Source organism: Nocardioides alpinus, from assembly GCF_900112035.1.
Classification (GTDB): domain Bacteria; phylum Actinomycetota; class Actinomycetes; order Propionibacteriales; family Nocardioidaceae; genus Nocardioides; species Nocardioides alpinus.
On the sequence record NZ_FOKC01000018.1, the window covers coordinates 1 to 47,874 of the forward strand.

Consider the following 47,874-nt stretch of genomic DNA (forward strand, 5'->3'; position numbering starts at 1 on the left):
CGAGCGTGGAGTCACCGTCCAGCGGGTGTTGAGCGACAACGGCAGCTGCTACAAGTCGAACCTGTGGCGCGACACCTGCCACGACCTGGGCATCACGCCGAAGAAGACCCGGGCCTATCGGCCACAGACGAACGGCAAGATCGAGCGCTTCCATCGAACCCTCGTCGAGGGCTGGGCGTTCAAGAAGTTCTACAACTCCGAATCCGCAAGACTCGCCGCTCTGCCAGCATGGATCCACGAGTACAACCACCACCGGCCCCACTCAGCAATCGCTGGGCGCTCACCCATCACCAGGTTGGACAACCTGGCTGGGCATCACATCTAGGCGTGCCAGCGCTCCGCTTCTCGCATGGCGAACTCACGGAAGGTCACTGGCTCGTCGCCCGTGACGACCCGGACGTCGTCAGTCAGACCGCCGGCCCGACCCAGTCGAGCGATCGTGTAGATCGCGCTGGTGACCGCGACCATGCCCCACGGCATTCCCAGGACCATGCGCGCGTGTCGGGCGTAACGGACCAGCCCGGGCCGCGCGTAGCTGATGGGGCGGCCGAGGGCATCGGTCAGGACTTCCGCGACCTCGCTGTAGGTCAGGGCCTGGGGCCCGGTCGGGGTCCACGCAGTGTTGTGGTGCTGATCTGGGACGAGCAGCGCCGCGGCGGCGATCGCGGCTACGTCGTGGACGTCGACGAAGGCGGTGGCACCAGCACCGGCGGGCACCATGATGGTGTCACGGTCGCGCACGTCGGTGAGGTGGGTGGTCGTGAGGTTCTGCATGAAGAACGCGGCGCGCACGAAGGTCCATGACAGTCCGGACTCGTGCAACCAGGCCTCGAGCGCGTGGTGGGGCACGACCTTGTTGCGCTCGGCTCCCTGCAGCGAGAGCAGCACCACGTGCTCCACACCGGCCGCCTTCGCGGCCTCGAGCGACGGCAGCATCTGCGTCTTCGGTTTCCCCAGGTGAGGCGGTCGCATGAGGAACACCTGGCGCACGCCGGAGTAGGCCTGTTCCCAGGTTGCCTGGTCTGTGAAGTCCAGTGCCACGGCCTCGACCCGGTCACCGAACCGGGAACGGACTGCGTCCAGCCCCGAGGCCGCGGCGCGCACGGGGATTCCGGCGGCCAGCAGCAGCTCGACGGTCCGTGAACCAACGTTCCCGGTCGCGCCAGTGACCAGCACCGGTGGGGTGACTCCATGCGGGGTCATGCGGGCACCACAACCTCCTTGCGCCGGATCCCGAGGGTAGCCCGACGCGGTCGTCCCCTGCGCTGGGCAAGGCCGGACAACTCCAGCTCGGTCGCCCGCCCATCACGGTGTGTCCATCGGCACGCTGCTCGTACGCTGCCAATCGGCCCACGGAACCGGTCTCGTCCCGCGAGTGGCTTGTCCGACGATCTCCTGGGTCATCCAGGCACGTAGCTCCTGCACGTCAGGGGGTGAGGCGAGTGTGAGGAGGTGACCTTCCGCGCACAGTTGGTCGGCACGAGCAACTGCCTCATGCAGGTGCACGATCAGCTCGCTGAACTCCCGAGGCATGGCCATGTCCACGTCCATCACGTCCTTGCCCTCCTCGCGGGCACGCTCTGCGGCGCGGCGACCGGTCAGACGTGCATGCGTCGGCGAGACCAGGAGCCCACGTATCTCGTCCGCGAGTGCGAGTGACTGGTCACTGCCCTGGTCCACCGACAACAGCTGAAGCTCTCGTACCAGCTCGTCGAGGTGACGGTCTTGCTGCAGGCTGAGCTCGACGGGGCATTGCGCGAGGCGGACCAAGACCCATCCCGGGGGCAGCTCATCTACCGCCTCGGGGGCCCGGGAGGGGCGAAGGCGTTGGGGCTCCTCGAAGAGGTGCCCGGCGTCCTCTGGATCGACGAGCTCCGCCCACACCTGTTTGCCGCGAGCGGTCTCGTCCACGCCCCAACGCCCGGCCACCATTCCGACGATGGCAAGGCCGCGACCGGTCGCGTCCAGCTCACTCGACCCGGACCGATCCCCGGTGGCTGGGGTCCGCGCCTGCACCATGTCGGGGCCAAGCGGACCGTCGTCCTCCACGTAGACCCGCACGCCGGTCGTCCTGCGCTCGAGGGTCACGTACATGAAGTCGGCCCCCGCGTGTAGGGCCGCGTTGGTGGTGAGCTCGCTCGTCACGAGCTCCGCCGCGTCCGCGAAACGTGCTTGTCCCCACGCGCTGAGACCGTCGACGACGAAGCGGCGCGCACCGGAAACGCTGGCCGCGTCGGCGGCCAGGCGGATGTGCAGCTTTGCCGATGCACCGCCCATGGACAGGAAGGCTAGCCCCGAACATCGCGTCACCGATGACGTTGAGATGCCAGCCTGAGTTGCCAGCTGCCGTCTTGTGGCGAACCATGACCGATGGAATCATCACGCCACTATTGTTCTGTTGACGGTCATCCGCTGACGGCGCCGGCGACCGTTCTCGGCGTGGCGCCCCGGAGATCCGAGGACATGTGGTCGCATCGATCTCAGCACGGGGCGGGCCCGGGGGGTTGTCGTGGCTCGGGGGTGCGTTGCTGCTCGGCGTGATGGTGGCGGTCGACTTGGTGCTCGGGCGCCAGATCAACGGGGCGTACGCCGGTGCCGCGGTGCTCACCGCCATCAACGCCGACGTGCGCCGCACAGCGAGCGTCGCCGGGCTGGCGCTGCTGGCGTCGGTCGCTTCGGGCACGTGGAACGACAACCTCGGCGAACGGGACTGGGCCATCCGCTTCGCGACGTGCGTGCTGATCTGCGCATTGGCCCTGATCGCCGCAGACGCGAACCATCGCCGCAGCGAACGCCTCGCCCGGACGACGGCCTTGGCGCAACGCATGCTCGACGCGCTCGCCGTCGAGCTCACGGGTGCCCGCACCGTCAAGGAGGTGACCGACGGCTTCCTCGGTCATGCCATGGGCACCCTCGGTGCCACGTCGGCGATGGTGCTGTCGCTGGACGCAGACGGGGTCCTTCGGACCCTCAGCTGGCACGGACGGGCCGGTGACGGTGCGGACCACTACCAGGAGGTCCCCGTCTCCAGCGACCTGCCAGGCGCGGTCGCGACGCGGCAGCGCACAGACATGCACTTCCGGTCCTTGACGGAGATCGTGGCTGCCTTCCCCGACCTGGCCGGGTACTACCCCAGCGACCGCAGCCTGCATCTACTTCCGCTGCACCGCGAGGACACGACGTACGGGCTCCTGGCCATCACCTTCCCCCCGGACCTCTTCACCCCTCACGAGGACGGATTCCTCCACTCGCTCGCAGGGGCTCTGACCAGCGCGATGCGCCGAGCCGTCGAGCTCCAGGACCAAGATGGTGCCACGCAGCGCACCGTCCTCCTCGCCGAGGCATCGATGAGCCTGTCGCGCAGCCTGGACATGGACACCACCCTCGCGGAGGTCGGGCGGCTCCTCGTGCCCCGTTTCGCGGACTGGTGCTCCCTGCAGCTGCTCAACGACGGCCGGCTCGAGACGGTCGCACTTCAGCACCGCGATCCCGCGACCACCGAGTGGGCACGTTCGCTGATGGGCGCTTTCCCCACCCGCATGGACGCTCCCCACGGCGCCGCCAACGTCGTACGCAGTGGGCAGAGCGAGATCTACCCGTACATCCCCTCAGAGGTCATGGAGGCGACCGCCGCGAGCGCCGAGCACCTGGCCCTGGTCCGCCGGCTGGGCCTCACCAGCGCGCTCATCGTGCCGCTGACAGGCCGCGATGGGGGCGTCGTCGGGACGTTGACGCTGATCCACGCCGAGTCCGGCCGTCGATACAGCGACGAGGACGGCGCCTTCCTCGAGGCGGTGGCTGACCGGGTGGCGGTCGCCCTGGACACAGCCGTCACCTTCGAGCACCAGTCCGAGCGACTCGCGGGAGTCATCCTGGTGGCTGAGGCCGCCCAGCGCGCCATCCTCGCCCCGCCGCCCGCGAGGGTCGGCCCGGTCGCGTTGTCGGCGCGCTACCTGTCGGCTGCCAGGGAAGCCCAGATCGGTGGCGACCTCTACGAGGTCGTCCGCGGACCGTCGTCCGTACGGCTGCTGGTCGGCGACGTGCGAGGCAAGGGCCTCTCGGCGGTCCGCACCGCCACGGTGGTGCTCGGCGAGTTCAGGGCGGCGGCTGCCAACAACGGAGACGTCGCTCACGTGGCACGCGAGATCGACCGTCGCATCGTTCCCTACCTGCCCGACGCCGAGGACTTCGTGACAGCCATTCTCGTCGACATCGAGAGCGACGGCCGTTTCGACGTCGTATCCTGCGGACATCCCGCGCCGGTGCTTCTCTCCACCAGCGGCGACGTGGATCCGGTTGAGCTGGACCACTCCCCACCTCTCGGTCTCGGGGTCGATCCGGTGATCGGGCGGGGCAAACTGGCCGACGGTGACCGACTGCTTCTGTTCACCGATGGGTTGATCGAGGCTCGCACGCCCACAGGTGCGTTCGTCGACTCCGCCCTGTTCCTGCCCTCGGTCGGACAAGCTGAATTCCACACCGCGCTGGACGGACTGCTGGCCTCTCTCAAGCAGGCAGCCGGCCATGCCCTTGACGACGACCTCGCGCTGCTGCTCGCCTGCTACGACCCACACTGAGCAAACCCGCACCGTGTCGAGGGCCGCCACTCGCGACTTCGTCGCCCGAACAGCGTGCAGAGCCCACCTCTGAGCTCAGGTGCGTGAAACGCTGGGGGCCATCAGACTCGACCCGCAGCCACGGCACATGGATGCTCGTACATCGGGGCATTGACAGCTATGAGCAGCAGGCACCCGGACGAGCCCATGGAAGACGAGTTCGACACGCTCCCCATCTGGACGGCCGACGCCGTGGAGGAGCTCGGTCCCGAGTACGCCGTACCCGCGGGATGCCGCGGCAGTGGTACGCCCGAGGGTCTGCGATGGCTGAGCCGCTCCATGGGGCTCCTCGCTGGAACCCGCCTGTTGGACTCGGGGGCCGGCGAGGGCGGACCGGCCGAGCTGGCAGCTCGCGAGTTCGGCGTCTCACCGGTCCTCGTCGACCCGAAGCACGGCGCCTGCCGCGCCGCGCGACGGATGTTTCACCGCCCCACATTGGTCGCTGGAGGTGAGCGGCTCCCGTTTCCAGGGGGCGCGTTCGACGCCGCCTGGTCCCTCGGGGTGCTGTGCACGGTCTCGCAGAAGCACGCCGTCCTCACCGAGTTGCGACGGGTTGTACCCACTGGCGCCTCGGTCGGACTTCTGGTGTTCGTCCGAACGGTGGACACGCTGCCCGACCAACCCGAGGGTAACGACTTCCCGGACCGAGTTGAGCTAGGTCGGCTGCTGCGCGCGGCCCGTCTCCACCTCACGGTGGAAGCGACCTTGTCAGACTTCTCGGAGCCGCCCTCCGAATGGCACGAGAAGGTCGATGAGGTCGACGACCTGGTCCGGCAGCGGCACGCAGACGACGAGCGACTCATGACCGCCGACCACCAACAGCGCATCATGGGCCGCCTTCTTGACGACGGCGTCGTCGAGGGACGACTCCTCGTCACTCGCGCGTTCTGAGCGTCCCCAAGTCAGGTGACCCAGTTCGCGAGCACGCCGGGAACCCGGCTGTCTGAGCCGCACCGCCCGCCCGGGTGTGCCCCATCCCGCCTGACGGTGGTTGCCTCGGTGGTTCGACCACCACATCGAGGAGGATCGTCATGGGCCACACTGTGTGGAGCTACCGCGACAGCACGTGGAGCGAGGACCGTGACCTCGTCGGCTACGACGTCGAGGCTGAGGGCGGGACGATCGGCAAGATCGACGAAGCCACCGGCGAGGCGTCCAGCCAGTGGCTCGTGGTTGACACCGGCTTCTGGATCTTCGGCAAGAAGCGCGTGATCCCCGCCGGCGTCGTCGTCGGCATGGACCACGATGCGCGCACCGTCATCGTGAGCATGAGCAAGGACCGGGTGAAGGCGGCGCCCGACAACGACGAGTCCGAGTGGGTCCACGAGGACACCAAGGCAGCCCAGCGGGCGCGCCACGCCGATTACTACACGCCCTTCGCCGCCCAGGACAGGGACTGACGTGTCACCTGTCCGCATTCGTCCGCTCGGCGGTGGCGTCGGTTGCCTGATGATGATCGTGGTCTCGGTGGTCCTCTCGGTGCTGATCACCGTCGTGCTGAATCTCGGCCGTTGAGGCTTCCAGACACCGCGATGCCTCGAGGGCAGCTGCGTCCGATCTACGGAACTGGACCGAGAGATAGAATGACCCTATGGGCCGAGGCGACGGGTCTCCACGCATCGTTGTCGCTCCGGGGCAGACCGATCACCATCACGGGCGTGACCCCGACAAGGTCGATTGGTCGCTCTGCGGCGCGGTCCCGGTGACCGCTGAAACCCTCCGCGACGATCCATTCCTGGGGACCGGAGAGGACGACTGCCACACCTGCGCCGAGCGTCTCCGCGACCTGGAGCAGGGTCCCCTCGCGCAATAGCAAGCGGAATGGCAAGGGAGGCACCGTCACCAACGGGCGGCTGCTCACACAAGCGTCTCCCCCGCGCGCGGGGGTCGGGACAGTCGCAGCACCTTGCGCCAGGCGCTGGCGACCTGACGCGGGAGCGGATGGCTGTTGTACAGGAGCCCGTGCCGGTGGAAGAGCTCGCGGACCGGGCCGGCTATCTCCCCGTAGCGGTTGCTCGGCAGGTCGGGAAAGATGTGGTGCTCTATCTGGTGGGACAGGTTGCCGCATAGTATGTGCAGCAGTCGCGGCCCGGAGATGTTGGCCGACCCCAGCATCTGGCGCAGGTACCACTGGCCTCGCGACTCCGTCGCGTCGAGCTCGTCGACCTCGAACGTCTCCACGCCGTCGGGAAAGTGTCCACACATGATGACGCTGTGCGACCACACGTTGCGAACGAGATTGGCAGTGAGGTTGGCGGTCAGGGTGGTCCGGAGCGAGCCGGTCGGGAGCGAGACCAGCGGGTGCACCAGGTAGTCGCGCCGAGCGTGGCGCGCGACGCGTCCCAGCGTCGTGCGCATCTCCTTCTTCGTCCTGTCCGAGAAGCCGTTGCCCTCGCGCAGCTGGGCGCCGAGGTCGAGGTCGTACATGGCGATGCCGTACTCGAAGATGCAGGCGTTGACGAAGTTCAGCAGCGGCTGGATCCGGTGACGGGGAGCCCATTCCTGTGATGCGTCGACGCGCATGATGCCGTAGCCGAGGTCGTTGTCCATGCCGAGCACGTTGGTGTTGACGTGATGGCGGTCGTTGTGGGCGCGTTTCCACTGCTCGGGCGCGGAGGCGTGGTCCCACTCCCACGTCGAGGAGTGGATCTTGGGGTCGCGCATCCAGTCCCACTGACCGTGCAGGACGTTGTGCCCGATCTCCATGTTGTCGAGGATCTTGGCCAGCGTCAGGGCGGCCGTGCCGAGCCACCATGCGGGGCGATGACGGCTTCCCAGCAGCACCAGTCGGCCAGCGACCTCGAGACCCTGGCGGACCGCGATGAGACGACGGATGTACGCCGCATCGTCGGCGCCGCGGCTCTCCAGCACGTCTTCGCGCAGTGCGTCCAGGGTGCGTCCGATCAGTTCCACCTCGGCCTCGGTCAGGTCGGCGTACGAGCGGGGACCGAAGTTCCTCGGAGTGTGCTGCAGCAGAGAAGGCATGGCCCCAAGTGCCCCTCAAGGGCGTCGCGTATTCCCGACGGCCGCGTTCATCCATCGGGGTGGGGACTGCGATGCATCGCAGATGAGGGGGTACGGGAGCGTCATGACCGAATCACCGCAGACGTACGACCAGGACGCGGAACCGACACGAGGAGGACGCATGACGACATACGGCAACGAGCCCCTGACCAATGAGCCCCTGACCGGCACCGCGACCAGCGGCACCCAGACCAGCGGCACCCAGACCAGCGGCACGACTGACAAGGCCAAGGAGGCCGCCTCGACGGCCGCCGCACAGGGCCAGCACGTGGCAGGCACGGCGAAGGATGAGGCGCTCAACGTCGCAGGGACCGCCACCGAGCAGGCGCGCAACGTCTTGGGCGATGCCAAGCAGCACGTCAGCGCTCAGGTGAGTGATCAGGCTGTCACGCAGAGGGATCAGCTGTCGCAGACCTTGCGAACGTTCGGTGACGACCTCCAGCAGATGGTCGAGCAGGGTCCGGACGCCGGTCTGGCCAGCGACCTGACGCGAGAGGTGTCAGACCGGGTGCGTGCACTCGGCACCCATCTCCAGGATCGTGAGCCCGGCCAGCTGCTCGACGATGCGCGTGACTTCGCGCGGCGCCGCCCCGGCACGTTCCTGATCGGTGCACTCGCCGCCGGCGTCGTGGCGGGACGCCTGTTCCGTGCCACGGCCGACGGTGCCGCGGCAGCGGAGCTGGCCGACGCGCCCGCCTCGACCACGACGCGAACGACGCCGGTGCCCGCCACCGCGACCGATGCGATTCAGGGTGTCGGCACCCCGACCCCGGCCGGACCTCCGCAGGCTGACTTCGCGGCTGCTCCTCCGACTCTGGCCGACCCCGCCCCGCTCTCGGACCCGACCACGTCGGGCACCTCGAGCTTTGCTGGGCAGCCGACGCGGGACACGCCGTGACCGGCCCCGCAGGAGTCGACCCGGTCCTGGGCACGCAGCCGTCACAGCCGGGGCCGTTGACGAGCCCCGCCGGGTCGCACGTGACCGGCACTACCGGTGACAGCCGCAGCCTGGGCGAGATCGTGGGTGACCTCACCAACGACCTCACGACGCTGGTCAAGGCCGAGCTGGACCTGGCACGCACAGAGCTCAAGTCCGAGGCGGCCAAGGCCGGCAAGGGGGCCGGGATGCTCGGTGGCGCGGGCGTCTCCGGACTGCTCGCGCTGATCTTGGCGTCGTTCGCGCTCAGTTACCTGCTGGACAACTGGATGCCGGTCGAGCTGGCATTCCTGATCACCACCCTGCTCTGGGCCGTCGTGGCTGCCGTCCTGGCCGCCCGCGGTCGCTCGGAGCTGAAGAAGTCGAACCCGCAGCTGCCGAAGACGCAGCGCACACTCAAGGAGGACGCGGCATGGGTCAAAGCACAGAAGAACTGAACACCGAGATCGCTCAGACGCGGCAGTCGATGACCGCCAACGTGGACGCACTGCAGGACCGGGTGAGCCCCGCCGCGATCGTCGAGCGACGCAAGGAGGCCGCCCGAGGGCGCGTCCGCGGCGTGCGCGACAAGGTCATGGGCACGGTCCACGGGATCGGCTCGTCCGCTTCCGGCACTGGGAGCTCGTCCGTCGGATCCCCACTGGGCGCGGTGGACTCGGTCAAGGGCACGGCACAGGGTGCCGTCAGCGGCACGCAGGACCGGGTCGCAGGCACCCCGCTCGCCGCGGGACTCGTGGCGTTCGGCGCGGGCATGATCGTCTCGGCGCTCATCCCGGCCTCCGAGAAGGAAGCAGTGGCGGCCGGTCACGTCGTCGACGCCGCCAAGGAGCACGGCCAGCCGGTCGTGGACCAGGCCAGGTCGATGGCTCAGGACGTCGTCGAGAACGTCAAGGAGACTGCGACCGGAGCAGTCGCCGAGGTCAAGGACACGGCCGCGGACAGCGCCGCGAAGGTGAAGTCCGAGAGCCAGTCCGGGGTGGACGAGGTCCGCTCGCAGACCCAGTCCTGAGGGATCCGTCGTGCCGGTCCGTCCCTTCGTGGGCGGGCTGGCACTTCGGACGTTCCACCCCGTGAAGGGGCCGAACAGGTCAGCCGGGCAGCTCCCCGCCGCCGTCGATGTCCAGTGAACGTATCGACTGCTCACGGTCTGGGTACACGGCGGGTGGACCGCATGTGGGGTGCGGCCCGGCCCCGCCCGCCGCCCCCCGGAGGGCCGGGCGGGGTCACCTCGCCGTCTTCCGCGTTGGGCCGGGGGGGCTGGCAGCAGCCATCCGCATCAAACGGCGCACCCCTTCGACCTGCGCGGCGATTCGATGCGCCAGTGACGTACTGCTCGCCGGGCCGTCCTACCGCGTTCTACGGAACAGGTCGTTCGAAGATCGTCGGCGTGTGCAGGCTCCCGCATGCGCCGCAAGCGACGTAGGTCGTGTGAGCGTCTACCCTCACCGTCGCCCAACGGTGCCAAAGATGCCAACGGCATGCTCGCGGAGCGGTGACGCTGGGCGTTGAGGGCGGCTCGTCGACCACCTGGATGTCGAAGACCTCGAGTATTCCTGTGTGGGCTCGGTCGTCGTCCCGCTCGGGGTGGTGCCGTGACATCAACTACTCCGTCCTCGTTGCCAGGCTCGGCCTCGCGACGTACGGCCGGGTCTATGGAGTCGTACCCCTCTTGGCCTCGACTTACCATCCTCCGCAGCCAGGCCTGAGCAGCGGCGAGCTGCGCGACGGCGATCCCGCTGCTGCTGAGCGCGGGCTCACCCGAGGGCGCGGGCGGTGAGCGTGTCGCCGTAAGGGTGGAGGGAGTACCCCCCTATTGGGTAAAGAGCCGCTCGGATCGTAGATCCGCGGAGACATCGGTGCCTCATGGATAGCCAGACCGGGAGGGGTCGTCCGCGTTCGTCCTGCTCTCCGAAAGGCCATCGATATGACTCCAAATACGGAACCGCACCGGCGGTTCGCGCCGATCGCGGCGCTGGCTGCAACGTTGGCGTTGCTGTTCTCAACATTGGGCTTCATAGCTGGACCGGCACACGGTGCCGGCAACAGCGGCACCATCAAGATCCACGCCCAGGATTCGCCTCCGGGCACGGAGAGCAATGAGCCGCACGTCTGCGCCTTCAACATCGAGGCGTTCGGCTTCGATGAGGGGTTCGACGGCTACATCGAGTTCGACGTACAGGGCGGGGACGGGCCCACCGGGGTGGCCGCTGGCCCGTACGTGGTCGGCCCGGCCGATGCGGCAGGTTACTTCGCAACGGACTACTTCAACGTCGCAGGCGGGCAGATCATCCAGAACGGTCACTACAAGGTGACCCTCTTCGGCAAGTTCAACGACGGCCGGATCAACTACGACGACGTCAAGGCGAAGTCCAAGGTGTTCAAGGTCGACTGCCCGCCCCCGCCGCCGCCCACACCGGCCACCCCAGTAGGTGCCACGGCAGCGGACGTGTGCGAGCCCGCGACGGGTCCGACGAACGACCGCATCACGATCTCGGCTGACGCCAACTTCACCTACACGGTGGACGGCACAACTGTCGCGGCCGGTCCGTTCGCGGCCACCGGCACCACACACACGGTCAACGCCGTCGCCAAGGCCGGAGTGGTCGTCCAGCAGGGGGCCACGACGCAGTGGACCTTCACGTTCACCAAGCGTCTCTGTTCCGAGGTCCTGGGGGTCAGTGCGATTCGCGTCAAGGGGACGGTCACGAAGATCGACAAGTGCGGTCGTGCGGGTGATGCGTTCATGGCGAAGAGGGTCAAGGGCGTGACGTACCGGGTCAACGGCGACGCCATCCGTGCGGGTGTCTGGCTCAAGGCCAAGACGCGGACCGTCAAGGTACGGGCCGTGGCATCCGGCACGGGGCACGCGGTGGTCGGGCAGGACACGTGGACCTTGCGGTTCACGAACGAGCGCTGTGCCACCCCGCCGCAGGTGCTGCCCGACACGGGAGCATGACCCGACGGGCAGTCCTGGTCGCAGCGTCCGTCGTTCTTCTGGCCATCACCGGCCAGGGAGCGGCGGGCGCCGCCCCAGGGCGCTTGGACATCCCGAAGCTGGACGTACGAGCTCACGTCGTCGAGGTGGGGCTCACCACCAACGGGTCCTTACGTGTTGGGCACCGCCTCCAGGGGACGGTCTACACCTGGCGAGAAGGCGATCCGCCGTGCGACCGCACCGGGACGACCGTCTACGCGGGACACGCCTGGCGTGCTGGAAACGGCGTGGCAGATCGCTGGGGACACCTACGACGCGGAGATCGCATTCATGTCTCTGGTTGCGCCTTCAGAGTGACACGAAGGGAGTTCTGGTCGGCCGATCGGTCGATGCGGCACCTCTTCACGGTCGGTGGTCCGCCGCGGATCGTGCTCATCGGTTGCAAGGCTGGTGACTACGCCAAGCGGGTCATCATCTTCGCCAGGAAGACTCGATAGGACCACGATCAGCGGACACCTCGAGTGCCAGTCGGGCCGTAGGAGCTCATCGCGGTTCGGCCTATCCCACAACTGCAGACCCGGACTGAACCGGTGTCGCCCGGAAGGGTTCACGGTGAGCAAACGCGGGACAAGAAGTTCTGACTGGAAGAGTGAACAGCCCCTGACCTGCGTCTCCGCAGGTCAGGGGCTATTTCTCGGTCGGGCTGACAGGATTTGAACCTGCGACCCCCTGACCCCCAGTCAGGTGCGCTACCAAGCTGCGCTACAGCCCGAACGCTTCCGGCACGAGACCTGCGAAGCGAGCCGAACGTTACCGCAGCCTCGGGGAACACACGGAATCGGCCCGCCCATCTAGACCACGACCCGGCTCCGGAGCGCTGGTCGGACGGGACCCCCTAGTCCAAGTGGGCCATTTGGCCGCGAACCGCGGACGCACCGCAGGGGCCCGCACAAGATGAAGGCTCAACCTGTGGGGGTCAACCGTGTCATCTCTGCCGCGCCGCGCCGGCCTGGTGGTCGTCGGCATCGCCATCGGGCTCAGCCTCGCCGCGCCGCGCGCCGACGCTGCTGCGCCCGACATCATCGTGCAGCAGAGCAGCCACCAGGGCGCCTCGCTCGAGCTCGCCCAGCAGCTGCGCGAGCGCCAGCAGAGCCTGATGGCGCTCAACCAGCGCGCCGATGCTCGCGACCGGGCGCTGATCGGCCGCAAGGCCGTGCTGGCGACGTACGGCTGGACCGGCGATCCCGACGACGTGACCGCGGTGCTCCCGCTGGCGTCCTACCGCGTGTCGGCGGGGTTCGGCCTCACCGGGCCGCTCTGGGAGGCCGAGCACGGAGGCCAGGACTTCGGCGCATCCCTCGGCGACACCATCGTCGCGGTCGCGGCCGGCACGGTCACCGAGGTCGCCTACTCCGGCGCCTACGGCCTGCGCACCATCGTCACGCTCCCCGACGGCACCGAGGTCTGGTACTGCCACCAGGCCGATGTCTCGGTGTATGCCGGGCAGCTCGTCGACGTGGCCGCCCCGATCGGGACCGTGGGTTCGACCGGCAACTCCACCGGACCACACCTCCACCTCGAGGTGCGCCCCGCGGGCAGTCCCGTCGACCCGATGGACTGGCTGCGCGCGGCGGGCCTCACCCCCTGAGCCGGCCGGGCCGGCCGGGCGTCAGCGCTTGCGCTTCTCGCGCGGCTTCTGCTCGATCACGATCGGCGTGCCGGCGAAGCCGAACTCCTCGCGCAGCCGGCGCTCGATGAAGCGCTCGTAGGACGCGTCGAGCTTGCCGGTCGTGAACAGCACGAAGGTCGGCGGCGCGGTCGAGGGCTGCGTGGCGAAGAGGATCCGGGCCTGCTTGCCGCTGCGCACCGGGTGCGGGTGCTCGGCGACGAGGCGGCCGAGGAACGTGTTGAGCGCGCCGGTGCCGATCCGGGTCTCCCAGCCCTCGAGGGCCTTCTCGATCGCCGGGACGAGCCGGTCGACGTGCCAGCCGGTGCGGGCGGTGAAGTTGATCCGCGGCGCCCACTTGAGCTGTACGAGGTCACGCTCGATCTCGCGCTCGAGGTAGTAGCGGCGCTCCTCGTCGACCAGGTCCCACTTGTTGAAGGCGATGATCATGGCGCGTCCGGCGTCGCGGATGGTCTGGATGATCCGCATGTCCTGCTCGGAGACGGTCTCGCTGGCGTCGAGGACCAGCACGGCCACCTCGGCCCGGTCGATCGCGGTCGAGGTGCGCAGCGAGGCGTAGTACTCGTGGCCGGAGGCCTGGTTGACGCGCCTGCGGATGCCGGCGGTGTCGATGAAGCGCCAGGTCTTGTCGCCGAGGGTGATCAGCTCGTCGACCGGGTCGACCGTGGTGCCGGCGGCGTTGTCGACGACGACCCGGTCCTCCTGCGCGAGCATGTTGAGCAGCGAGGACTTGCCGACGTTGGGCTTGCCCACGATCGCGATGCGGCGCGGGCCGCCGACCTCCTCGAAGGACTGGGCAGGAGTCTCCGGGAGCGCCTCGAGGATCGCGTCGAGCATCTCGCCCGACCCGCGACCGTGGAGCGCCGAGACGCAGAACGGCTCCCCCAGCCCGAGGTTCCACAGGCCGTAGGCCTCGGCCTCGGTGCGCTGGTCGTCCACCTTGTTGGCAGCGAGCACCACCGGCTTGCCGGACGCCCGCAGGATCCGTACGACGGCCTCGTCGTTGTCGGTGATGCCGACGGTCGCGTCGACCACGAAGAGCACGGCGTCAGCCAGGGTCACCGCCACCTCGGCCTGGGCGCGGATGCTCTCGGCCATGCCGCGGGCGTCGGGGTCCCAGCCGCCGGTGTCGACGACGGTGAAGGCGCGCCCGTTCCAGTTGGCGTCGTAGTAGACGCGGTCCCGGGTCACCCCGGGACGGTCCTCCACGACGGCCTCACGGCGCCCGATGATGCGGTTGACCAGGGTCGACTTGCCCACGTTGGGGCGGCCCACCACGGCCAGGACGGGCGCCGGACCGGACTCGGTCTCGACGGGGGCGGCGTCGTACTCACTCATGCAGGATCACAGCTCTCTGGAACTCTCGACGAGCCCGGTGTCGGGGTCGTCCTCGGATTGTCCCGCAGGTGGGGTCCCGGACACGGATCGGCGCGTCTGCGAGGCGGCGCTGCCCTGCTCGGACAGCATGTGTCCCCGGAGCAACACCGACGTGGCGGTGACCTGTTCCCGCGTGCGCGGCCAGGCCTGCTGTGTCGTCCGCCACGTCTGCCCGAAGACAATGTCGATGGAGCCGCCGGACTCCGGCAGCGAGCCGCTCCCCGCCGCCCGCGTGCCGATGAACGTCACCGGCACGACCGGTGCGCCGGTGACCAGCGCGAGGTACGCGGCGCCGTGGTGGAAACGCTCCAGCACACCGCTGCTGCGCGTCCCCTCGGGGAAGATGCCGACCACTCCCCCGTCGCGAATCACGCGGAGCGACGTCCGGATGGCGGCGGGGTCCGCGGCCCAGCGGTCCAGCGGGATCTGGCCCGTCCAGCGCAGGAACCCACCGAGCCGGCCGTCGTACATCTCGCGCTTGGTGAGTGCGTGCACCGGCCGCGGGGCGTACGTCGCCAGCATCGGGCCGTCGACGATGCCGACGTGGTTGGCGGCGAGGATGACCCCACCGGTCGCCGGCACCAGCTCCGGGTGGTGCACCGTGATCCGCCAGCGTCGGCGCATCAGCCACGCCGCGCCCGGGCGCATCGCGCGCAGCAGCCGGGTGGAGGGGTGCTCGTCGCTGCTCGCGGGGAGCTCGGCCCCCCTCACGTGCCCTCCCGCGCCCCCGGGGCGGGCGCACCCGCCAGTGCGACGATCCGGTCGATGACCTCGGCGAGGCTCTGGTGGGTGCTGTCGACGTGGACGGCCCCCTCGGCCATGGTCAACGGCGCCGTTGCGCGGCCCGAGTCGATCCGGTCGCGCTCCAGCAGCGACTGCTGGGTGCTGGCCACGTCGGTGCCGCCCTGCTCGGCCGTACGACGCTGGGCGCGCGCGTCGGGGTCGGCACTGAGGTAGACCTTCACGTCGGCCTGCGGCCACACGACGGAGCCGATGTCGCGACCCTCGACCACGATGTCCCCGGCGCCGATGACGTCGCGCTGGAGGTCGAGCAGGCGGGCCCGCACCTCGGGGACGGCACTGACCGGGCTCACCGCGGCCGTGACGTCCTCACCGCGGATCGCCACCGAGACGTCGACGCCGTCGACGGTGATGGTGGGGGCGAGCGGATCGGTGCCGGACTCGATGGCGGGACGTCCCACGAGGGCGGCGACCGCCGCCACATCGCGTACGTCGACGCCCTCGCACAGCAGCCACCACGTCATCGCCCGGAACATCGCACCGGTGTCGAGGTAGCGCAGGCCGAGACGCTCGGCCACGCCGCGGGAGGTGCTCGACTTCCCGGACCCGGAGGTCCCGTCGATGGCGATGACGAGACCGGGCCGGGCGAGGGAGGGGATGTCGGCGCTGCTCACGGGCGAGAAGATTACCGGTGAGTGGTCCACCCGCGGGATTCGAGAGCGGCGAGGAGGTGCTCGGCGCTGCCCTTCTCGACGACCAGCTCGGTGAGACCGACCGGACGGCCGGGGTCGTGGTCGATGTGCACGTCCTCGATGTTGACCCCGATCTCGCCTGCGTCGCCGAAGAGGCGGGCCAGCTCACCCGGGTGGTCGGGCACCGACACGAAGACCGAGCGGGTCGGCCGCGCGGGGCCGCCGTGCTTGCCGGGGATCGCCGCGGTGCCGGCGTTGCCGCGGGCCAGGATCTCGACCAGGTCGTCTCCCGAGCCGGACTCGACCGCGGCCATGAGCGTGTCGAGGTCGACCCGCACCTCGGCGAGGAGGTCGAGCACCGCCTCGGCGTTGGACCCGAGGATCTGCCGCCAGAGGTCGGGGTCGCTCGCGGCCACCCGCGTCACGTCCCGGACCCCCTGGCCGGAGAGGGCGAGGTGCTCTGCGGGTGCGTGGGCCAGCCGGCCGGCGACGAGGACGGCGGCGAGGTGGGGCAGGTGCGAGGTCCGCGCGACCGCACGGTCGTGGTCGGCCGGATCCATCACGACGGGGGCGGCGCCGCACTCGAGCACGAGCGCCTCGACGAGGCCCACGGCGTCCGCGCCGGCACCCGGGTGGGGCGTCACCGCCCACGGACGGCCGTCGAAGAGCGCCGCGCTGGCGGCCAGCGGGCCCGAGCGCTCACTGCCGGCCATCGGGTGCGACCCCACGTAGCGGGACAGCTCCGGCGCACCGACCCGGGCGGCCACGGCCTCCAGCGGTGCCGCCTTGACGCTGCCGACGTCGGTGACGACCGCGCCGGTGCGCTCCAGCGCGTCCACGATGGCGTCGGCGATGGCCGCGGGCGGCACGGCGACCACGACGAGCTGCGGACGGTCACCGGGGACGGCCGGTCGACCGGCGCCGAGGCCGGACGCGGTGCGGACGTTCTCCGCGGAGGTGTCGCGCAGCGTGACGTCCAGTCCGAGGCGGCGGCACACGAGCGCGATCGACGTGCCGATCAGCCCGGCCCCGACGACCTCGACGGGTCCGGTCAGCACCGGGAGGACGTCCTCAGTCATGGCTGGTGGTCTTGTTGAGGTCGCGGCGCAGGTGGGCCGCACCGTGGAGGTAGACGTGCGTGATGTCGGCGCGCGGCAGGTCGGTCTCGACGTGCGCCATCAACCGCACGACGCGCGGCATCGACCCCTCGATCTCCAGCTCCCGCGCGCACACGAGCGGGACGTCGGAGAAGCCGAGCTGACGGGCGGCGTAGGCCGGGAACTCGCTGACCAGGTCACTGGTCGCGGTGAAGATGATCGAGATGAAGTCGTCGACGCCGAGGCCGTTGGCCCTCATCACGTCGGTGACCATCTCGGCCACCCGGTCGAGCATGTGCTCCCGGGTGTCCTCGTCGAGCTGGGTCGCACCCCGCACTGCCCTCACTGCCACGGGAGGAGCCTAGGCCAGCGTCCGGACCCGTCGTCGCGCGTGTCCGCCTGCCGTACGCCGCCGCCTCCCGGCGCCGCCCGCAGGAGATCGGCCCGGCAGAAGTTCAGCGCGGCTGGTAGGAGCCGAACGACCAGTGGTTGCCCTCGGGGTCGAGGACGCTCCCGCCCCGACCGCCGTAGTCCTGGTCCACCATCTCCCGCACCACGGTGGCGCCGCTCGCGACGGCTGCCTCGAAGGCCGCGTCCGGGTCGTCGGTGACGAGGTAGGCCGCGGCCGGTCCGGTGCCGGCGATCGCGCTGTCGACGCGGTCGGAGCCGAACATGATCCCGCCGCCGCCCGGCCAGGCCCACTCGGCGTGGACGACGACGGAGGGGTCCTGCTCGTCACGGTGGGTCTGGTGCTCGGTGAAGCCGATGGCGCGCAGCCACGTCATCATCGCGTCGGCGTCACGGACGGAGAACGTGTGCCACAGGGTGGTGCCGGAGACATCGGTCATGGTTCCTCCTCGGGAACGGGTGCTGTCATGATCAGCGTCCGGTGTCGAGGACCCCCGAGGCTTGAACGATCGGGAACTCCCGGCGCACCCACTCGGTCGGGCTGCAGCCGGCGAAGCCCGCCCACTCCCGCGCCAGGTGCGCCTGGTCGGCGTAGCCGGAGGCGGCCGCCACTGCGGCGACCGAGACCTCACCCGTGGCCGCGGCCCGGCGCAGTCGCTCGTGGGCTCCGGTGAAGCGTGCCAGCCGCTGGTACGCCTTGGGCGCCAGGCCGACCTCGTCGCGGACCAGGGTCGACAGGCGTCGGCGGCTGTAGCCGACGTCGTCGGCCGTCGCAGCGACCGTCACCCCGCGCGTCAGCAGCGCCATCGCACGGGCCACCTCCCCGCGCGGAGCCGGCTGCTCGAGGCGGTGGAGCGACCGGACGAGTGCACCCTGCAGGATCTCGACCCGTTCCGTCCAGGACGGGGCCGCTGCGACCTGCTCGGGAAGGTCGGCCAGGCCGGGCGCGACGTCGGACAGCTCGAGCAGGTGACCGGCCAGCGCCGCGGCCGGCGTGCCGAACAGGGCGCGGGCCCCGGCCGTCGTCAGTGCCAGCTGGATCCCCCGCTGCCGGTCACCGTGGTGGACGGCTGCCGCACGGGTGTGCAGCCCGGACACCGACGTCCAGGCCGTCGTGCGGGTGTCGGGAGCCCCGTCCCAGGAGACCGCGAGCGGCTCGTCCAGCGGGAGCACCCAGGTCAGCTCGGTCGAGGGCATCCCGATGTGCACACCGGGTCCGTCGTACTCCACGTCGTACACGTGGATCGCGCGGACGTACGGCGCGAGCACGGGGTGCACGGTGGGCATGACCCGACGCTACGCCGGATCAGAGCTGTGCGCGGTCCATCAGCTCGCCGAGCTCGGCCATCGTGAGCTCTCGCATGTCGCCGGCCCGCAGGCGGGCCAACGTGACCGGTCCGATCTCCGTGCGGGTCAGGCGCCGCACCGGGTGGCCGACCTGCTCGAGGAGGCGTCGCACGATCCGGTTGCGGCCCTCGTGGATGGTGAGCTCGACGATCGAGCGGTTGCCACCCTCCCTGCGGGGGTCGCCGCCGAGCACGCGGGCCCGGGTCACCGTCACCGGACCGTCCTCGAGGACGACCCCGGCGAGCAGCTGACGGACGGTGCGCAGGTGCACGTCACCCTCGACCTCGGCGACGTAGGTCTTGTCCACCTCGTACGACGGGTGCGCGAGGTGCTGGGCGAAGTCACCGTCGTTGGTCAGGATGATCAGGCCCTCGGTGTCGGTGTCCAGCCGTCCGACGTGGAAGAGGCGCTCGGGCCGGTCGGCCACCAGGTCGCCGAGCGTCCGCCGGCCCTCGGGGTCGCTCATCGTCGACACGACCCCTCGCGGCTTGTTGAGGACGAGGTAGACCTTGTCGCTGATCGGGGGCAGCCGCTTGCCCTCCACCCGGATCACGGCCGTGCGCGGATCGACCTTGGTCCCGAGCCGGCTGACGACCTCGCCGTCGACCTCGACCAGGCCGTCGAGCATGAGCTCCTCGCACTTGCGGCGGCTCGCGACGCCCGACTGGGCGAGCAGCTTCTGCAGGCGGATCAGCCCGTCCTCGTCGGTCTCCGGACGGTGGGACGAGGGCTGGTCGTTGTCGGGTGCGTCGTGGGGTCTCATACGGGGTCCCCGCGGAAGCGCGAGCACAGCGGGTGGTTGCGTGGGGTGTTCATGAGATCTCCGTACCGCCATCGGGCTCGGTGCCCTGGCCGCTGTGCGGCGAGGCGTGGTGGGTGGAGTGCTCGGGCACGGGCTCCGCGACAGGCTCGGCGGCCGGTTCTGCGGCAGGTTCGTCGCGGCCGGCGACACTGGCCAGCTCGTCCTCGAGGTCGTCCATGTCGGGCAGGTAGGGCGCGAGCTCGGGCAGCTCCTCGATCGAGGTGATCCCGATGCGCTCCAGGAAGTAGGCCGTCGTGCCGTACAGGTTCGCGCCGCTCTGCTCGTCCTGGCCGACCTCGTGGACGAGTCCACGCGTCAGCAGGGTGCGCATCACGCCGTCCACGTTGACGCCGCGGATGGCCGAGACCCTCGCTCGCGACACCGGCTGCTTGTAGGCGACCACCGACAGGGTCTCCAGCGCGGCCTGGGTCAGCCGGGCCGCCTGGCCGTCGAGCACGAACGACTCGACCACGCCCGCGAACTCCGCGCGGGAGTAGAAGCGCCAGCCACCGGCGACCGGGCGCAGGTCGAACCCGCGGCCCTGCTCGGCGTACTCCGCGGCGAGCGCCTCCAGAGCGGCCTCCACGTCGGCGACGGGATGCCCGACGACCGAGGCGAGCCGGACCTGGTCGAGCGGCTCGTCGGTCACCATGAGGATCGCCTCGAGCGCCGGGCGCAGCTCGGCGACGGCCACGTCCAGCGTGTCGGGGGCATCGGGGACATCGGAGGCTTCGGGGGCGACGGCCTGCGCCACGTCTCCGCTGCCGTCCGGCTCGACGGTCGTGTCGGGGTGCTCGCTCACTGGTCCTCCTGGGGCTCGTCCGCCGGGTCGGCGGACGGCATGCCTGCATCATCGTCGTCGGGCGGGGCGCCGTCGAACTCGTCCTCGATCTCCACGTCGCCCTCCTCGGCGCCGGTCCACCGGACGGTCAGCTCCCCGAGCGGCGTGACCTGGTCGAAGGACACCGCGCCCTCGCGGAAGAGCTCCAGGAGGGACAGGAAGCGAGCGACGGTGGTGAGCCGGTCGGGTGAGTCCCCGCACAGGGCCCGGAAGGTCATGGTGCCGCTGCGACGCAACCGGTCGACGACGATCTGGCCCTGCTCGCGGACGCTGACCTTGGCGGCGTGGATGTGGTGGAGGGAGACCTCCTCGACCGGCTTGGGCTCCATCGCCTTGGCCGCCAGCTGGGCGAACTGCTCGAGCCCGATGCCGATCAGCACCTCCGGCAGGAGGGTCGCGAAGCGCTCCTCCAGCCCGACGGCGCGCGGGTGCCGGAGCGACTCGGAGGCGAGGCGTTCCTCGAAGACGGACGCCACGAGCTTGAACGCGCGGTACTGCATGAGCCGCGCGAACAGCAGGTCCCGCGCTTCCAGCAGCGCGAGGTCCTCCTCGTCCTCCACGTCGCCCTGGGGCAGCAGCCGCGCCGCCTTGAGGTCGAGCAGGGTCGCGGCCACCACGAGGAACGACGTCGTCGCCTCGAGGTCCCAGGTGTCGCCGAGCGTCTTGACGTGGGCGATGAACTCGTCGGTGACCTGTGACAGCGCCACCTCGGTGATGTCGAGCTTGTGCTTGGCGATCAGCCCGAGGAGCAGGTCGAAGGGCCCCTCGAAGTTGTCGAGGCGTACGGCGAACGCCGGGGCCTCGCTGCCGGGTTCGAGCGCCGTGGCCCGGTCGAGGTCGGTGGTCGAGCTCACTCGTCCAGCAGTCGCTGGACCAGGGGGCTGTCGACGCCCTGGGTCTCGAGGTCGGCGAGCACCAGCGCGAGGGCCTCGCGCACCAGACGCCCCCGGTCGACCGCGAGGCCGTGGTGGCGACGCAGGGTGAGCCGGGCGTGCTCGATGTCGAGCAGCTCGTCCTCGGTGACGTAGACCGTCATCTTCTCGTCGTGACGCACGCGTCCGCTTGGCCGCTTGGGACCGGACTCGGCGTCGTCCGCCACTGCACGCACGCGCCGTGGACGCGGGTCCGCGGTCGGCTGGTCGGTGTCCGAGGTCGGCCGGAACAGGTCGTCCGCGGCCGGCATGCTCACTCGGCGGGCCACCGGGTCAGCACCTCCTTCGCCAGCGAGCGGTAGGCGTCGGCACCAGTCGAGGACGAGGCGTACGACGTGATCGGCTCACCGGCGACGGTGGCGTCGGAGAACTTCACGGTCCGTCGGATCACGGTGTGGAAGACCGTGTCGCCCCACGCCGAGACCAGCCGCTCCATCACCTCGCGGCTGTGCAACGTGCGGCCGTCGAACATGGTGCCGAGGACGCCGTCGATCTCCAGGCGGGGATTGAGCCGCTCGCGGACCTTGTCGATCGTCTGCTTGAGCAGGGCCACGCCGCGGAGCGCGAAGTACTCACACTCCAGCGGCACGATCACGCCGTCGGAGGCGGTGAGCGCGTTGACCGTGAGCAGGCCCAGCGAGGGCTGGCAGTCGATGAGGATGATGTCGTAGTGCTCGAGGGCCGGCGCCAGGATCCGCTGCAGGGTCTGCTCGCGGGCCACCTCGTGGACCAGCTGCACCTCGGCAGCCGACAGGTCGATGTTGGAGGGCAGCAGGTCCATGCCCTCGATGCCCGACGGCACCACGACCTCGTCGAGGGTGACGTCACGCTGCATGAGCAGGTTGTAGATGGTCAGGTCCATCTCGTGCGGGTTGAGGCCCAGGCCCACCGACAGCGAGCCCTGCGGGTCGAAGTCGACCAGGAGCACCTTGCGACCGAGCTCGGCGAGGGACGCGCCGAGGTTGATCGTGGTGGTCGTCTTGCCGACGCCACCCTTCTGGTTGCACATCGAGATGACGCGGGCCCCACCGTGCTTCGTGAGCGGCGCGGGCTCCGGGAAGACGGGCATCGGGCGGCCCGTGGGCCCCAGGGGTGCCGTCGTCGCGGCCTGCGCCGGTTCGGCGGGCGTGCTCGGCGGCTCCGGCGCGGGGCGTTCGAAGGGGATCGGCATGGTCATCGGGTGCTCGTCTCGGGGGGAAGGCTGGGCGGGCGGCTGTGGCTGAGGTCGGCGGATCATCGGCGGCATCTCGGACGCACTGCTCCCGACGTTCGAACCGGGGAATCCACCCGCACCGCTCATGTCCGCTCCTCCACGCATCGATTCGACCTGGCTCCGATTGCATCACGCCGAGGGCCGCGAGCTTTGTCGACACGTCGACAGTTGTCCTGCTGGTTTCGTCGGCGGTGGAGCCACGCAGCGGACCTACCGTCCCACGGCTCCACTGTCGGTCGGCACCCCACCCCTATCCACCCAGGCGCCGCATCGCGACGGTCGCCAGGACCAGCTCCCCGGCCTCGTCGGTGGCGTCGCAGTCGACGACCGCCTCGATGACCCAGTCGTGGTCGGACTCGGGGTCGTGGATCGTCTGGCGTACGTCGCGCAGGCGGGCCTCGGTGCCCTCCTCGGCGCCGACCGGCTCGCCGATCCGCTCCTCCCCCACCAGCAGCAGGTCTGGGCCGCGCGCGTCCCCGTCGGTGAGGACGCGGTCGTGGTCGGCGTAGTAGCCCTCGAGGGCGGCGTCCCACACCGAGCGGCCCACGACGACCTGCCGCGGCGGGTCGGTGCGGTCGGCGGCCGCGCGCTCGAGGCGTACGAGCACGTCGAGGTCGTCGCGCGAGACCGCGTCGACCCGGGCCCACATGGCGTTGCGCAGCATCACCCGGAACGGCCGCTCCTGCTTCGACAACGGCCTCGGGGGCGGGGGCGGCTCGTGGTGGGAGACCGCGCTGGACACGTGGTCGGGGTCGGACAGCGCCTCCCACTCGTCGAGCAGCGAGGAGTCGGTCTGGCGCACCGTCTCCCCCAGCCACTCGATGACGTCCTCCACCTCCGGCGCGCGGTGCGCCTCGGGCACCGAGTGGCGCAGCGTCCGGTAGGCGTCGGTGAGGTACCGCAGCACCAGGCCCTCCGAGCGGGCGAGCTGGTAGCGACCGACGAAGTCGGTGAACCCCATCCCGTTCTCCCACATCTCGCGCACGATCGACTTCGGCGAGAGTGCGTCCTCGGGCAGCCACGGGTGGGTCTGGCGGTAGGTCTCGTAGAGCGCCTCGAGGAGCTCACGCAGCGGTTGCGGCCAGGTGATCTGCTCCAGCAGCGCCATCCGCTCGTCGTACTCGATGCCGTCAGCCTTCATGAACCCGATCGCCTCGCCGCGCGCGGAGTGCTGCTGGGCCATCAGGATCTGGCGAGGGGCCTCGAGGACCGACTCCATGATCGAGACCACGTCGAGGCTGTACGTCTCCGACTCGGGGTCGAGCACGTCGAAGGCGGCCAGCGCGAAGTGCGCCAGCGGCTGGTTGATCGCGAAGTCCTCGGGCAGGTCGACGGCCAGCACGTGGCGTCGCCCGAAGCGGTCGACCTCAGGCAGCCGGGTGACGATGCCGGTGCGGACCAGGGACCCGGTCAGGCGCAGGGCCCGGCGCGCGAGCCGCAGCTGGCCGCGGCGGTCCTCGTGGTTGTCGGTGACCAGCCGGTGCATCACCGCGAAGGCATCCTCCTCGCGGGAGATGACGTTGACCAGCATGGCGTTGTCGACCTTCATCCGGCTCTGGAGCTTCTCGGGCACGCCCGCGACCAGCTTGTCGAAGGTCTGCTCGGTCCACACGACCTCGCCCTCGGGCGCCTTCTTGAGCTGCACCTTCGACTTCTTCTTGCCGGCGGCCTGGCGGGCCGCGATCTTGGCCTTGGCCTGCTCGTTCTCGATCACGAACTCGGGCGCCTGGACGACGACGTAGCCGGCCGTGTCGTAGCCCGCGCGACCCGCCCGTCCGGCGATCTGCTGGAACTCGCGCGTCCGGAGCACCCGCTGCTTGGTGCCGTCGAACTTGGCCAGGCCGGTGAAGAGCACCGTCCTGATCGGCACGTTGATGCCGACGCCGAGGGTGTCGGTGCCGCAGATGACGCGCAGCAGCCCGGACTGGGCGAGCGTCTCCACGAGCCGGCGGTACTTGGGCAGCATGCCGGCGTGGTGGACGCCGATGCCGTTGCGGACCAGCCGCGACAGGGTCTTGCCGAAGCCCGCTCCGAACCGGAACGCACCGATCCGCTCGGCGATCGCCTCCTTGTCGACCTTGAGGCCGCCGCTGCCCGAGCCGAGACGGGACTTCAGCAGGTTGGAGGCGTGCTCGATGGCCGCGGCCTGGGTGAAGTGGACGACGTAGACCGGGTCCTGTCCGGTGGTCACCAGCTCCTCGAGGGTGTCGTCCAGCGGCTCCATCGACCAGCGGAAGCTCAGCGGCACCGGACGCTCGGCGTCGTCCACCACGACGGTGTCGCGGCCCGTGCGCCGCTTGAGGTCCTCGACGAAGAATGAGACATCGCCCAGCGTGGCCGACATCAGCAGGAACTGGGCGTCCAGCAGCTCGAGCAGCGGCACCTGCCACGCCCAGCCGCGGTCGTGCTCGGAGTAGAAGTGGAACTCGTCCATCACGACCAGGCCGACATCGGCGGCGCGTCCCTCACGCAGCGCGATGTTGGCGAGCACCTCGGCCGTGCAGCAGATGATCGGGGCGTCGGGGTTGACCGCGGCGTCACCGGTGAGCATCCCGACGTTGTCGGCGCCGAAGACCTCGATGAGGGCGAAGAACTTCTCGCTCACCAGCGCCTTGATGGGCGCGGTGTAGAAGCTGACCTTGTCCTGCGCCAGCGCGGCGACGTGCGCGCCGATCGCGACGAGGGACTTCCCGGAGCCGGTCGGGGTGGCCAGGATGACGTGGTTGCCGCCGAGGATCTCGATGACCGCCTCGTCCTGGTGCGGATAGAGGTCGAGGCCCTGGTCGGCCACCCACCCGCTGAACGCGTCGTACACCGCATCGGGGTCGGCGCCCGTCGGCACCCTGGCGTCGAGGCGCAGCGGGGTCTCGGGCATGGGGCGATCCTTCCACCCCGGCCGTGGGACCCCCACAGGCGGCAGTCGCGCTGCTGCGAGGATGCGCGGGTGACGAGCCCGCGCATCATCGACCTCAGCCACCGCATCAGGGCCGGGATGACGACCTACCCCGGACTCCCCGCGCCCACGATCACGCCGCACCTGACGCACGAGCAGTCCCGCGCCCACTACGCCGAGGGCACGGAGTTCACCATGGGCATGATCACCATGATCGGCAACACCGGCACCTACCTGGACTCGCCCTACCACCGCTACGCCGACGGCCCCGACCTCGCCGGTCTCGACCTCAGCACGCTCGTCGGCCTGCGCACCGAGGTCTTCCACCTCGAGGACGGGTGGGACGCCGACCACCGCGGGATCGGGCCGGACGCCCTCCGCGGCCGCGACCTCGCCGGCGCGGCCGTCCTCGTCGACACCGGCTGGAGCAGCCGCTTCGGCACCGAGGACTACGGCCGGGGTGCGCCCCACCTGACCGGCGAGGCCGCTGAGCACCTGGTCGCAGCGGGAGTCACCCTCGTGGGCATCGACTCGGTCAACATCGACGACACCGAGAGCGGCGGCGAGCGCCCGGTCCACAGCATCCTGCTCGCGGCCGGCATCCACGTCGTGGAGCACCTCACCCGCCTGGCCGAGGTCCCGTCGAGCGGGGCTCGCTTCACCGCCGCTCCCCCGGCGATCGAGGGCTTCGGCACCTTCCCCGTGCGGGCGTTCGCGACGGTGTGAGCGCCGCGCGGTTTCGTGGCCGCTCGGGCCGCGCAACCGCGGTGAAACCGGCGGGGCGCACGCTGTCGCCATGACCACACCACACCGCCCTGCCACGGACCGAGAGCTCGCGGTCCGCGCCGTCGGGCTCGTCAAGCAGTACGGCGACCAGCGCGCCGTCGACGGGGTCGACCTCGAGGTGCACCGCGGCGAGGTCTTCGGCGTCCTCGGCCCCAACGGCGCCGGCAAGACCACCATGCTCAAGATGCTCGCCACCCTGATCCCGATCGACGGCGGCCGGGGCGAGGTCTTCGGGCACGACGTCCGCACCGAGCCCCACGTCGTACGCCAGCTGCTGGGCGTCACCGGCCAGTACGCGTCGGTCGACGAGAACCTCACCGCCTCCGAGAACCTCTGGCTCTTCGCCCGGCTGCAGGGGCTGGGGCGCACCGAGGCGCGCCGACGCGGACAGCACCTCCTCGAGCAGTTCGACCTCGTCGAGGCGGCCACCAAGCCCATCTCGGCCTTCTCCGGCGGCATGCGCCGCCGCCTCGACCTCGCCGTCAGCCTCATCACGCGTCCGCCCCTGATCTTCCTCGACGAGCCGACCACCGGCCTCGACCCGCGCACCCGCGGCCAGATGTGGGACACCATCCGCGAGCTCGTCCGTGAGGGCAGCACCGTCCTGCTGACGACGCAGTACCTCGACGAGGCGGACCAGCTCGCCGACCGCATCGCGGTGATCGACCACGGTCGCAAGGTGGCCGAGGGCACCGCCGACGAGCTCAAGTCGTCGGTCGGGCGCGCGACCCTCCAGCTCCAGCTCGTCGACGTCGCCGACCTGGCCGCCACCGCCGCCGTCGCCGAGCAGCTCCTCGGCGAGGCGCCCGTCCTGACCCCCGAGTCCCGGCGGGTCAACATCCCGCTGCAGCGCACCGACCAGTCCGTCGACGTGCTCGTCGCGCTCCGCGACCGCGGCATCGCGATCGAGTCGGTGACCGTGCAGAAGCCCTCCCTCGACGAGGTGTTCCTCGCCCTGACCGGGCACGACACCGGACAGGAGGCCGACGCCGCGGCGCCGGCTGCCGGCGAGGCCACCCCGTCCGACCACTCCGAGCAGATGGAGACCTCCCGATGACGTCCACCCTCGTGTCCGGCCCCCCGGACACCACCGACCTGCCGACGCGGGTGAGCCTGGCCGACACGGTCTCGCAGACCCTGACGCTGGCCTGGCGGGCCACGGTGAAGATGCGACGCAGCCTCGAGGTGATGTTCGACGTCACCATCCAGCCGCTGGTCTTCACGGCGATGTTCGCCTACATCTTCGGTGGCGCGATCTCCGGGGACGTCGAGAGCTACCTGCCGCTCATCATCCCCGGCCTCATCGGCCAGACGGTGCTGACGGCCTGCGTCGCGACCGGCGTACAGCTGCGCACGGACCTCGACTCGGGTGTCTTCGACCGGTTCAAGGTCCTGCCCATCGCCCGCATCGCGCCGCTCGCGGGTCCCATGGTGGCCGACATGCTGCGCTACTTCATCGCGGCCGTGCTCACCTTCACGGTGGGGGTCCTGATCGGCTACCGACCGGGCGGCGGCTTCGCGGGGGTCGCCGGCGCGGTCCTGCTGGCCGTCGTCGCCGGCTGGTCGTTGGCCTGGATCTTCACGTTCTTCGGCCTGGTCGGACGCAACGCGCAGGCCGTGCAGGGCATCTCCCTCCTGGTGATGTTCCCCCTGACCTTCCTGTCCAACGCGTTCGTGCCCACCGAGACGATGCCGGGGCCGCTCCGGGCGTTCGCGGAGGTCAACCCGGTGTCGCTGGTCATCACCGCGCTGCGCGACCTCGCCAACGACGGCCAGGTCACCGGAGCCGTCGGGTGGGCGCTGCTCGGCTGTGCCGTCGTCGTGGCGGTCTTCGCGCCGCTGTCGGTGCGGCGCTTCAAGAGGATGTGACCCAGGCACCGCGCAGTCGCTCGACGACCTCCACCGCGTCGGGCACCAGCTCGGGAGCGGCACGCGCGGCCAGCTCGTCCACGAGCTGGCCGAGGCGCCCCGGTGCCCGCGCGTCCGCGAGCGCGACCATCGGCTCCCAGGCCAGGACCGGGATGCTGCGGTTGTAGGACCATCGGTGCGCGAGCGCGAGGAGTCGTACGCCGTCCTCGTGCTGGTGGGCAGGTCCGTAGCGCAGCGTCCAGGCCGCCAGCCCCACGAGCAGCACGCCGTTGAGCGGGAGGTCGGTGAACCAGAGGCTGCCCTGCGGCGTCCGTGGCCCGATCCCCATGACGAGGTCGCGCAGCTGGTCGGCCCGGGCGTCCTGGTCGCGCGTGCCGTAGCGGGCCCGGCTCACCAGCGCTGACGACGCGGCGAGGCCGAGCCAGGGGTTGATCCCCACACCGGGGTCGGACTCGACCACCAGCTCGACCAGGGCGTCGTAGCGACGGATCCCGTCGAGGTGGTGGCCACGCGCGATCGCCAGCTCGGCCTGCGCGGTCTGCCAGGTCATCCGGGCGCCCATCTGGGCCGACTCACCCTCCGGGGGTCCGAAGCGCTCGAGCATCTCCTCGGCCGCCGCGACGTCGCCGTCCATCAACGGAGAGATCGCCGTGGCCATCTGCAGGCTGTAGGCGTCGGTCAGCGAATGCACCCGCAGCAGCAGGGGCCACGCGATCCCCGCGTGGTGCGACGCCCGGTGGTGGTCGCCGATCGCCATGGCGAGCTGGCTGAGCTCGGCGTGCAACGAGGCCGTCAGGTACGGCGGCAGCGGGCCCACTGCGAGCGCCTGCTCGGCGAAGGAGCGCCCACCTTCGACGTCACCGGCGTTCTCGGAGACGATCGCTGCCCACAGCAGGAGCACCCCGGCCAGAGCGGGGTGCGGTTGAGCCGCGGCGACCCGGGCCAGGCGCGCGGTCGGGTCGGTGGGGTCGTCAGCGACGTGGACCGTGTGCGCGATGAGGCCCCAGGTGCCGACCGGCACGTCTCCCTGGACCACGAGCTCCCGCAGGCCGCCCAGCTCGGCACCCGGCATCCAGCTCAGGTGGATCATCAGCACGCCGGCCGCGTCCTGGGCCTGGGTGTGGAGACCGGACGGCACGTCCCAGCCCGTCAGGAGCTCGGCGGCCGCGTCGCAGACGGCGAAGACCCGGGGCTGGTCGCCCGTGATCGTCCACAGGCTGCCCAGCAGCGCCACGAGACGGGCGACGAGCTCGCGATCACCGACGGACAGCCCGTGGCGGAGCACGTCGGTGAGGTTGTTCTGCTCCCGGACCAGGAGGTCGATCTGCGCCACCTGGTCCTCGGCGACGACGACGTCCCCCGAGCGGTCGGCCAGGTCGCACGCCCAGCGGCGTTGGGCAGCCAGCGCGCCCTCGAGCTCTCCGGTGCGGACCAGCTGGCCCGCGCCGAACTCACGGATGGTCTCCAGGGCGCGGAAGCGTGCGGTGCCGTCCTCCTCGCCCATCACGAGCAGGGACTGCTCGACCAGTCCGTCCAGCAGGTCGGACCCGGCGGGTCCGAGCACCGCCAGGGCGGTGGCGCGGGCCACACCGTCCTGGAACACCGACAACCAGGCGAGGGCACGCTGCTCATCGGCCGTCAGGAGGTCCCACGACCAGGCGATGACGGCCTCGAGGGTGCGGTGCCGATCGGGGGTGCTGCGGTCCCGGCTCCGCAGGGTCGCGAACCGGTCCTCGAGCGCGGTCGCCACCTCGGCGACGGTCATGGTCCGCACCCGCGCCGCGGCGAGCTCGACCGCGAGAGGAAGGCCGTCGAGCCGGGCCACCACGGCGCGCACCGCATCGCTGTCGACGACGGCGTCCGGCCTCGTGGCGGTGGCACGGCGGACGAACAGCTCCTCCGCGTCCTCGGTGGAGAGCTGGCTGAGCGGCACCGCACGCTCGGCGGCGAGCCGCAGGGGTGCCCGGCTGGTCGCCAGCACCTGGAGGTCTCGTGTCGTTGCGAGGAGGAAGGCGACCAGGGCGGCCACGGGCTCGAGCACGTGCTCGCAGTTGTCCAGCACCAGCAGCGTCGGGCCGTCGTCGAGCTCCTGCGCGAGACGCCCCCGGACGTCGGCCTGCTGCGCCGGGGTGAGGGCGAGCCGCGTGGTGACCGAGCCGCGCACGCCGAGCGCGGCACCGACGGCCGCCACCACGTCGTCCCCGGTGCCCACACCCACCAGCTCGACGACGTGCACGTGCGGCAGCCGCGACTCGCGGGCGAGGACCTGCGCGATGCTGGTCTTGCCGATCCCGCCGGGCCCGAGCACGGTGACCAGCCGCGACGCGGCGAGTGCGGCCCGCAGCCGGGCGAGGTCGTCGTCGCGACCGAGCAGCCCGACCGCGTCGAACCTCAGGCCGGTGCGCACCGGCTCGTCGGCTCCGAGCAGCTCGGCGTGCAGGCGCTGGAGGGTGGGGTCCGGATCGACCCCGAGCCGGTCCACCAGGTCGGCGCGGTAGGACTCGTAGCGCGCGAGCGCCGCCGCCGGTCCGGCCGTGGCCGCCTCTGCCCTCAGCAGGGCGGCGAGGACCTCGGTGTCGTCGGGTCGGCGGTCGTGGGCGACGACCAGCCCGTCGTACGCCTCGGCGTGGCGGCCCAGCCGCCCGGCCGCAAGCGCGGCGACCTCGCGCGCCGTCGTACGACGTCGGGCGCCGGCGCGGCGCAGGTCGGCCAGCGGGCCGCCGTCACCCGGCGACGCGACCGCGAACCCGGCAGCGCCGGAGGCGAGCCTGAACGCCTCGGTCGCGTCCCCTCCCGCCAGGGCGGCGCGGGCCGCGTCGAGCATGACCGCCTGGGCGCGTGAGTCGACCTCGTCGTCCGCGACGCCGAGCCGGTAGCCGCTGTCGAGGCGCACGATGACGTCGGCCGCCGAGGCCGACCGGGTGCGCGAGACCAGCACCTGCAACGCCTTGGCCGGGTGGACCGGCGCGGCGTCCGGCCAGATCTCCTCCGCGAGCCGGCCGTCGCTCACCCCTGCGGGCTCCTCGGCCAGAGCGGCGAGGAGGGCACCGACCCGCTCGCCCGGGAGCGGGACACCGTCCCAGGACACCGCGTCGAGGAGCCGCAGGCGGGTCACTCTCGTGCCCGCGGATGCGCCGTGGCGAAGACCTCGCGGAGGTTGTCGACCGTGACGAGCGTGTAGACCTGCGTCGTGGTGACCGAGGCGTGGCCGAGCAGCTCCTGCACGACCCGCACGTCCGCACCGCCGTCGATGAGATGGGTGGCGAACGAGTGCCGCAGCGTGTGCGGCGAGACCGACGCCGTCACCCCCGCACGCTCGGCGGCCTTCACCAGCACCGCCCAGGCGCTCTGCCGCGAGAGCCGCCCGCCCCGCGAGTTGAGGAACATCGCCGGGCCCCCGCGCCCCGCACCGACGAGCTCGGGCCGGGATCGAGCGAGGTAGTCGGCCACGGCCTCGCGGGCATAGCCGCCCACCGGCACCAGCCGCTCCTTGCCGCCCTTTCCGCGCAGCAGCACGGTCCCGTCGACCTGGTCGAGGTCGTCGATGTCGAGACCGACGGCCTCGGATATCCGGGCGCCGGTGCCGTAGAGCAGCTCGAGCAGCGCCCGGTCGCGCAGCGCGAGCGCCGTGTCGGGGGCGCCCGCGGCCTCCAGGATCGCCTCCACGTCCGACAGCGGCAGTGCCTTGGGCAACCGCTTCGCCGGGGTCGGCGGCTTCACCGCTGCGGCGGGGTCGGCGAGGGCGAGGCCGTCGGAGACGGCGAACTTGTGGAAGCCGCGGACCGCCACGACGGTGCGCGCCGCCGAGCTCGCACCGAGAGGAGGATGGCCCTCGCTGCCCTCCCGCAGGCTGACCAGGAACGCGGTCACCGTCGCCTCGGTGACCGCGTCGAGGTCGTCGATGCCCTCGGCGCTGAGGAACTCGTCGTAGCGCCCCAGGTCGCGCCGGTAGGAGCTCAGCGTGTTGACCGCGAGGCCGCGCTCGACCGCGAGGTGGTCGAGATAGGTGCGTACGGCGCGGCCCAGCGTCACGCCACCAGTCAACAGCCTGTCACCGCAGGATGCTGTCGAGTCCCACCGACTCGATGCCGACGGCGTCACCCACCGGGCCGTTGGTGAGCTGACCGGCGTGGGTGTTGAGACCGAGCGCGAGGCTGCGGTCGTCGCGCAGCGCCTGCGCCCAGCCCTTGTCCGCCAGCGCGACGGCGTAGGGCAGCGTCGCGTTGGTCAGGGCGTACGTCGAGGTGTTGGGCACCGCGCCGGGCATGTTGGCTACGCAGTAGAAGACCGAGTTGTGCACCTCGTAGGTCGGGTCGTCGTGCGTGGTGGCGTGCGAGTCCTCGAAGCACCCGCCCTGGTCGATCGCGATGTCGACGAGGACCGAGCCCGGCTTCATCCGCGAGACGAGGTCGTTGCTGACCAGCTTGGGCGCGGCCGCGCCCGGGATCAGGACCGCGCCGATCACCATGTCGGCCTCCATCACCTGCTGCTCGACCGTGAGCTTGGACGAGGCGAGGCCGTGGACCTGGTTGTTGTAGCGCCAGAACGACATCCGGAGCTTGTCCAGGTCGGTGTCCAGCAACGTCACGTCCGCGCCCATGCCGAGCGCGATGTTGGCGGCGTTCTGGCCCGACACGCCGGCACCGATGATGACGACCTTCGCGTTGGCCACGCCGCCGACGCCGCCCATGAGGACGCCGCGACCGCCGTTGGCCTTCATCAGCGAGTACGCCCCGACCTGGGGCGCCAGGCAGCCGGCGACCTCCGACATCGGGTAGAGCAGGGGCAGCCCGCCGGACGGCAGCTGCACGGTCTCGTAGGCGATGGCGGTGACCTTGCGCGCCATCAGCTCCTCGGTCAGCGGCTTGTCGGCAGCGAGGTGGAGGTAGGTGAAGAGGGTCTGGCCCTCCCGCATCCGGTGGTACTCCTCGGCGACGGGCTCCTTGACCTTGAGGATCATGTCGGCGGTGCCCCACACGTCGTCGGCCGACTCCAGCATGGTGGCGCCCGCGGCGACGTACTCCTCGTCGGGGATCTGCGACCCCTCGCCGGCGGTCTTCTGCACGACGACCTCGTGGCCGTGCTGGACCAGCTCGTGCACCCCGATCGGGGTCAGGGCGACGCGGTACTCGCGGTTCTTGACTTCCTTGGGTACGCCGACCTTCATGCCTTGCTCCTCAGGGTTCCCGGGGGGCGCACGACTGTGTGTCGCCCCTCACAGCGGGAGCGAGACTACTCCCGAAAGCCCTCACCGCGCGTCGAGGGTCCCGCGCTGCCGGAGCACCGCGTAGGCGAGCACCGCCTGGGCCAGCGGCCCCTGCCGCACCCGTCCCTCCAGGACCGCCTCGAGGAGGTCCGCCATCGGCACCCAGAAGCGCTCCATCTCCGCCTCCTCGTGCCGCATCTCGAAGTCTCCGCGCGGGGCGTGGGACAGGCCGCGCGCCAGGAAGATCTCGTGCACCTCGTCGCTGATCCCGGCACTCGCGTAGGTGCTGAGCAGCAGCTGCCAGTGCGCCGCCTCGAGCTCGACCTCCTCCTGCAGCTCGCGCTTCGCGGTCTCGACGGCCGGCTCCTCACCGGCGTCGCGCAGCCCCGCCGGGAGCTCCACGAACTCCTGACCGCTGGTGTGGCGGTACTGACGCAGGCAGATGACCCGCTCCGCGTCGTCGACAGCGAGCACGATGACCGCACCGGGGTGCTCCAGGCTGATCCGGCTGAACTCGTCCGGGTGGCCGGGTCGGGTGATCACGTCCTCGCGGAGCGCGACCACCCAGCCGTCACGGTGCAGGTCGCGGCTGGAGACCACCGGCCAGGACATCGGCCGGTCGGCGGGCAGTTCCACGGGACGTTCTGCGGACGTGTCTCCTGATGGGGTGGACATGCCCTCAACGCTAGCGCTGATGGACACGGTCGGTACGGTCACCCTCATGACGTTGGCGACCCTGACCAAGCACGAAGCAGCGACCCGTTCGGCCCTCCTCGAGGTGCAGCGCTACGACATCGCGGTCGACATGACCGGGCTGCTCGAGGGCGATCTGTTCGCCTCCACCAGCACGATCACCTTCACCTGTGCCGAGCCCGGCGCGACCACGTTCGTCGACATCGCCGCCGACGTCGTCCGGGCCACCCTCAACGGCGAGGACGTCGACGTCTCGCTCGCCGCCGACGGGCGGCTGCCGCTGCCCGCACTGGCCGCGGACAACGTCCTGGTCGTCGAGGCCAGCACCACCAACACGGCGACCGGCGAGGGCATCCTGCGCACGGTCGACCCCACCGACAAGCTCGTCTACGTCTGGACCAGCCTCGAGCCCGACGAGGCCCGCCGGGTCTGGGCCTGCTTCGACCAGCCCGACCTCAAGGCACCCCACCGCTTCGTGGTCACCGCGCCCGCGTCGTGGCTGGTCACCTCCAACGGTGCCCCCGAGTCCATCGAGGACGCCGACCCCGCCGTCGGGATGGACGCCCGCACCTGGACGTTCCCCGACACCCCTCGTCTGTCGACGTACGTCGTCGTGGTCAACGCCGGCCCGTTCCACGAGGTCCGTCGCCAGCACGACGGCTACGACCTGGGCTTCTACTGCCGCCAGTCGCTCGTGTCCGTCATGGAGCGCGACCTCGACGAGCTCGTCACGCTCACCCGTCAGGGGCTGGCGTTCTTCGGCGAGCGCTTCGCCTGCCCGTTCCCCCAGGAGCGTTACGACCAGGTCTTCGTGCCCAACCTCGGTGGCGCGATGGAGAACTGGGGCTGCGTCACCTACGGCGACGGCCAGCTGTTCCGCACTCCCCCGACGCACGCCCAGCGCGGTGTCCGGGCCGAGTTCATCTTCCACGAGATGGCTCACATGTGGTTCGGCGACCTCGTGACCATGCAGTGGTGGGACGACCTCTGGCTCAACGAGGCCTTCGCCTCCTGGGCGGCCAACTGGGGCATGGCCGGGGCCACCGAGTTCACCGAGCAGTGGGCGACGTTCCTCGCCGCCTCCAAGCGGACCGCGTACGAGATGGACATGAGCCCCGCCCGCCACCCCATCCGCAGCGACGTGCCCGATGTGTCCGCGGCCATGTCCAACTTCGACGCGATCACCTACGTCAAGGGCCAGAGCGTGCTCCACCAGCTCGTGGCCTACATCGGCGAGGACGCGTTCGTCGAGGGCCTGCGCGACTACTTCAGCCGCTACGCCTTCTCCAACACCCGCCTCGACGACCTGATGGACTGCTACGCCCGTGCCTCCGGTCGCGACCTGTCCGCCTGGACCAAGGCCTGGCTGGACGAGGCCGGCACCGACGTCATCTCCCTGTCGAGCGACGACGTGCTGGTGGTCGAGACCACCGACGACCAGGACCCGCGCCCCCACCGCCTCGACATCGCGGTCTTCGACACCTCCGGCGACGACCTGGTCCCCGTCGGCCGGTCCTCGCACGAGGTCGACGGCCTGCGCACGCCGGTCGAGCTGCCCGCCGGCGACCTCCGGCTGGTCAACGCCGGCGACTTCACCTTCGCCGCCGTCAAGCCCGACCCGACCTCGCTCGAGCAGATGCTGGCGCGGATCCACCAGTTCGGCGACCCGCTCGACCGCGCGCTAGTGGCCGCCACTGCCGGCCAGCTGCTCCTGCTCGGCGACGTCGCCCCGCGCGACGTCTCGGCGGCCCTGGCCCGCGCGCTCGCCTCGGAGACGACCCCCGCCCTGATCGAGCCGTTCCTCGGCCAGGCGCTCCAGGTCGCCGACCGCTGGGCGCCCGCGGCCGAGTCCCCCGGCCTGCTCCGCGGGCTCGCCGACGCCGTCGTGGGCCTGGTCGACCTCCCCGACGCCCGCCAGGCGGCGCTGCGCACCCTCGCCGCCTCCGCCTCCACCGAGCAGCACTGGTCGGTCCTCGAAGCGGCGGCCGAGCAGGCCACCGACCTCGACCTCGCCTGGCGGATGGCCGTACGCCGCTCCGAGCTCGGCGACTACGACGAGGACCGCGTCGCGCGCCTGCTGGAGGCCGACCCCGACCCCGACGCGGGGATGCGTCGCCTGGCCGTCCTCGCCGCCCGCCCCGACCTCGAGGCCAAGGAGGAGGTGTGGAAGGCGTTCTTCGTCGACTACGCCGTCCCCGCGAGCCGCGAGACCCTCGTGCTCGGGTCGACGTTCTGGCGCCCCGGCCAGGCCGAGCTGCTGGCCCCCTTCACCCACCGCTACCTCGAGGAGCTCCACACGCTCAAGGGCGGGCTGCTCAACCAGGGGCTCACCATCCGCGCGATGTACCCGCTCGGCGCCGGCGACGCGGCGTTCCTCGCAGCTGCGGAGACAGCGGCCGACGACACCAGCCTCATGGCCTACGCCCGCAACCAGCTGCGCTCGAACTCCTTCGTGCTCGGCCGGATCCTGCAGGCCCGCCGGCTCTGACGCAGGTCGTTGGTCGAGGAGGTCGCGCCGCGACCGTCACGAGCGCCGGTCAGCCGAGCGCGTCGGCCACCACCAGGATCTCGTCGACCACCGCGTCCAGCGGCGCGGTGGCGTCCACCACGATACCGTCCGGCGTGTCCTCACCGGTGGCGTGCAGCCGCAGCACCAGCGCGCGCTCCTCGGCCCGTCCCCCGAACTCGTCCTCGTCCCGTGCGTCGAGCCTCGCGCCGAGGGTGCCCGCATCGACGGTGAGGACGAAGACACCGTCGAACACGTCCACGAACCGTGCGACGTTCCGCGAGCCCCCACAGAAGAACGTGACCCGATGAGTGTGGTCGGCGGCCAGTGACCGTACGTCGTCCTCACGCCAGAGGTGGTGCCAGTGCGACGGTTCCCCCGCGGTCGGCTGACCCGACTCCGGATCGCCCTGGAAGGCGAGCTCGGTGTCGCCGTTGACGGCGTGGTGACCGCGGCGCCGCAGCTCGTGGCACACCGAGGTCTTGCCCGTCCCCGAAACCCCTTCGACCAGGAAGTTCCGCACGCCCACCGGGCGGCTCAGGCCTCGGTGTCGGTGTCGTCGTCGTGGCGGCGCAGGCCCGACTCGTCGATGGGGAACCGCTCCGAGCGCTGGCGCTCGATCGCGGCACCGACCAGCCCGGCGAACAGCGGGTGCGGGCGCGTGGGGCGCGAGCGCAGCTCGGGGTGCGCCTGCGTGGAGACGTAGTAGGGGTGCACATCGGCGGGCAGCTCGACGAACTCCACCAGCCCCAGCTCGGGGTTGACCCCGGAGAACACCAGGCCCGCCTCGGACAAGGTGTCGCGGTAGGCGTCGTTGAACTCGTAGCGGTGGCGGTGGCGTTCCTCCACCGTCCCGGAGCCGTACGCCGCCCGCACCACGCTGCCCTCGAGGAGCTCAGCCTTCTGGAGTCCGAGGCGCATGGTCCCGCCGAGGTCACCGGCGCCGTCGACGAACTTCTTCTGCTCCTCGATCGTCGAGATCACCGGCTCCACGGTGTCGGGATCGAACTCCGTCGAGCCCGCCTTCTCCAGGCCGGCGACGTTGCGGGCGTACTCGATGACCATGCACTGCAACCCCAGGCACAGGCCGAGGGTCGGGATGCCGTGGGTGCGGGTGTAGTGCAGGGCGCCGAGCTTGCCCTCGATGCCGCGCACGCCGAAGCCACCGGGCACGAGCACCGCGTCGACGTCGGAGAGCTGCTTGGCCGCGCCTGCCTCGGTGTCGCAGAGGTCGGAGGCGACCCAGCGGATGTTGACCTTAGCCTCGTGTGCGAAGCCACCAGCCCGCAACGCCTCGCTGACGGACAGGTAGGCATCGGGCAGGTCGATGTACTTGCCGACCAGGGCCACGGTGACCTCCTCCGACGGGTGGTGCACCCGGCGGAGCAGGTCGTCCCAGAGGGTCCAGTCGACGTCGCGGAACGGCAGGTCGAGACGGCGCACGACGTAGGCGTCGAGGCCCTCGCGGTGCAGGACCTTGGGGATGTCGTAGATCGACGGCGCGTCTGCCGCAGTGACCACGGCCTCGTCGTCGACGTCGCACATCAGCGCGATCTTGCGCTTGATGCTGTCGGGCAGCTCACGGTCGGCGCGACACACGATGGCGTCGGGCTGGATGCCGATCGAGCGCAGGGCTGCCACCGAGTGCTGGGTCGGCTTGGTCTTCAGCTCGCCCGAGGGGCCGATGTAGGGCACGAGGGACACGTGGATGAAGAAGCAGTTGTCGCGGCCGATCTGGTGGCGCGTCTGGCGTGCCGCCTCGAGGAAGGGCAGCGACTCGATGTCGCCGACCGTGCCGCCGATCTCGGTGATGACGACGTCGATCTCGGGGCCGCCCATCGCGAGGATGCGGTCCTTGATCTCGTTGGTGATGTGCGGGATGACCTGGACGGTGTCGCCGAGGTAGTCGCCGCGGCGCTCCTTGGCGATGACCGTCGAGTAGACCTGCCCGGTCGTCACGTTGGCGATCTGGTTGAGGTCGGTGTCGAGGAACCGCTCGTAGTGACCGATGTCGAGGTCGGTCTCGGCACCGTCGTTGGTCACGAAGACCTCGCCGTGCTGGAACGGGTTCATCGTGCCGGGATCGACGTTGAGATAGGGGTCGAGCTTCTGCATCGTCACGCGGAGTCCGCGCGACTTCAGCAGCTGTCCCAGGCTCGAGGCCGTGAGTCCCTTGCCGAGGGAGGAGGCGACTCCTCCGGTGACGAATACGTGCTTGGTCGGCGTGCGGCTCTTCACGGGCTTTTATCCTACCCGAGTGGGACGGTGCCGTCGGCACCCGAGGCACCGAAAGCGCCACCGGGGGTGGTCAGGGAGCGTTGCAGGGCGAGGATCGCGGCCACCCGACCGGCGCTGGTGTCGATCCCGTCGACGCTGGCGACGACGGCCGCAGCCGGGTCGGCGCGGAGCCGGCCGAGCTGCCCGGGACCTCCGTCGGCGACCGTGCCCGCGACCACGACGCCGGTGGCCTGGGCGGCGAGGCCCTCCGCGATCCCTGCGAGGACCGCGTCCGCACCCTCGTCGGCAGCATCGGTGCCCAGCACCAGCAGCACCAGCGGCGCGCGCCGGCCGGGGTCGGCGGGTTGCTCCATCAGTCCGGCGCCCGTGACGGCGTCGAGGACCGCTCGTGACCTGCCCGTCGCGTCCTGGCCCTCGACCTCCTTGGTCGCCACAGCGAGCCCGATCAGCTGACCGATCCGGTCGTACGTCGACGCGTCCGCCGCGACGGCGTCGCCGCCCTGCTGCGTCAGCAGCTGGCTACCGAGCGTGTCGACCAGGGACTTCTGGCCGGGATCGACCAGGTCGTCGCCCAGGGAGTAGCGGGCGCTGACGGTGCCGCCGGCGGCGGAGATCGCGTCCGTCAGGGCGGTGACGTCCTGCTCATCGGCTCCGGGCACCGTCACCAGGGCGACCGAGCGTTCGGCGAGCCGCCCCGACACCAGGGTCGGCGCCAGCGCGGAGAGGGCGGCGTCGTTGTAGGCAGCACCGGCCTGCGCTTCGACAGGTGCGGCGCTCTCGTCGGTGGCCGTGCCCGTCGCCACGACGCCAGGACCGACGTCGGAGAGCGGACCGCCACCCAGGACGATGCCGGCGGCCAGGGCCAGGAAGACGGCGACGATGGTCAGGACGTGGTGACGCAGGGTGATCACGGGAGGATTCCTCGGACGTTGTCGATCAGGTCGGACGTGGTGCTCGAGACGGTGGGCGAGACGTCGTCGACCCACTGCTGGCCGACGGGCGTCACGCTGATCGCGGCGCCGACGGCCAGGACGCCCGCCACGACGGCACCCAGGAGGTGGCGTGGGCGGACCGCTCCGTCGTACAGGCGCGGCAGCGCGGCCGCGTCGACGAGGTCAGGCCCCAGCTTGAGGCGGGTCAGGAAGGTGCTCGCGAGCCCTCCGCGCTGGCGGTCCAGGAAGTCGTCGAGCGTCGCGTGCATGCCGACGCCGACGATCAGCGACGCGTCGTGGGCCGAGGCGAGCAGCAGCGCCGCGTCCTCGGTGGTGGCGGTGGTCTCGAAGCGGAGCGGCCGGATGCCCATCCGCTCGAGGTGCTCGGTGGTGCTGCGCGGGGCGCCGCGCTCGACCAGGACCACGACGTCCTTGGCCTTGCGCAGGACCGCGGCGCTGGGCTGGTCGTCGCTCGCACCGGTCACGACGACGATGTCCGGCCGGTGACCGGCGCTCGCCAGCGCGTCGGCGCCGCGGTCGACCCCGATCAGGACCGGACGCTGCTCGCGCACGAACGGCTTGATCCCGCGCAGCTCGTCCTCCCAGCCGTGGGACCTGACCGCGACCACGACGGGACGACCGGCGATGTCGGTCGCCGTCCGGGGGACGCCGTGCCCGTGCAGGAGCAGGTCCTGCTCGCGGCGCAGGAACTCGGTGCTGTTGTGCGTGAAGCTCTCCAGCTGTGCGGCCAGGCCGCTGCGCGCCCTGCCCATCTCGGCGCGGACGCCGTCGGCGGTCAGCTCGCGAGCCGGGGCGACGAGGGTGTCTCCGGCGTAGACGACGCCTTCGTCGATGCGGACCTCGGCACCGTCCTTGAGCCGGTCGAAGATCTCCGGGCCGGCACTGTCGACGACCAGCACCCCCGCCTGCACGAGCAGCTCGGGCCCGAGGTTGGGGTAGCGACCGGAGATCATCGGGCTGGCGTTGACGACCGCCGCGACGCCGGCGTCGACGAGCGCCTGCGCGGTGTCCCGGTCCATGTCGACGTGGTCCACCACGGCGACGTCACCCTCGTGGAGGCAGCCGAGGAGGCTGGCGGTGCGACGGTGCACGCGGGCGGGGCCGTGCACACCGGGGAGGCTGGGGGCTGGGCGGGAGCGGACTGCGAACTTCATGACCGCGCCATGCTGTCAGCCGCGACCCTGCCCTTCGGGGAGGCACGCCCGCTCGGGCGCGGCGGCATCGAGCAGCTCGCGAGCGTGGGCCCGAGCGCTGTCGGAGTCCTCGACTCCGGCCAGCATCCGGGAGAGCTCGCGCTCGCGGCCCGGCTCGTCGAGGGTCACCAGGCCGGAGGTCGTGACCGACCCGTCACTGGACTTGTGGACGACCACGTGACGGTCGGCGTACGCCGCCACCTGCGGCAGGTGTGTCACCACCAGGACCTGCGAGCCGCGGGCCAGCTGGGCCAGTCGTCGGCCGACCTCGATGGCAGCCTTGCCGCCCACGCCGGCGTCCACCTCGTCGAAGACGAACGTCGGCACCGAGCCGGACTCGGCCAGGGACACCTCGAGCGCCAGCATCACGCGGGAGAGCTCTCCCCCGGACGCGCCCTTGTGCAGCGCACGAGCGTCGGCACCGGTGTTGGCGGCGAGCAGGAACTCGACGTCGTCGACGCCGTGCGACCCGGCGCGGAGCCAACGGCCGTCGACGTGCAGCTGCGGCCCCGCCGGCTTCTCGGGCGTCGGGACCTCGTTGTGGCTGATAGCGATGGTGACGGTGGCGTGGGGCATGGCCAGGGACGTCAGCTCGTCGCTGACCGCGGCGCCCAGCCGGTCCGCGGCGTCCCTGCGTCGGCGGGTGAGGGAGGAGGCGAGCACCTCGAGCTCGCCGCGGAGGCGGTCGCGTCGCGTCTCCAGCTCGGCGATGTGGCCGCCGGTGTCCTCGAGGTCGAGCAGACGCTTGGCGCCGTCCTCGGCCCACGCCAGCACCTCGTCGATGGTCTCGCCGTACTTGCGCGTCAGCGCCGTCAGGGCGGCGCGGCGCTCGGACACGTGCGCCAGGCGGCCCGGGTCGGTCTCGAGGCTGGAGGCGTACGACGCCACGTCTCCCGCGACGTCGACCAGCAGGTGGCCGAGCTCGGCGATCCGGTCGGCCAGCTCGCCGGCCACCGCGTCGTGCTCGCGTACGCCCTCGAGCGCGTGGCGCGCAGCGCTCGTGGTGGCCAGCGCGTCGGCAGCTCCGTCCTCACTCGACAGTGCCTCGCGCGCCTGTTCGGCGGCGGTGCGCAGCGTGTCGGCGAACCCCAGCCGGGTCTCCTCGGCCGCCAGCTCGGCGTCCTCGCCGGGTCGGGGGTCGACCGCCTCCACCTCGCCGAGGCCGAACCTCAGCTGGTCGGCCTCCCGTGCCCGCTCGCGGGCGGAGCCGACGACCTCGACCAGGGTGCGCTCGGTGGCGGCCAGCTCGGCCCAGAGGCCGGCGTACGCCTCTGCATCAGCGGCCAGCCCGGCGCCGGCGAACCGGTCCAGGGAGGCGCGCTGGGCGCTCGCCCGGAGCAGGCGGTGCTGGTCGGACTGGCCGTGGACCGCGACCAGCGGCTCGGCCACCTCGGTCAACGTGGCCACGGGGACCGAGGCCCCGCCGACCCAGGCGCGCGAACGCCCGTGCGCGGCGACGTTGCGGGCCAGCACGACCCGGTCCTCCTCGACGGCGCCACCGGCGTCCTCGACCGCGTCACGGAAGTCATCCAGGGAGCCGGCCGACACGACGCCCTCCACCCGGGCCTGCATGGCACCGGTCCGTACGGCACCGGGGTCGGCGCGGCCGCCGAGCAGCAGGCCGAGAGCCGTGACCACCATGGTCTTGCCCGCACCGGTCTCACCGGTGATGACCGTCAGCCCGGGCCCGAGCTCCAGCGTCGAGGAGTCGATGACGCCGAGCGAGCTGATCCGCAGCTCCTCAAGCATCGTCGTCACCGTTCTCGCCGTGGTCCCTGCGCCGGCGCTCCGCGGCCCCGCGCCAGCCCTCGACCGGCAGGTCGAACTTCGCGACGAGACGGTCGGTGAACGGCGCCTGGTGCAGGCGCACGAGCCGCACGGGGCGATGGCCCCGGCGGACCTCGATCCGGGCACCCGGTGCGAGGTCGACGGTCCGGCGACCGTCGCACCACAGCACGCCCGAGCTGTTGTTGTTGGCCAGCACCTCGACGGCGAGCACCGAGGTCGGCGCCACCACCATCGGGCGTGCGAAGAGGGCGTGCGCGCTGAGCGGCACCATCAGCAGCGCCTCGACCTCGGGCCACACGATCGGACCGCCGGCACTGAAGTTGTAGGCGGTCGAGCCGGTCGGGGTGGCGCACACGACGCCGTCACAGCCCCAGCGCGACAACGGTCGTCCGTCGACCTCCACGACGACCTCGAGCATCCGCTCGCGAGCGGCCTTCTCGACGCTGGCCTCGTTGAGGGCGAACGTGGACCACACGATCTCCTTGCCCTGCAGCACGCGTACGTCCAGCGTCAGCCGGTCCTCCGCGGTGTAGGCGCGGCCCACGATGGCGGCGATCGTGGACTCGACGTCGTCCTGCTCGGCCTCGGCGAGGAAGCCGACGTGCCCCAGGTTGACGCCCAGCAGGGGCGTGCTCGTCTCGTGGGTCAGCTCGGCGGCGCGCAGGATGGATCCGTCACCGCCGATGACCAGAGCCAGCTCGCAGCCCTCACCCGGCAGGTCGTCCGGCTGCGTCGTCTCGACGAGACCGCCGGTCGCAGCGCGCGGGTCGAGGCCGAGGTCGGCTGCCTCGGCGGCCAGGAGGCGTACGGCGATCCCGTGCTCGGTGAGCGCGTGCACGCAGTCACGAGCGACCTGGCGCACCTCGGCCCGACCGGTGTGGGCGAGCACCAGGACGCGACGCCCGGAGCTCTCGACGGTCACGGCTCCACCCTCTCACCCGCCACCCCCATCGAGGCGGTCCTCTCGACCTCGGCGCGGATGTCGTCCGCACCGATCGCCGCCGGAGCGTGGCGCAGGAGGAGGAAGAACTCGACGTTGCCGGACGGTCCGGGCAGCGGACTGACCGTGACGGCCTGGGCGCCCCACCCCCGCGCGGCAGCCAGGTCGGCGATCGCGGTGACCGACTCCGCCCGCAGGCCGAGGTCGCGCACGACGCCACCCTTGCCGACGCGGTCCTTGCCGACCTCGAACTGCGGCTTGACCATCAGGGCCAGCGCGCCGTCCTCGCGGGTGACCCCGAGAAGGGGATCCAGCACGAGGGCGAGCGAGATGAAGGAGAGGTCGCCCACCACCAGGTCCACCGGCTCCCCCACGATGTCGAGGGTCAGCTCGCGGATGTTGGTGCGGTCGTGCACGTGCACCCGGTCGTCGCTCTGCAGCGACCAGGCGAGCTGCCCGTAGCCGACGTCGACCGCCACCACCTCACGGGCGCCCGCCCGCAGGAGCACGTCGGTGAACCCACCCGTGGAAGCACCGGCGTCGAGGCAGCGGGTGCCCGCCACGTCGAGACCGTGTGCTGCGAAGGCCTCGAGCGCCCCCGCCAGCTTGTGCCCACCGCGGGACACGTAGTCGACCTTCGTGGGGTCGTCGCGTACGACGATCGCCGCGTCCGTCGTCACGCCGGTAGCGGGCTTGGTGGCCGGCGCGCCGGACACGGTCACGCGCCCGGCGGCGACCAGCTCGCTGGCGTGCTCGCGCGAGCGGGCCAGGCCGCGACGGACGAGTTCCTGGTCCAGCCGAAGTCGTCGGGGAGGCACAGGCGTCTCAGGCGTCCGGCTGGCCGTCGGTCGACGGCTCGGGCTGGGCGTCGAGGGCGCGGCGCAGCCGGTCGTGGGCCCGCTCGAAGACCGCCACGTGCTCACTCACCGGTGCGTCGGCGATCGCCGCCACGTCGGCGAGGACCTGGTCCACCGACTCGACGCCGGTGGTCTCGGGCTGCTGGTCCATGGCCGCGAGCCTACTCGGCACCGAGGCGCCGGACCGGCCCGGGCGGGGTCGTGTCGGCCACCCCGGCGGCCTGTCCGGTCTCGTCGAGGTGGCGCCAGCACGCCGTCGCCGCCACCCGCCACCAGTCGGCGTCGTTGCCCGCTCCGGTGACCTGCAGCCGACCGTCCTCGACGGTCGCGCTCCACCCGTTGAGCTCGGCGCCGGCGTCGGTCTCCCGCGGCACGGGATGGGCCTCGAACAAGCCCTCCAGCGTCGGTGAAATATAGGACGGCCGCAGCTCGGGCGTCGCCGTGGCGATGTCCTCCAGCCAGCTCACGCCGGTGAGCACCAGCAACGACCGTACGTCGATCGCGTGCGCTCCCTCGATGTCGGTGTCGAGCCGGTCGCCGATCATGATCGGCCGCTCGCCGCCCACCCGTCGTACGGTCTCCTCCATCAGCGGCTTCTCCGGCTTGCCCGCCACGGTCGGCGTGACCCCCGCGAAGCCCGAGATCGTCCGGACGAGCACCCCGTGACCGGGCGCGAGCCCGTAGGGCGTCGGGATGGTCATGTCCGTGTTGCTCGCGACGTAGGGCAGCCCGTCACGGACCAGCGTCGAGACGCGCATGATGTCGCGCCAGCGCACGTCCGGGCCGTAACCACTCACCACGGCCACGGCGCCGTCCGGGTCGTCGACGGGATCGAGGCCGGCCTCGACGAGCGCGACCCGCAGCCCCTCACCGCCGAGCAGGAGGATCTTCGCGCCGGCACCGTGCTCCTCGAGCAGCACCCGCGCAGCCGCCTGCGCCGAGGTGACGACATCCGCTCCGGCGGCGTCGACACCGACACCCACGAGCTTCTCGGCCACCTGGTCGGGGGTGCGCGAGGCGTTGTTGGTCACGAACGCGACGTGGCGCCCGGAGGCACGCACCCGCTCGATCCGCTCGGCAACTCCCTCGATCGCGTCCCCACCGACGTAGACCACGCCGTCAAGATCGAACATCACCAGGTCGTGCGCCTCCACGACCGCTCCGGTCGACTCCTCGAGCATGCTCCACCCCTTTCCCGGGTTGTGACGTGCGTCCCCCTACGATGCTCCGATGGACCCCGCCACCGACGTGCCTCCGTACGTCGCGAGGCCCCTCACGCTGCTTCCGTTCCGCGCCGTCATGCTGGCCCCGAACCGCGTCGGGGATCCGGCTTCCGCCCGAGCACTGGCGCGACCCTATCGCGACGTCGCCGCCCGGTTGACGTCATGGATCGACCAGGGCAGGGCGACGGCCGACACGTCACCGGCCGTCTACCTGCACGAGTACACCTCCGGTGGACTGACGGTCCGCGGCCTCGTCGGCGCCCTCGGCATGTCAGCACGAGCCACGACCCTGTCCGAGCGTGCCGTGTGGCCGCACGAGGCGATCCACCCCGAACAGGCCGGCGAGCTGGCTGACCGCATGTTCCAGATGGACCTCAACCCTGCTCCCATCCTGCTGGTCCACCACGGAGACCCCGGGCTGCGCGCGCTCATCGCCGGCGTGAGCAGGACGCGACCCGACTGGCGCTACCTCGACCGCACCGGCCAGCGCCAGCGCATCTGGGCCATCCGGTCCGCCGACGTGCTGTCGAGGATCGAGGCGTTGCTCGCCGGGGCGCGTTGCCTGCTGGCCGACGGCCACCACCGCTACGCCGCCTACCTCCGTCTCCAGCAGGAGCACCCGGGCACGGCGTGGGACGCCGGGCTGGCGATGCTCGTCGACCAGGACGACACACCCCTCTTCCTGGGCGCCATCCACCGCACCCTGCCGGGGACCACGCTCACCGAGCTGGTGGTCGCAGCCCGTACGGCAGGAGCCGAGGTGTCCCTGCGAGAGCGACACCACGCCCTAGGCGCACTCGACAGCACGCACCTCGTGCTCACGGACGGCCACGCGTGGCACACCGTCACCCCGCACGGACTCGACCGGGTGGCCGCGGTGTCCTGGCTGCACGACGAGGTGCTGTCACGTCTCCCGCACCGGGCAGAGCGCGTCGAGCACCACCACAACGTCGATGACGCCCTCGCGGCCACGAGCGCGGCCTCCCCCGCGGTGCTGTTGCCCAGCCCGGACTTCGACCAGGTGCGGGCGCTCGTCGAGTCAGGCGGACTCCTCCCCGAGAAGGCCACGTCGTTCCAGCCGAAGCCGAGCCTCGGCGTGCTCATGCGGCCGATGACCGACGCATGATCCTGGCGGCCGACGCCTCCACCTCGACGCGCGACCGTGTCGCTCCTCCGGCCTGGAAGAAGCGACACCTCACCGCGCCTGACACCTCCACCAGGTCGCCCGCGCGCCACGTGAGGATGCTGCGCCTCAGGCGTGGGCCCCACGCGGTGCACGGGATCGAGTCCACGCGCTGACCCGCGGTCGTGCCCACGCCGGGGCCTGCCGGCAACGCCGCCCGAGGCACCGAGATCCGGAACGTCACCAGCGCGTCACCGCTCGGCAGCTCGACCAGCGCGGGCTCCCCCGTCAACCGGCCGACGAGCCGCACGTCGTTGGCCAGGCCCTCGAGCTCCGGGTCGGCTGCGGCAGCCTTCTTCTGTGTCTTTGTCTGTGTCTTGGTCACAGTCCACCTCCTGCCACCTCCTGCGACCAAGAGTGGCCACGGGATGTGACAGTCGTAGGGGCTCCGCCTCCGGACCTGTGGAAAGCCATGACCCGGGACGACCTGTGGACACCAGGTGGTCCGCGCGACGACCTTCGAAATGCAAAAGTGGGGCCGCCCGAAGGCGACCCCACTCTCACAATGTATGTCCGGCGGCGTCCTACTCTCCCACAACCTCTCGGTTGCAGTACCATCGGCGCTGAAAGGCTTAACTTCCGGGTTCGGTATGGGACCGGGTGTTTCCCGTTTCGCTATGGCCGCCGTAACTCTTTCAACCACTACACATCTGCCTCACCCCCCGGGTGTTGCTTGGGGGTTGGGTGTGTTGGTTGGGAACTGCTTAGTGGACGCGAACAACAGATAGATCTTGTCTGTGTGGGTGTTCGTTACGTATGCGCGTTGTACAAGGAGACTTCAAGCATGGGTGCTTGTGTGGTTTTGTACGGTGTTGGGACAAGCCCTCGGCCTATTAGTACCGGTCGGCTGGGCATTGCTGCTGTACACCTCCGGCCTATCAACCCCATGTTCTGTGG

44 protein-coding genes, 1 tRNA gene, 1 rRNA gene and 1 pseudogene are annotated in these 47,874 nt (G+C 71.1%); 15 read left to right on the top strand and 32 right to left on the bottom strand.

The features are described 5' to 3' along the window. Nucleotides 1-325 (top strand): integrase core domain-containing protein (locus tag BM127_RS21250; RefSeq protein WP_139227835.1); only part of this gene is annotated, 325 nt, incomplete at its 5' end. On the opposite strand, the gene BM127_RS21255 is transcribed toward BM127_RS21250, so the two are convergent. Both BM127_RS21255 and BM127_RS23190 read right to left on the bottom strand, forming a co-directional pair. Next, on the bottom strand, nucleotides 322-1,203 hold the full coding sequence (locus BM127_RS21255; protein WP_091202052.1) for an NmrA family NAD(P)-binding protein: 882 nt from the start codon (nucleotides 1,201-1,203) through the stop codon (nucleotides 322-324). The two genes, BM127_RS21250 and BM127_RS21255, sit on opposite strands and share 4 nt — an antisense overlap. 732 nt (nucleotides 1,204-1,935) lie before the next feature. Next, nucleotides 1,936-2,277: pseudogene (locus tag BM127_RS23190) on the bottom strand (ATP-binding protein); the annotation flags it as partial. A gap of 266 nt (nucleotides 2,278-2,543) precedes the next feature. On the opposite strand from BM127_RS23190, the gene BM127_RS21265 reads away from it, so the two are divergent. The 3 genes from BM127_RS21265 to BM127_RS21275 all read left to right on the top strand — a co-directional run bounded on the left by BM127_RS21265 (nucleotide 2,544) and on the right by BM127_RS21275 (nucleotide 6,016). Beyond that, a complete protein-coding gene (locus BM127_RS21265; RefSeq protein ID WP_175507474.1) occupies nucleotides 2,544-4,577 on the top strand; it encodes a PP2C family protein-serine/threonine phosphatase in 2,034 nt (677 codons plus the stop codon). Nucleotides 4,578-4,763: 186 nt separating this feature from the next. After that, nucleotides 4,764-5,507, top strand: coding sequence for a class I SAM-dependent methyltransferase (locus BM127_RS21270; protein ID WP_198554409.1), 744 nt, complete (start codon nucleotides 4,764-4,766; stop codon nucleotides 5,505-5,507). Between the two features lie 140 nt (nucleotides 5,508-5,647). Beyond that, complete coding sequence (locus BM127_RS21275; protein WP_091202060.1) at nucleotides 5,648-6,016, top strand: PRC-barrel domain-containing protein; 369 nt, start codon at nucleotides 5,648-5,650, stop codon at nucleotides 6,014-6,016. 457 nt (nucleotides 6,017-6,473) lie between these two features. Here the strand turns inward: BM127_RS21275 and BM127_RS21285 are convergent, their stop codons facing one another. Further along, on the bottom strand, nucleotides 6,474-7,601 hold the full coding sequence (locus tag BM127_RS21285; RefSeq protein WP_091202064.1) for a fatty acid desaturase family protein: 1,128 nt from the start codon (nucleotides 7,599-7,601) through the stop codon (nucleotides 6,474-6,476). Here BM127_RS21285 and BM127_RS21290 point away from each other — a divergent pair. The 5 genes from BM127_RS21290 (at nucleotide 7,600) to BM127_RS23195 (ending at nucleotide 12,009) form a co-directional block, all read left to right on the top strand. Continuing rightward, nucleotides 7,600-8,538, top strand: a complete 939-nt coding sequence (locus BM127_RS21290) for a hypothetical protein (protein ID WP_139227837.1) — start codon at nucleotides 7,600-7,602, stop codon at nucleotides 8,536-8,538. The genes BM127_RS21285 and BM127_RS21290 overlap by 2 nt on opposite strands. Before the next feature lie 80 nt (nucleotides 8,539-8,618). Then, on the top strand, nucleotides 8,619-9,014 hold the full coding sequence (locus BM127_RS21295; protein ID WP_091202070.1) for a phage holin family protein: 396 nt from the start codon (nucleotides 8,619-8,621) through the stop codon (nucleotides 9,012-9,014). 29 nt (nucleotides 9,015-9,043) lie between these two features. After that, a complete protein-coding gene (locus tag BM127_RS21300) occupies nucleotides 9,044-9,586 on the top strand; it encodes a DUF3618 domain-containing protein (protein WP_231263482.1) in 543 nt (180 codons plus the stop codon). A gap of 915 nt (nucleotides 9,587-10,501) precedes the next feature. Next, complete coding sequence (locus BM127_RS21305) at nucleotides 10,502-11,533, top strand: hypothetical protein (protein WP_139227838.1); 1,032 nt, start codon at nucleotides 10,502-10,504, stop codon at nucleotides 11,531-11,533. Then, nucleotides 11,530-12,009 (top strand): class F sortase, encoded by a 480-nt coding sequence (locus BM127_RS23195; protein WP_139227839.1) that lies wholly within the window; start codon nucleotides 11,530-11,532, stop codon nucleotides 12,007-12,009. The genes BM127_RS21305 and BM127_RS23195 overlap by 4 nt, the downstream gene beginning before the upstream one ends. Nucleotides 12,010-12,210: 201 nt before the next feature. Here BM127_RS23195 and BM127_RS21310 read toward each other — a convergent pair. Further along, nucleotides 12,211-12,284 (bottom strand) — tRNA-Pro (locus BM127_RS21310). Nucleotides 12,285-12,494: 210 nt separating this feature from the next. On the opposite strand from BM127_RS21310, the gene BM127_RS21315 reads away from it, so the two are divergent. Beyond that, nucleotides 12,495-13,160 carry a M23 family metallopeptidase gene (locus tag BM127_RS21315; protein WP_139227840.1) on the top strand — a complete coding sequence of 222 codons (666 nt, stop codon included), beginning with the start codon at nucleotides 12,495-12,497 and terminating at the stop codon, nucleotides 13,158-13,160. A 21-nt stretch (nucleotides 13,161-13,181) separates the two neighbouring features. Here BM127_RS21315 and der read toward each other — a convergent pair whose 3' ends face one another. From der to BM127_RS21380, 13 genes are all read right to left on the bottom strand, one after another. After that, nucleotides 13,182-14,537, bottom strand: coding sequence for a ribosome biogenesis GTPase Der (gene der / locus BM127_RS21320; protein ID WP_091202077.1), 1,356 nt, complete (start codon nucleotides 14,535-14,537; stop codon nucleotides 13,182-13,184). 6 nt (nucleotides 14,538-14,543) lie between these two features. Then, nucleotides 14,544-15,287 carry a lysophospholipid acyltransferase family protein gene (locus tag BM127_RS21325; RefSeq protein ID WP_231263480.1) on the bottom strand — a complete coding sequence of 248 codons (744 nt, stop codon included), beginning with the start codon at nucleotides 15,285-15,287 and terminating at the stop codon, nucleotides 14,544-14,546. Next, the gene (gene cmk, locus BM127_RS21330; protein WP_231263479.1) at nucleotides 15,284-15,991 is read right to left on the bottom strand and encodes a (d)CMP kinase; all 708 of its coding nucleotides are present in this window, start codon (nucleotides 15,989-15,991) and stop codon (nucleotides 15,284-15,286) included. Before cmk ends, BM127_RS21325 begins: the two co-directional genes overlap by 4 nt. 11 nt (nucleotides 15,992-16,002) lie before the next feature. Continuing rightward, nucleotides 16,003-17,088, bottom strand: coding sequence for a prephenate dehydrogenase (locus BM127_RS21335; protein ID WP_091202079.1), 1,086 nt, complete (start codon nucleotides 17,086-17,088; stop codon nucleotides 16,003-16,005). Beyond that, on the bottom strand, nucleotides 17,081-17,458 hold the full coding sequence (aroH, locus tag BM127_RS21340; RefSeq protein ID WP_091202081.1) for a chorismate mutase: 378 nt from the start codon (nucleotides 17,456-17,458) through the stop codon (nucleotides 17,081-17,083). Before aroH ends, BM127_RS21335 begins: the two co-directional genes overlap by 8 nt. A gap of 103 nt (nucleotides 17,459-17,561) precedes the next feature. Then, on the bottom strand, nucleotides 17,562-17,954 hold the full coding sequence (locus BM127_RS21345; protein ID WP_091202083.1) for a VOC family protein: 393 nt from the start codon (nucleotides 17,952-17,954) through the stop codon (nucleotides 17,562-17,564). A 31-nt stretch (nucleotides 17,955-17,985) separates the two neighbouring features. Next, a complete protein-coding gene (locus BM127_RS21350) occupies nucleotides 17,986-18,801 on the bottom strand; it encodes a helix-turn-helix domain-containing protein (RefSeq protein WP_091202085.1) in 816 nt (271 codons plus the stop codon). A gap of 19 nt (nucleotides 18,802-18,820) precedes the next feature. Then, entirely contained in the window at nucleotides 18,821-19,624 is an 804-nt protein-coding gene (locus BM127_RS21355; protein WP_091202086.1) for a pseudouridine synthase, read from the bottom strand. Nucleotides 19,625-19,673: 49 nt separating this feature from the next. Then, nucleotides 19,674-20,465, bottom strand: coding sequence for an SMC-Scp complex subunit ScpB (gene scpB / locus BM127_RS21360; protein WP_091202088.1), 792 nt, complete (start codon nucleotides 20,463-20,465; stop codon nucleotides 19,674-19,676). Next, nucleotides 20,462-21,358: a segregation and condensation protein A gene (locus tag BM127_RS21365; RefSeq protein WP_091202089.1), complete on the bottom strand. Its 897-nt coding sequence runs from the start codon at nucleotides 21,356-21,358 to the stop codon at nucleotides 20,462-20,464. Before BM127_RS21365 ends, scpB begins: the two co-directional genes overlap by 4 nt. Continuing rightward, nucleotides 21,355-21,687 carry a hypothetical protein gene (locus BM127_RS21370; protein ID WP_269213750.1) on the bottom strand — a complete coding sequence of 111 codons (333 nt, stop codon included), beginning with the start codon at nucleotides 21,685-21,687 and terminating at the stop codon, nucleotides 21,355-21,357. The genes BM127_RS21365 and BM127_RS21370 overlap by 4 nt, the downstream gene beginning before the upstream one ends. A gap of 2 nt (nucleotides 21,688-21,689) precedes the next feature. Then, entirely contained in the window at nucleotides 21,690-22,613 is a 924-nt protein-coding gene (locus BM127_RS21375; RefSeq protein ID WP_372476687.1) for a ParA family protein, read from the bottom strand. Between the two features lie 286 nt (nucleotides 22,614-22,899). Then, entirely contained in the window at nucleotides 22,900-25,524 is a 2,625-nt protein-coding gene (locus BM127_RS21380; protein ID WP_091202092.1) for a DEAD/DEAH box helicase, read from the bottom strand. Between the two features lie 69 nt (nucleotides 25,525-25,593). Between BM127_RS21380 and BM127_RS21385 the strand changes: the two genes are divergently transcribed. From BM127_RS21385 to BM127_RS21395, 3 genes are all read left to right on the top strand, one after another. Next, the gene (locus BM127_RS21385; protein ID WP_198554400.1) at nucleotides 25,594-26,268 is read left to right on the top strand and encodes a cyclase family protein; all 675 of its coding nucleotides are present in this window, start codon (nucleotides 25,594-25,596) and stop codon (nucleotides 26,266-26,268) included. A gap of 70 nt (nucleotides 26,269-26,338) precedes the next feature. After that, the gene (locus tag BM127_RS21390) at nucleotides 26,339-27,385 is read left to right on the top strand and encodes an ATP-binding cassette domain-containing protein (RefSeq protein ID WP_091202094.1); all 1,047 of its coding nucleotides are present in this window, start codon (nucleotides 26,339-26,341) and stop codon (nucleotides 27,383-27,385) included. Then, on the top strand, nucleotides 27,382-28,197 hold the full coding sequence (locus BM127_RS21395) for an ABC transporter permease (RefSeq protein WP_091202096.1): 816 nt from the start codon (nucleotides 27,382-27,384) through the stop codon (nucleotides 28,195-28,197). The genes BM127_RS21390 and BM127_RS21395 overlap by 4 nt, the downstream gene beginning before the upstream one ends. On the opposite strand, the gene BM127_RS21400 is transcribed toward BM127_RS21395, so the two are convergent. From BM127_RS21400 to BM127_RS21415, 4 genes are all read right to left on the bottom strand, one after another. Next, a complete protein-coding gene (locus BM127_RS21400; RefSeq protein WP_091202098.1) occupies nucleotides 28,184-31,312 on the bottom strand; it encodes an ATP-binding protein in 3,129 nt (1,042 codons plus the stop codon). The two genes, BM127_RS21395 and BM127_RS21400, sit on opposite strands and share 14 nt — an antisense overlap. Further along, nucleotides 31,309-32,229, bottom strand: coding sequence for a site-specific tyrosine recombinase XerD (gene xerD, locus BM127_RS21405; RefSeq protein WP_231263478.1), 921 nt, complete (start codon nucleotides 32,227-32,229; stop codon nucleotides 31,309-31,311). Before xerD ends, BM127_RS21400 begins: the two co-directional genes overlap by 4 nt. A 19-nt stretch (nucleotides 32,230-32,248) precedes the next feature. After that, a complete protein-coding gene (ald, locus tag BM127_RS21410) occupies nucleotides 32,249-33,364 on the bottom strand; it encodes an alanine dehydrogenase (protein WP_091202100.1) in 1,116 nt (371 codons plus the stop codon). An 81-nt stretch (nucleotides 33,365-33,445) separates the two neighbouring features. Next, the gene (locus BM127_RS21415) at nucleotides 33,446-34,078 is read right to left on the bottom strand and encodes an NUDIX domain-containing protein (protein WP_091202102.1); all 633 of its coding nucleotides are present in this window, start codon (nucleotides 34,076-34,078) and stop codon (nucleotides 33,446-33,448) included. A 46-nt stretch (nucleotides 34,079-34,124) separates the two neighbouring features. Between BM127_RS21415 and pepN the strand changes: the two genes are divergently transcribed. After that, nucleotides 34,125-36,584, top strand: coding sequence for an aminopeptidase N (gene pepN / locus BM127_RS21420; RefSeq protein WP_157829610.1), 2,460 nt, complete (start codon nucleotides 34,125-34,127; stop codon nucleotides 36,582-36,584). A gap of 49 nt (nucleotides 36,585-36,633) precedes the next feature. Here pepN and BM127_RS21425 read toward each other — a convergent pair whose 3' ends face one another. The 9 genes from BM127_RS21425 to BM127_RS21465 are packed head-to-tail and all read right to left on the bottom strand — an operon-like array spanning nucleotide 36,634 to nucleotide 45,752. Continuing rightward, a complete protein-coding gene (locus BM127_RS21425; RefSeq protein WP_231263477.1) occupies nucleotides 36,634-37,125 on the bottom strand; it encodes an AAA family ATPase in 492 nt (163 codons plus the stop codon). Nucleotides 37,126-37,139: 14 nt separating this feature from the next. Further along, nucleotides 37,140-38,840, bottom strand: coding sequence for a CTP synthase (locus BM127_RS21430; protein ID WP_091202108.1), 1,701 nt, complete (start codon nucleotides 38,838-38,840; stop codon nucleotides 37,140-37,142). Nucleotides 38,841-38,851: 11 nt separating this feature from the next. Beyond that, on the bottom strand, nucleotides 38,852-39,751 hold the full coding sequence (locus BM127_RS21435; protein ID WP_157829611.1) for a copper transporter: 900 nt from the start codon (nucleotides 39,749-39,751) through the stop codon (nucleotides 38,852-38,854). After that, nucleotides 39,748-40,947: a putative cytokinetic ring protein SteA gene (steA, locus tag BM127_RS21440; RefSeq protein ID WP_091202112.1), complete on the bottom strand. Its 1,200-nt coding sequence runs from the start codon at nucleotides 40,945-40,947 to the stop codon at nucleotides 39,748-39,750. The genes BM127_RS21435 and steA overlap by 4 nt, the downstream gene beginning before the upstream one ends. A gap of 15 nt (nucleotides 40,948-40,962) precedes the next feature. Next, nucleotides 40,963-42,735 (bottom strand): DNA repair protein RecN, encoded by a 1,773-nt coding sequence (gene recN / locus BM127_RS21445; protein ID WP_091202132.1) that lies wholly within the window; start codon nucleotides 42,733-42,735, stop codon nucleotides 40,963-40,965. Continuing rightward, a complete protein-coding gene (locus BM127_RS21450; protein ID WP_091202114.1) occupies nucleotides 42,728-43,696 on the bottom strand; it encodes an NAD kinase in 969 nt (322 codons plus the stop codon). The genes recN and BM127_RS21450 overlap by 8 nt, the downstream gene beginning before the upstream one ends. Next, nucleotides 43,693-44,532, bottom strand: coding sequence for a TlyA family RNA methyltransferase (locus tag BM127_RS21455; protein ID WP_091202115.1), 840 nt, complete (start codon nucleotides 44,530-44,532; stop codon nucleotides 43,693-43,695). The genes BM127_RS21450 and BM127_RS21455 overlap by 4 nt, the downstream gene beginning before the upstream one ends. A gap of 7 nt (nucleotides 44,533-44,539) precedes the next feature. Then, complete coding sequence (locus BM127_RS21460; RefSeq protein ID WP_091202116.1) at nucleotides 44,540-44,722, bottom strand: hypothetical protein; 183 nt, start codon at nucleotides 44,720-44,722, stop codon at nucleotides 44,540-44,542. Between the two features lie 10 nt (nucleotides 44,723-44,732). Further along, the gene (locus tag BM127_RS21465; RefSeq protein WP_091202118.1) at nucleotides 44,733-45,752 is read right to left on the bottom strand and encodes an HAD-IIA family hydrolase; all 1,020 of its coding nucleotides are present in this window, start codon (nucleotides 45,750-45,752) and stop codon (nucleotides 44,733-44,735) included. Nucleotides 45,753-45,801: 49 nt separating this feature from the next. Here BM127_RS21465 and BM127_RS21470 point away from each other — a divergent pair, with 49 nt between their 5' ends. Further along, entirely contained in the window at nucleotides 45,802-46,920 is a 1,119-nt protein-coding gene (locus BM127_RS21470) for a DUF1015 family protein (protein ID WP_091202120.1), read from the top strand. Here BM127_RS21470 and BM127_RS21475 read toward each other — a convergent pair. Then, the gene (locus BM127_RS21475; protein WP_231263476.1) at nucleotides 46,895-47,302 is read right to left on the bottom strand and encodes a single-stranded DNA-binding protein; all 408 of its coding nucleotides are present in this window, start codon (nucleotides 47,300-47,302) and stop codon (nucleotides 46,895-46,897) included. The genes BM127_RS21470 and BM127_RS21475 overlap by 26 nt on opposite strands. A 186-nt stretch (nucleotides 47,303-47,488) precedes the next feature. Then, a 5S ribosomal RNA gene (gene rrf / locus BM127_RS21480) occupies nucleotides 47,489-47,606 on the bottom strand. Nucleotides 47,607-47,874: the final 268 nt, after the last annotated feature.

What these genes read in the sequence shown, in the direction of transcription:
- BM127_RS21290 (WP_139227837.1), top strand. Translation starts at nt 7,600, where the DNA reads ATGGCCCCAAGTGCCCCTCAAGGGCGTCGCGTATTCCCGACGGCCGCG.
- BM127_RS21345 (WP_091202083.1), bottom strand. Translation starts at nt 17,954, where the DNA reads ATGACCGATGTCTCCGGCACCACCCTGTGGCACACGTTCTCCGTCCGT.
- BM127_RS21300 (WP_231263482.1), top strand. Translation starts at nt 9,044, where the DNA reads ATGACCGCCAACGTGGACGCACTGCAGGACCGGGTGAGCCCCGCCGCG.
- der (WP_091202077.1), bottom strand. Translation starts at nt 14,537, where the DNA reads ATGAGTGAGTACGACGCCGCCCCCGTCGAGACCGAGTCCGGTCCGGCG.
- steA (WP_091202112.1), bottom strand. Translation starts at nt 40,947, where the DNA reads ATGAAGTTCGCAGTCCGCTCCCGCCCAGCCCCCAGCCTCCCCGGTGTG.
- BM127_RS21380 (WP_091202092.1), bottom strand. Translation starts at nt 25,524, where the DNA reads ATGCCCGAGACCCCGCTGCGCCTCGACGCCAGGGTGCCGACGGGCGCC.
- BM127_RS21395 (WP_091202096.1), top strand. Translation starts at nt 27,382, where the DNA reads ATGACGTCCACCCTCGTGTCCGGCCCCCCGGACACCACCGACCTGCCG.
- BM127_RS21470 (WP_091202120.1), top strand. Translation starts at nt 45,802, where the DNA reads ATGGACCCCGCCACCGACGTGCCTCCGTACGTCGCGAGGCCCCTCACG.
- recN (WP_091202132.1), bottom strand. Translation starts at nt 42,735, where the DNA reads ATGCTTGAGGAGCTGCGGATCAGCTCGCTCGGCGTCATCGACTCCTCG.
- pepN (WP_157829610.1), top strand. Translation starts at nt 34,125, where the DNA reads ATGACGTTGGCGACCCTGACCAAGCACGAAGCAGCGACCCGTTCGGCC.
- BM127_RS21390 (WP_091202094.1), top strand. Translation starts at nt 26,339, where the DNA reads ATGACCACACCACACCGCCCTGCCACGGACCGAGAGCTCGCGGTCCGC.
- BM127_RS21460 (WP_091202116.1), bottom strand. Translation starts at nt 44,722, where the DNA reads ATGGACCAGCAGCCCGAGACCACCGGCGTCGAGTCGGTGGACCAGGTC.
- ald (WP_091202100.1), bottom strand. Translation starts at nt 33,364, where the DNA reads ATGAAGGTCGGCGTACCCAAGGAAGTCAAGAACCGCGAGTACCGCGTC.
- BM127_RS23195 (WP_139227839.1), top strand. Translation starts at nt 11,530, where the DNA reads ATGACCCGACGGGCAGTCCTGGTCGCAGCGTCCGTCGTTCTTCTGGCC.
- BM127_RS21285 (WP_091202064.1), bottom strand. Translation starts at nt 7,601, where the DNA reads ATGCCTTCTCTGCTGCAGCACACTCCGAGGAACTTCGGTCCCCGCTCG.
- BM127_RS21355 (WP_091202086.1), bottom strand. Translation starts at nt 19,624, where the DNA reads ATGAGACCCCACGACGCACCCGACAACGACCAGCCCTCGTCCCACCGT.
- BM127_RS21370 (WP_269213750.1), bottom strand. Translation starts at nt 21,687, where the DNA reads ATGCCGGCCGCGGACGACCTGTTCCGGCCGACCTCGGACACCGACCAG.
- BM127_RS21350 (WP_091202085.1), bottom strand. Translation starts at nt 18,801, where the DNA reads ATGCCCACCGTGCACCCCGTGCTCGCGCCGTACGTCCGCGCGATCCAC.
- BM127_RS21255 (WP_091202052.1), bottom strand. Translation starts at nt 1,203, where the DNA reads ATGACCCCGCATGGAGTCACCCCACCGGTGCTGGTCACTGGCGCGACC.
- BM127_RS21415 (WP_091202102.1), bottom strand. Translation starts at nt 34,078, where the DNA reads ATGTCCACCCCATCAGGAGACACGTCCGCAGAACGTCCCGTGGAACTG.
- BM127_RS21275 (WP_091202060.1), top strand. Translation starts at nt 5,648, where the DNA reads ATGGGCCACACTGTGTGGAGCTACCGCGACAGCACGTGGAGCGAGGAC.
- BM127_RS21465 (WP_091202118.1), bottom strand. Translation starts at nt 45,752, where the DNA reads ATGCTCGAGGAGTCGACCGGAGCGGTCGTGGAGGCGCACGACCTGGTG.
- BM127_RS21335 (WP_091202079.1), bottom strand. Translation starts at nt 17,088, where the DNA reads ATGACTGAGGACGTCCTCCCGGTGCTGACCGGACCCGTCGAGGTCGTC.
- BM127_RS21270 (WP_198554409.1), top strand. Translation starts at nt 4,764, where the DNA reads ATGGAAGACGAGTTCGACACGCTCCCCATCTGGACGGCCGACGCCGTG.
- BM127_RS21305 (WP_139227838.1), top strand. Translation starts at nt 10,502, where the DNA reads ATGACTCCAAATACGGAACCGCACCGGCGGTTCGCGCCGATCGCGGCG.
- BM127_RS21375 (WP_372476687.1), bottom strand. Translation starts at nt 22,613, where the DNA reads ATGACCATGCCGATCCCCTTCGAACGCCCCGCGCCGGAGCCGCCGAGC.